The organism is Brevundimonas sp. GN22, from assembly GCF_054824005.1.
On sequence record NZ_JSYD01000048.1, the window covers coordinates 1 to 57671 of the forward strand.

The 57671-nt window shown below is 63.0% G+C and carries 46 protein-coding genes and 1 tRNA gene (1 of these 47 running past the window's edge); 15 read left to right on the plus strand and 32 right to left on the minus strand.

Features of this window, described 5'->3' with window-relative positions:
- The first annotated feature begins 95 nt into the window (after positions 1 to 95).
- Genes OB03_RS07410 through OB03_RS07430 form a run of 5 tightly spaced genes read left to right on the plus strand, consistent with a single transcriptional unit; the run spans position 96 to position 8188 of the window.
- Positions 96 to 1496: a hypothetical protein gene (locus OB03_RS07410; protein WP_461343698.1), complete on the plus strand. Its 1401-nt coding sequence runs from the start codon at positions 96 to 98 to the stop codon at positions 1494 to 1496.
- A gap of 18 nt (positions 1497 to 1514) precedes the next feature.
- Positions 1515 to 2147, plus strand: coding sequence for a hypothetical protein (locus tag OB03_RS07415; RefSeq protein ID WP_242914792.1), 633 nt, complete (start codon positions 1515 to 1517; stop codon positions 2145 to 2147).
- Positions 2144 to 3727: a tubulin-like doman-containing protein gene (locus OB03_RS07420; protein ID WP_242914790.1), complete on the plus strand. Its 1584-nt coding sequence runs from the start codon at positions 2144 to 2146 to the stop codon at positions 3725 to 3727. Before OB03_RS07415 ends, OB03_RS07420 begins: the two co-directional genes overlap by 4 nt.
- 1 nt (position 3728) lies before the next feature.
- Positions 3729 to 7235 (plus strand): hypothetical protein, encoded by a 3507-nt coding sequence (locus tag OB03_RS07425; RefSeq protein ID WP_461343699.1) that lies wholly within the window; start codon positions 3729 to 3731, stop codon positions 7233 to 7235.
- Positions 7235 to 8188: a hypothetical protein gene (locus tag OB03_RS07430; protein ID WP_461343700.1), complete on the plus strand. Its 954-nt coding sequence runs from the start codon at positions 7235 to 7237 to the stop codon at positions 8186 to 8188. The genes OB03_RS07425 and OB03_RS07430 overlap by 1 nt, the downstream gene beginning before the upstream one ends.
- An 80-nt stretch (positions 8189 to 8268) precedes the next feature.
- Here the strand turns inward: OB03_RS07430 and OB03_RS07435 are convergent, their stop codons facing one another.
- The 10 genes from OB03_RS07435 to OB03_RS07480 form a co-directional block, all read right to left on the minus strand.
- Positions 8269 to 9681 (minus strand): alginate export family protein, encoded by a 1413-nt coding sequence (locus tag OB03_RS07435; protein WP_242914785.1) that lies wholly within the window; start codon positions 9679 to 9681, stop codon positions 8269 to 8271.
- Between the two features lie 91 nt (positions 9682 to 9772).
- The gene (locus OB03_RS07440; protein ID WP_461343701.1) at positions 9773 to 11131 is read right to left on the minus strand and encodes an MFS transporter; all 1359 of its coding nucleotides are present in this window, start codon (positions 11129 to 11131) and stop codon (positions 9773 to 9775) included.
- 108 nt (positions 11132 to 11239) lie between these two features.
- The gene (locus OB03_RS07445) at positions 11240 to 11920 is read right to left on the minus strand and encodes a class II aldolase/adducin family protein (protein WP_461343702.1); all 681 of its coding nucleotides are present in this window, start codon (positions 11918 to 11920) and stop codon (positions 11240 to 11242) included.
- A complete protein-coding gene (locus tag OB03_RS07450; RefSeq protein WP_461343703.1) occupies positions 11920 to 12774 on the minus strand; it encodes a VOC family protein in 855 nt (284 codons plus the stop codon). Before OB03_RS07450 ends, OB03_RS07445 begins: the two co-directional genes overlap by 1 nt.
- A gap of 36 nt (positions 12775 to 12810) precedes the next feature.
- Positions 12811 to 13005, minus strand: coding sequence for a 2-hydroxymuconate tautomerase family protein (locus OB03_RS07455; protein ID WP_242914778.1), 195 nt, complete (start codon positions 13003 to 13005; stop codon positions 12811 to 12813).
- Between the two features lie 3 nt (positions 13006 to 13008).
- Complete coding sequence (locus OB03_RS07460) at positions 13009 to 13785, minus strand: 2-keto-4-pentenoate hydratase (RefSeq protein ID WP_242914775.1); 777 nt, start codon at positions 13783 to 13785, stop codon at positions 13009 to 13011.
- Positions 13782 to 14585, minus strand: a complete 804-nt coding sequence (locus tag OB03_RS07465) for a 2-keto-4-pentenoate hydratase (RefSeq protein WP_242914773.1) — start codon at positions 14583 to 14585, stop codon at positions 13782 to 13784. Before OB03_RS07465 ends, OB03_RS07460 begins: the two co-directional genes overlap by 4 nt.
- Complete coding sequence (locus OB03_RS07470; RefSeq protein ID WP_461343704.1) at positions 14566 to 16062, minus strand: 2-hydroxymuconic semialdehyde dehydrogenase; 1497 nt, start codon at positions 16060 to 16062, stop codon at positions 14566 to 14568. The genes OB03_RS07465 and OB03_RS07470 overlap by 20 nt, the downstream gene beginning before the upstream one ends.
- A 2-nt stretch (positions 16063 to 16064) precedes the next feature.
- Positions 16065 to 17099, minus strand: coding sequence for a 4-hydroxy-2-oxovalerate aldolase (gene dmpG / locus OB03_RS07475; protein ID WP_461343705.1), 1035 nt, complete (start codon positions 17097 to 17099; stop codon positions 16065 to 16067).
- Between the two features lie 8 nt (positions 17100 to 17107).
- Positions 17108 to 18055, minus strand: a complete 948-nt coding sequence (locus OB03_RS07480; RefSeq protein WP_461343706.1) for an acetaldehyde dehydrogenase (acetylating) — start codon at positions 18053 to 18055, stop codon at positions 17108 to 17110.
- Between the two features lie 142 nt (positions 18056 to 18197).
- On the opposite strand from OB03_RS07480, the gene OB03_RS07485 reads away from it, so the two are divergent.
- Positions 18198 to 18875: a GntR family transcriptional regulator gene (locus OB03_RS07485; protein ID WP_461343707.1), complete on the plus strand. Its 678-nt coding sequence runs from the start codon at positions 18198 to 18200 to the stop codon at positions 18873 to 18875.
- Between the two features lie 160 nt (positions 18876 to 19035).
- Here OB03_RS07485 and OB03_RS07490 read toward each other — a convergent pair whose 3' ends face one another.
- The 8 genes from OB03_RS07490 to OB03_RS07525 form a co-directional block, all read right to left on the minus strand.
- Entirely contained in the window at positions 19036 to 20310 is a 1275-nt protein-coding gene (locus OB03_RS07490) for an autotransporter outer membrane beta-barrel domain-containing protein (RefSeq protein ID WP_461343727.1), read from the minus strand.
- 1 nt (position 20311) lies between these two features.
- On the minus strand, positions 20312 to 20704 hold the full coding sequence (locus OB03_RS07495; RefSeq protein WP_461343708.1) for a hypothetical protein: 393 nt from the start codon (positions 20702 to 20704) through the stop codon (positions 20312 to 20314).
- A gap of 59 nt (positions 20705 to 20763) precedes the next feature.
- A complete protein-coding gene (locus OB03_RS07500; RefSeq protein ID WP_461343709.1) occupies positions 20764 to 22743 on the minus strand; it encodes an autotransporter-associated beta strand repeat-containing protein in 1980 nt (659 codons plus the stop codon).
- Positions 22701 to 23534 carry a hypothetical protein gene (locus OB03_RS07505; protein ID WP_461343710.1) on the minus strand — a complete coding sequence of 278 codons (834 nt, stop codon included), beginning with the start codon at positions 23532 to 23534 and terminating at the stop codon, positions 22701 to 22703. Before OB03_RS07505 ends, OB03_RS07500 begins: the two co-directional genes overlap by 43 nt.
- A gap of 596 nt (positions 23535 to 24130) precedes the next feature.
- Positions 24131 to 24493, minus strand: a complete 363-nt coding sequence (locus tag OB03_RS07510; protein ID WP_461343711.1) for a hypothetical protein — start codon at positions 24491 to 24493, stop codon at positions 24131 to 24133.
- The gene (locus OB03_RS07515) at positions 24490 to 25038 is read right to left on the minus strand and encodes an autotransporter-associated beta strand repeat-containing protein (protein WP_461343728.1); all 549 of its coding nucleotides are present in this window, start codon (positions 25036 to 25038) and stop codon (positions 24490 to 24492) included. The genes OB03_RS07510 and OB03_RS07515 overlap by 4 nt, the downstream gene beginning before the upstream one ends.
- On the minus strand, positions 24923 to 25495 hold the full coding sequence (locus OB03_RS07520) for a hypothetical protein (protein WP_461343731.1): 573 nt from the start codon (positions 25493 to 25495) through the stop codon (positions 24923 to 24925). The genes OB03_RS07515 and OB03_RS07520 overlap by 116 nt, the downstream gene beginning before the upstream one ends.
- Complete coding sequence (locus tag OB03_RS07525) at positions 25471 to 25707, minus strand: hypothetical protein (RefSeq protein ID WP_461343712.1); 237 nt, start codon at positions 25705 to 25707, stop codon at positions 25471 to 25473. The genes OB03_RS07520 and OB03_RS07525 overlap by 25 nt, the downstream gene beginning before the upstream one ends.
- A gap of 557 nt (positions 25708 to 26264) precedes the next feature.
- Here OB03_RS07525 and OB03_RS07530 point away from each other — a divergent pair.
- Positions 26265 to 26435, plus strand: a complete 171-nt coding sequence (locus tag OB03_RS07530; RefSeq protein ID WP_461343713.1) for a hypothetical protein — start codon at positions 26265 to 26267, stop codon at positions 26433 to 26435.
- Positions 26436 to 26488: 53 nt separating this feature from the next.
- Here the strand turns inward: OB03_RS07530 and OB03_RS07535 are convergent, their stop codons facing one another.
- Positions 26489 to 27082, minus strand: a complete 594-nt coding sequence (locus OB03_RS07535) for a DUF4142 domain-containing protein (protein ID WP_461343714.1) — start codon at positions 27080 to 27082, stop codon at positions 26489 to 26491.
- Between the two features lie 173 nt (positions 27083 to 27255).
- On the opposite strand from OB03_RS07535, the gene OB03_RS07540 reads away from it, so the two are divergent.
- A complete protein-coding gene (locus OB03_RS07540; RefSeq protein WP_242914757.1) occupies positions 27256 to 27744 on the plus strand; it encodes a YciE/YciF ferroxidase family protein in 489 nt (162 codons plus the stop codon).
- A 58-nt stretch (positions 27745 to 27802) separates the two neighbouring features.
- Here OB03_RS07540 and OB03_RS07545 read toward each other — a convergent pair whose 3' ends face one another.
- Both OB03_RS07545 and OB03_RS07550 read right to left on the minus strand, forming a co-directional pair.
- Positions 27803 to 40948 carry a hypothetical protein gene (locus OB03_RS07545; RefSeq protein ID WP_461343715.1) on the minus strand — a complete coding sequence of 4382 codons (13146 nt, stop codon included), beginning with the start codon at positions 40946 to 40948 and terminating at the stop codon, positions 27803 to 27805.
- 231 nt (positions 40949 to 41179) lie between these two features.
- Positions 41180 to 42229 carry a helix-turn-helix domain-containing protein gene (locus tag OB03_RS07550; RefSeq protein ID WP_242914753.1) on the minus strand — a complete coding sequence of 350 codons (1050 nt, stop codon included), beginning with the start codon at positions 42227 to 42229 and terminating at the stop codon, positions 41180 to 41182.
- Positions 42230 to 42668: 439 nt separating this feature from the next.
- Between OB03_RS07550 and OB03_RS07555 the strand changes: the two genes are divergently transcribed.
- Positions 42669 to 43292: a ribonuclease HII gene (locus OB03_RS07555; RefSeq protein WP_461343729.1), complete on the plus strand. Its 624-nt coding sequence runs from the start codon at positions 42669 to 42671 to the stop codon at positions 43290 to 43292.
- On the opposite strand, the gene OB03_RS07560 is transcribed toward OB03_RS07555, so the two are convergent.
- The 11 genes from OB03_RS07560 to OB03_RS07610 form a co-directional block, all read right to left on the minus strand.
- Positions 43266 to 43589 (minus strand): hypothetical protein, encoded by a 324-nt coding sequence (locus tag OB03_RS07560; protein ID WP_242914751.1) that lies wholly within the window; start codon positions 43587 to 43589, stop codon positions 43266 to 43268. The two genes, OB03_RS07555 and OB03_RS07560, sit on opposite strands and share 27 nt — an antisense overlap.
- A gap of 78 nt (positions 43590 to 43667) precedes the next feature.
- Positions 43668 to 44717, minus strand: coding sequence for a DNA adenine methylase (locus OB03_RS07565; protein ID WP_461343716.1), 1050 nt, complete (start codon positions 44715 to 44717; stop codon positions 43668 to 43670).
- Positions 44718 to 44849: 132 nt separating this feature from the next.
- Positions 44850 to 46283: a pyruvate kinase gene (gene pyk, locus OB03_RS07570; protein ID WP_461343717.1), complete on the minus strand. Its 1434-nt coding sequence runs from the start codon at positions 46281 to 46283 to the stop codon at positions 44850 to 44852.
- Positions 46284 to 46414: 131 nt separating this feature from the next.
- Positions 46415 to 48097, minus strand: a complete 1683-nt coding sequence (locus tag OB03_RS07575; RefSeq protein ID WP_461343718.1) for an alkaline phosphatase family protein — start codon at positions 48095 to 48097, stop codon at positions 46415 to 46417.
- 137 nt (positions 48098 to 48234) lie between these two features.
- Positions 48235 to 48319, minus strand: a tRNA-Leu gene (locus OB03_RS07580).
- A gap of 21 nt (positions 48320 to 48340) precedes the next feature.
- Entirely contained in the window at positions 48341 to 49774 is a 1434-nt protein-coding gene (locus OB03_RS07585) for a M28 family peptidase (RefSeq protein ID WP_461343719.1), read from the minus strand.
- Positions 49775 to 49863: 89 nt separating this feature from the next.
- Entirely contained in the window at positions 49864 to 50103 is a 240-nt protein-coding gene (locus OB03_RS07590) for a DUF3297 family protein (RefSeq protein ID WP_242914741.1), read from the minus strand.
- A gap of 81 nt (positions 50104 to 50184) precedes the next feature.
- The gene (locus OB03_RS07595) at positions 50185 to 50913 is read right to left on the minus strand and encodes a MotE family protein (protein WP_242914739.1); all 729 of its coding nucleotides are present in this window, start codon (positions 50911 to 50913) and stop codon (positions 50185 to 50187) included.
- A gap of 70 nt (positions 50914 to 50983) precedes the next feature.
- Positions 50984 to 51568, minus strand: coding sequence for a DUF6468 domain-containing protein (locus tag OB03_RS07600; RefSeq protein ID WP_461343720.1), 585 nt, complete (start codon positions 51566 to 51568; stop codon positions 50984 to 50986).
- The gene (fliM, locus tag OB03_RS07605) at positions 51565 to 52557 is read right to left on the minus strand and encodes a flagellar motor switch protein FliM (RefSeq protein WP_461343730.1); all 993 of its coding nucleotides are present in this window, start codon (positions 52555 to 52557) and stop codon (positions 51565 to 51567) included. The genes OB03_RS07600 and fliM overlap by 4 nt, the downstream gene beginning before the upstream one ends.
- A gap of 69 nt (positions 52558 to 52626) precedes the next feature.
- Positions 52627 to 53262, minus strand: a complete 636-nt coding sequence (locus OB03_RS07610; RefSeq protein ID WP_242914735.1) for a flagellar basal body-associated FliL family protein — start codon at positions 53260 to 53262, stop codon at positions 52627 to 52629.
- A gap of 177 nt (positions 53263 to 53439) precedes the next feature.
- Here OB03_RS07610 and flgF point away from each other — a divergent pair, with 177 nt between their 5' ends.
- From flgF to OB03_RS07640, 6 genes are all read left to right on the plus strand, one after another.
- The gene (gene flgF, locus OB03_RS07615; protein ID WP_461343721.1) at positions 53440 to 54177 is read left to right on the plus strand and encodes a flagellar basal-body rod protein FlgF; all 738 of its coding nucleotides are present in this window, start codon (positions 53440 to 53442) and stop codon (positions 54175 to 54177) included.
- A 15-nt stretch (positions 54178 to 54192) separates the two neighbouring features.
- Entirely contained in the window at positions 54193 to 54981 is a 789-nt protein-coding gene (gene flgG, locus OB03_RS07620) for a flagellar basal-body rod protein FlgG (protein ID WP_242914731.1), read from the plus strand.
- Between the two features lie 15 nt (positions 54982 to 54996).
- Positions 54997 to 55791 carry a flagellar basal body P-ring formation chaperone FlgA gene (flgA, locus tag OB03_RS07625; protein ID WP_242914729.1) on the plus strand — a complete coding sequence of 265 codons (795 nt, stop codon included), beginning with the start codon at positions 54997 to 54999 and terminating at the stop codon, positions 55789 to 55791.
- Positions 55792 to 55808: 17 nt separating this feature from the next.
- Positions 55809 to 56525 (plus strand): flagellar basal body L-ring protein FlgH, encoded by a 717-nt coding sequence (gene flgH, locus OB03_RS07630; protein WP_242914727.1) that lies wholly within the window; start codon positions 55809 to 55811, stop codon positions 56523 to 56525.
- A gap of 213 nt (positions 56526 to 56738) precedes the next feature.
- A complete protein-coding gene (locus tag OB03_RS07635; RefSeq protein ID WP_461343722.1) occupies positions 56739 to 57155 on the plus strand; it encodes a hypothetical protein in 417 nt (138 codons plus the stop codon).
- 16 nt (positions 57156 to 57171) lie between these two features.
- A protein-coding gene (locus OB03_RS07640; RefSeq protein ID WP_461343723.1) for a hypothetical protein crosses the window boundary here: on the plus strand, positions 57172 to 57671 show its 5' portion. It continues 49 nt past the right edge of the window; the window shows 500 of its 549 coding nt (coding positions 1-500); the start codon lies at positions 57172 to 57174; its stop codon lies off the right edge, out of view.

Sequence of the window (57671 nt, forward strand, 5' to 3'; positions counted from 1 at the left end):
TACAAATTTAAATAACGCCGAGATAAATGAATCGACACCGGTTCCGCCATGGCGCTAAACCGTAGTTATATAAAAACTTCCGGCAAAAATGGGGGATGTCGGTGCTCAAAGCTAAGGCCGGTTTGGCCTTTACTGCGTGTTTGACGGCGCTGTTCCTCAACGCATGCAATAACGGCAAGGCAACGCAGATTTGCGCGCCTGAACAATCTCCAGCGGCCTTGCGCCCTGCGGCGACAGAAAAGACCGGCCCGATCACCGCCTACTGGGACGGTTCCGAGAGCATTGCGGGCTATATCGACGGTGCCAATGCCAATCTGCATCCGCTGGCTGACATTCAGCGACTGATTAACGATCACGCTCGCGACGGCAGTACCGAGATCGTCTGGAAGCGGTTCGGCGAGAAGATCGCCGCCATGCCCGCCCGCGCAGACCCGGCTGCGGCCGCCTTCTATCGCTGCGGCAAACAGGCCGATTGCGATAATCAGGAAAGCCGTCTGGACGATGTGCTCGCCCAGATTGCCGACGACCGCTCACCCGGCCTGCGGATCATTGTCAGCGACCTGTGGCTCTCGACTTCGGCCTTCAAGGGCAGCACCGAAGTCGCTATTGGCGGGCCGCTTCGACGTATTCTTTCAGGTCAGAACGGCAAGGACCAACGCTCGATCGGCGTCATCGGCATCCGCGCTCCCTATAGCGGGCCAGTCTATGAGGTGCCCAATGTCGGCACCCATCGCGGTGCCCGCGAGCGCCCTCTGTTCGTGGTCTTGGTAGGCACGCGCAAAGAGATCCTCGCCGCCTATCGATCCCTGACCCGTGCCGGCAGCCCCGCCTTCGCCGAGAACCGGATCAATTTCACCTGGTTCGGCCCTGAACCGTCGGCCGACTGGATGGGTGACCTGCCCGATGCCCGTCTGACCGGCTCTGCTATTCCAGCTCCTGTTTTCAGCACCCCAGAGACGCCGGTCCGTCAGGTGGAAGTCAGCGTAAAGGACCTTCAGGCCGGAAAGGCGGGCCTTACGGTTGCCGTTGATCCCAAGGCGCGCGTCCTGCCCGGTGCTGTATGGGAAGGCGAGCCCAACGGCTTCGCTCGCGTGTGGCGCCGCGCGTCCAAAGGCTGCGGCCCAGGCGCGTGGGAGGCCATGCCGAACCTGAACGGTACATGGCGCGTGAACACCGATGACACCGGAAAGACGACGGCCACCTTCGTCCTTGATGCTCGCGCCGCTGCAGATCTTCTGCCCGGCCACACCTATCTCATCGGTGCAAGCTACACGACACGCACGGTCAAACCTAACTCCGACGCGACGCGCTGGATGCGGGACTGGAGTGTTTCGCCCGATCAGGCCAGTGCGATCAGCGCCCGCAATCCAGCCTTCTTCCCCGCGCTAAATCTTGCCGAGCTGGCCTCCATTCTGGAGCGAAGCACGCAGGACCAGCAGCCCGAGGGAGGCCGCCCGCTGGCCACGCTCGCGCTCGTCGTCAAAACCAAATCCTAAAATCCAGAGGTTGCCGTCTTGGCCAAGTCGATATTCGCTTCGCTTCTCAAGGTCCTCGTGATCTTTGCCATTCTGGCAGGGATCGGTTGGGGTGCCATTGCCGCCACGACCAGATCGCCGGACTTCCTTGACCGCGCCCATCTGCCCACTGCGCCGACGACGGCGGCCGCGCCCGTCGCGGCCGAAGACAATCTGGGCACCATTTTGGGAGACGCCACGTCGGCCAACTCCGCTGCCCAACAACAGGCCCAGATCGACCAGTTGCGGCGTGATACCGTGAAGGGCCTCGAGACCGGTCTGTTCCGCAGCATCCTCGCGGGCTTTGTCATCGCCAGCCTTTGGGCCATCTACGCCTGCCTGCGCGCGCCTCATGTGGGCGGCGTCAATGGGATGCGTTCGGCCTCGGGCATGTGGGTGCTGGGCCTGTTCGCTACCCTGATCCTGTCGGTTCTGTTCGCTTGGCTGTGCCTGCGCACCGGCGGTGCCGCACAGGCTGTCTCGCCCTCGCGCGTCTATCCCTATGGCATCGGCGGCGTGGTCCTGACGGCACTGGCCTACCATCTGGCAACCGGCTTCGCCGCCCCGACCAAGATGCGCACGTCGGTCCCCCTCGCCACCCTGTTTGTCCCGTTGCGGAGGGCTTCGCGTTGACCATCAATATCGTCATCGGCATCGGCGGGACCGGAGCCAAGGTCGTCGAGAGCACCCTGCACCTGACCTCTGCGGGCCTCATGCCAGAACAGATGTATGTCGGTCTGGTCGATCAGGACCGCAGCAACGGTAACGTCAACCGCACGGAGCGCCTGATCCAGACCCTGATCGACGCCCGCCGTTCCTGGCGCGAGGGCAGCGGCAACCACACCTTGGGTACCAGCCCCCTTCTACGCACAGAAATTCGCAAGATTTCCGAGGTCGAGAACGTCTGGACACCGCACCCGAACGCCAACGTCACGCTGGCCCAGATCTTCGACCGCGAGTCGATGAGCGAGACCGAGCAGCGCCTGTTCGACAGCCTGTTCGCGGTCGGTAAGGGTGCCGGCGATACCGAACAGAAGATGCCACTGGATCAGGGTTATCGCGGGCGCCCCCACATCGGGGCCGCAGCCATGACCTCGCGCATCGAAACCGACGTGGATTTCTGGAAACAGCTGGTCGAGCACGTCAACTCGGCCCGCGGTTCGCGCGATGTGAACATCCTGCTGGTCGGCTCGGTCTTTGGCGGCACGGGCGCGGCGGGCTTCCCCACATTGGCCAAGCTCATCCGGCGCAAGGTTCCCGCAGGGGCCGACAATGTCCGTATCGGCGGCGTTCTGATGCTGCCCTATTTCGACTTTGCCGCCCCGCCTTCGGACGAGGTTGAGTCCGCTGACGCCAACGTTGCCCGGGCCGAGGAACTGGCCCAGCAGTCGCAAAACGCGCTCAAGTATTATGCCGATATGCTGGCCCGCGAGCCGGTATTCGACCAGATGTACATGGTCGGCTGGGATCGCCCCTTCTCGGTCGGTGACCACCACGCCGGTGCACAGGCACAGGAAAATCCGGCACTGCTGCCCGAGGTTTACGGTGCCCTTGCTGCCGCCCGCTTCTTCGAGACAGAAAACGAGCGCAGCGAAGAGAGCGAAGTCTATACGGTCGCCCGCTCGCACGCGGATACTGTGACGTGGACCGACCTGCCCTCACCGCAGGGCGACAACCACCTGCCTCTCAAGGCTCTGGGCCAGTTGTTGCGCTTTGGCGCGTCGTGGAAATATTGGGCCCCCATCGTCTCGCGCCCTCGGTCGGGCCTTAGCCGCATGATCAGCCGCGACCCGTGGTACCGCATGCAGCAGTTGAACCAGATCGACTTCCGGGCGGCTGCGCCCGAGAACGAAGTGGCTTCCTTGAACCACTATGTCGACGACCTTTTGCGCTGGGCCGCCGCTATCGAAATCCATGCCAATGCGGCCAAACTGGATTTCCGCCTGTGGAAGCTGGAGGAGATCACCCAGCGTGACGGTGACGGAAGCAATCGCTTCTCCTTGCCAGCGACGCTGCACGAGAACCAGCACGACGCTCTACTGAACCGCTTGATCATACCGGGCGAGTCCACCGGCAACCTGCCGACTTCGGCGGACCTGCTGCATCGCCTCAGCACCGAGGCCGAACCCGACAAGGGACAGCGCGGACTGGGCATTTTCGTGTCTGCCCTGCACGCCTTCTCCGACCTTCAACCCGAGTCCGCGAGCTACTGATATGGGACAACGTCAACTCACCTATGTCCTGCCCGCACTCGACATCAACGGCCCGATGGACGCCCCGAAGGCGGCGGGCAGTTGGCTGAAGATCGAGCGTCTCGATGCTCTGGCAGAGTCGCTCAAGGTCGGCGTCAAATCGGCCGACCGCGAAGGCATCAAGAGCATTCCCGACCCATGGGCCCAGCCTCTGCTGTTCGAGCGCAGCCTTCTCGACACCCGCCACCCGCTGCACGACCACACGCGTCAGCAATGGCGCGGCATCCTGACCACGCTGGCTCTGCAGGTCGAGTTCAAGAACTACTACACGCTCTCGATCGAAACCCTACCGATCGACGCAGGCTCGCGCTTCCGCCGCGTTCTGAAGGAACTTCAGCCTGCCGGCAGCCTGCACCCGCAATTACGTTGGGACGAGCAGAGCCTTATCGTCTTGCGTGAACAAGCGGGCGGCAACGCCTTTGCTTTCGATCAGGGTCGCACCATCGGCATGCTCAGCCCGTCTGTGATCGTCAGCGGCGTTCAAGGCGGACAAGATGTACGCAGCGCCTCGGTGCCGTGGATGGTCAATGGCCTGACCTGCCCCACCCGCGCATCGCTTTCTGCACGACATTTCCGCATCGTTGCCAACTATGTGAACCGTCTCGCCGCGGGTTTGCAGGGGGCGGGCGAGCTGGACAATCGCATCCGCTCAAAGCTCTTCATCGAGCTGAAGACGTTCTACGAAGACTGCGTCGCGCGCGCCAATGACGGCAGCGACCTGCGCGATCAGCCGCTGGCGCTCGACTGGCCTACCCAGTTGCATCAGGCCCTGCTGGGCACCACCAGCGCCTATGAAGCCCGCAATGTTGCCCCCGAACAGGGCGACGCCGTGCTGAGAACGACCACCAACCTGACCAAGGTGGCGCGCGGGGCTATCCTGGTCGACGAACAACTGTCGGACTCTCTGCGTCTTCCGCCCGAAGACATCCGCATCTGGGGCCAATACAGCCTCGCCGAAGCCCTCAAGCCGCACATCCTCAAGACCATCCGCGTCGAGGCCGAGGAAGCGGGCTGGCTGGTTATCACGCCCGACGATATCTTCTCCCAGGCGTTGGTTGGTTTCGATGCTTCCACCCGTATCGAGGCCCATTACGGTGACTTCACCTCGGTACTGCTGCCGCTGACGCCGCTGGCGCTTTTGTTGGTTGATCCGGCAGATTTGCCCAAGGTCGCCCAACTCCAGAAAGGTCCAAAGGAAGCCACAGCCGTTCTGCAACTCAAGCTGTCGAACGGCCAGACGCACACCGTCCGCAAGACGCTGGAAGTCCTCTCCTCGGAAACCCCGGGAGACTTGTCGTTCTGGCCGAACTTCAAGGCTCCGGGCTGGCAATGGACCTATTTCCACTTCTCGGGCAGCCCGACCTATCAAGTGCGTCCGCGCTTTGCGGTCACCGGTAATTTCATCGCCGAAGAAGTGAATGGCGAGGCGAACACCCAGGCCGATCGCGTGCGCCGTCTACGTCGCTGGTTCGAACCGGGCATTGGCCCGATCGATGCCATGTTCGGCTTTGCGCCCGATGCGCCGCGCTTCTCGGAAATCCGCACGCCGCAGCGTCGTCTGATGCAACGCGTCGGCTATTATGCGACCGAGCAATCCATCGGCGAGATGCACCATCTGACCGACGGTGCCGATGCCATCTTCTTCGCCCGCCAAAAGCCGGACGGCGAATACGACACCGTCGGCATGGCGCTGGTCCGTTTCCAGGAACCGTCGTCCGCCAGCGTGGGTGACACCACCATGGCTGTCGACTTCGGCACCACCAACACGGTCATCTACCGCCGTCGCGGCAGCACCATCGACCGGGTCGATTTCGAGGACCGCGTCCTGTTCCCCTTCGGCGTCCGCGAAAAGGAAGAAAAGCGCCGTCAGGAACTGATCGAGCTTTACACCACCTTCTTCCCACTCAAGGCGCACCAGTCGCCCTTCCCGACTGTCGTCAAACTGCGCGAGTTCAGGCCGGCCCTCCCGCCTCAACTCCAGCAAGAGGTTGATGCCGGAAAGATCGAGTCCCATGGTCTGACCGATGCGGTCTTCTTCGTGCCGAACTTCGACGGCTTCCTGAAGTGGCACTCCAAGCTGACGCCGGGCGAGAACCCGTATCTGGATTGGACCGAGCGCGGCATCCTGAAATTCCGCCTCAAATGGGGTGACACCGCCCCGATGCGCGCCATGGCCGCCCGCTTCCTGCGTCAGGTCATGATGATGACCGCCGCCGAGACTGTGGCCACCGGCGGCTCGGTCGGAGCCATCGACTGGCGCTTCTCCTATCCGCAGGCCTTCAAGCCGCGTGAGCGCGCCCAGTTGGAAAAGGAAATCGCCGCCGGTTGGCGCGAACTGTTCGGGGACACGGCTCCGCCCGTTACCCGTCCATTCCTGCACAAGGCCGAGGGTCTGGCCGCCGGTCACTACTACCTGCGCCAGAACGAACGGACGCCCGACCGCCTCATGGTCATCCTCGACATTGGCGGCGGCACCACCGACATCGCCATCTGGAAGGATGACACTCCGATCTGGCGCAACTCGGTGAAGGTGGCCGGTGGCCACTTCTTCACCTCCTATCTGGCCAACAATATCGACCTGCTGCGCGACATCGATCTAAGCGATGTGGCCGAGGGCCTCTCCAAGGCATCGAAACTCGACGAAGACGGTCGCCGCGACTTCGTCGAACTGTTCGTCAACAAGCCGAACTTCAACGACAAGTTCGCCTCCGGCTTCCGACGCCTCTCGGCTGCCCCCTTGGGAGAAGGCCTGCGTCAGGTCGCTTTCGTCGCGCTAGGCGGCATGATGTACTACGTCGGCCTTGTCCTGAAACGTCTGGTCGAAAGTCCGGATGCCCCGATCAGCGCAGACGACCTGTCACGCATGACGGTCGGTTTCGCCGGCCGCGGCTCGTCCCTCTACCAGCAGCTTTCGGCCGGTGTGCCGGATGACGAACTGGAACAGGTGCTCAAAATCGCGGTGCGTGTGGCCACCGGGAAGTCGATCAAGGGAAGCGTGTCCGCCCGCTTCCCTGGCGCGACCGAAGCCAAGCATGAAGTCGCAAAGGGCCTTCTGGTCGACGTTCCGGCTTCCAGCACCGATACCGAGCAACGCTTCGCCATCCTAGGCGAGAAAATTACCAGCCGTGGCGAGACCCATGCCGATACGGACGAACTGTTCGGCATCAAGGACCTGCCCGACTTCGACGATATCGGGCTGGAAAACCTTCAAGACCTGTTGGCCCAGTTGCGCGAAGCCATCGGCCTGTCGGTCGACATCAAGTCGCGCGGTGCATTGGACGAGCTGCGCAAACGCGCCCGCTCGCACCTTCGGACCAGCCTCGCCCTGTTGGAAGAGGATGCCTTCGAAGACCGCGATGCCCAGCCCTTCGAGCCGCCCTTCATTCTGGCCCTGCGTGAACTCATCCGGTTCATGACGCAGGAGATCGACCGTCGTGATGAAATCCTGCTGATCAAGGATGTGCGCTAATGCGAAACCGTGTCTTTAAGCCTGCCGGTCTGGCGCTGACCTTCGCTATCCTCGCGACGAGTGGCCTTGCCCACGCCGCGCCGACGACGACCGCCGCGAGCCTGCCCGATGCACCGGTCGCAACGGAGCAAGCTCAAACCGCTGCGCCTATGTCGGTAGAACAGGCACCGGCACAGATTCCGGACGAAACGGCCACTGAAGTTCAACAGCCGGACGCACTGGAACAGCCGTCGAAAATCTTGCCATGGGCGACTTTAGGTGTCGCTCTTCTGGCTCTGTTGGCCGCCATCGTCCTGGGGATCAACGCCTTCCTGACCGAGCGCAATCACAACAGGATGTTCGACGCCTATGACGAGGCATTCGACGCCAGCGCCAAACGCATCAGGGATCTCGAGGAGCGGATAAACTCGCTCGATCGATCCGTCGACTCTCACCGCAACTCGCTAAAACAGTTTCTGGAGCAGATGGAAGGGCGCACGGCTCTCCGAGATCGGGACATCTTTGCCCAACGTACACAGCCAGCACCCGCAATGGCTCCGCAACCCTCCGGTGCCAGCCCCGAAGAGGTCGAGAGCCTGTTGGTCGCCTATCGGGAAATCCTTCAAGCCCGTGACCCCGAGCCGCTGAACCGCTTCATCGAAGCCTACAAGCCGCGCAATGTCAGCGTATCCAACGAGAGCATCACGCTGTCGCAGGATGGGGACGGTTCGGTATGGCTCATTGCGCGCCCCCATTGGGGCGGCGAAGGCCTGGTGCTTCCGGGTGATTACGCCATCCGCAACTGGGCAACCACCTTCCAGCCCTCAGGCGGGTTGAGGGCCGAGAAATTGTTCGGCTCACTCTACTGGGTCGAAAAGGGCAACCTGCTGGAGATCAAGTCTCCCTGCCGCATCCACGTGTCGGAACATGGCCCGATCCGGATCGTGCAAAAGGGCACCCTACTAGGGGCATAGGCTCCACCCTATTCAGGCAGAAATACAAAAGGGCTGAACCGGATTGCGGTTCAGCCCTTTTTCTTGGTGTTCAGCGGCGCTTAGAACTTAGCGGTGAGCCATGCGCCGACGTAGGATTGATCGTCCGCCGTGCCGGTCTCCTTAAGGAAGTCACCGGCAGTCGTGTGGTTGACCACGCCGGTTACGCTCAGGTGCGGGTTAAGCACGCGGGTGACAAAGGCGGCGTTGCGCCAGCCGACATAGGACGAAGTGCCTTCAACGCCCGAACGGATCGGCATGCCCGATAGCGCATAAACGCCGTCCTCATTGCTCTGACGCCAGAGACCCGCCGTGAACAGGCCAACGGTCGTTTTCGGGTTCGGCTTGAAGGTCAGTTGCGGCTGAATGGTCACCAGGTTACTGACGCCAAAATCGGTACGCATCGAGATCGGCGGCTGGTTCAGCTGGTTATAGGTGTTCAGCTTGCCATCGGCGCGATCCTTGTCGCCCGAGGCGGCATCGATACGCACACCCAGACGCGGGGACCAAGCGTGGTTGAAGCTGTATCCGGCATTAGCCGAGACGTACCACGCCTCGATATCCAGACCGCGGAAGTCACCACGCTGGATCACGCCTTCGACGTCATAGTCCCAAGCTTGGTGACGACCATCCAGACGAACAGAGACGGTATGGCGATCATCGCGACCGGCCAGACCGGTATCGAACGCCATGCCCATGCGGTCGGTGTTGACGTACAGCAGTTCCAGCTTGGGCGCGGTAGCCCCCTCGCCCAGCTTGCGACCCGCATGGGCACCAATCAGGCGGTAGTCATGGTTGGTGCGGTTATCGAACGAGGTCTTGGCCTCGCGGATACCGTAACCGGCGAAGGCACCGCCAGACCAACCGTTGGGGTTGTCATAGATCACGCGCGCTATATCCAGCGCCACGCGCGCATTGCCGCCTTCGCGCGGTTCGAACAGGCGCATCGAGCCGATGCCGAACTCCTGTCGGCCCACGCGCAGGCGGGTCCGGCCACCGGCAAACTTGCCCTCGGTTTCAATGAAGGCCTGATGGAAGTCGGTGCGGTTTTCCTCGGTGATGGTCTCGCCGCTGTCCAGACCGTGCGAGCGGCCATCCTGCAGTTCGACAAAGACTCGCACATTGTTGTTGACGTGCAGGTCCCCCCACAGGCGCAGTCGCTGTTGCAGGTCGCCGTCGTCGTCCTGCGCGCCCCGGCCGAAACGCTCGTTGCCACGGTACTCGGCGCGCCAGCGGGCCTCGCCGCCGAGGCTCAGCCACGCATCACCGGCCACCGGGATATATTTCAGTTTCGACCACGGGGTCGTGCGGGTGGCCGGATCGGCAAAGCGGCTCCAGTCGTCCTCGACATTGAGCGGCTTGAACGCAACCGGCGCAAGCGGGGGTGCCGGGGTTTGGACCGTAACGGCAGCGGTGGCAGCCGCCGGAGTTGCGGACAGCAGCAAGGCTGCAGCCGCCGTAGTGGAAAGCAGCATGGTTTCCTCCTGAGCCCGTTGGATCGGGCTTGATGTCTTGAAGAAAAAAGGCCGCCCCCGACGGATCGGGAGCGGCAGTTGTCTCGGGGAGTTAGACTTGAGACTGAACCAAACGGGCCTCGGCGCGACGCGAGCCCCAAATGTGTGCGCCGATGATAACGGCAGCGATTACCGCCGGGATGGCCAGCGACGCCAGAATGGTGGCGAAGCTCCAGCCCAGTTGCAGCAGGGTGCCGCCGACCAGAGCGCCAGCGATACCGCCAAAGCGACCGATACCCAGCGTCCACGCCACACCCGAAGCACGGCCTTCGGTCGGATAGAATTTGGCGGCGATGGCCGGAACTGTGGCTTGTGCACCCGAGAGCAGGAAGCCGAGAACCAGAATGCCGGTGGCCAGCAGGCCGATATTGCCCAACCAGTGCGAGAAGATGAAGATCATCACACCCGCGACAAGATAGGTGATCGACACCACGCCATCGTGGCGCAGACGGTCAACCAGCCATGCCACGCCGAACGCGCCGACAGTGCCGCCGATATCGAACAGGGCGGCAAGGAAGCCCGCACGCTGGATGGATTCACCCGAAAGGGTCACCAGCGTTGGCAGCCAGCTACGCAGCAGGAAGATAACCAGCAGGCCGAAGAAATAGGTCGCCCACAGCGCCATGGTGCCCGCGATCAGGTCGCGGCGGAACAACATGCGGGTGCCGCCTTTTCCGGTGGGGCTTTCAGCAGCTGAGTTCACAAACTCTGCGTCCTGAGCAATCGGGCCGCGACGCTCGATGCGTTGCAGAATCTTGCGGATCGTTTCGGTCGCCTGAACCTTTTTAACAGTCAGATACTTTAGCGATTCCGGCAGCAGGAAGATCATGGCGACGGCCAAGACCAGCGGTGCAAGACCCCCTGCGATAAAGGCGCTCTGCCAGCCGAAGGCCGGAACCATGAAGCCACCCAGCAGGCCACCGCCCGCCGAACCGAGCGTAAAGCCCGAGAACAGCACGGCCACCATCACCGAACGACGACGGTTCGGAGCGTATTCCGCCATCAGCGTGGCGGCGTTGGACATGGCGGCACCAAGGCCCAGACCGGTCACAAGACGCATCCAAGTCAGCATCGGGATGGAGGTGGCGAAGGCCGAGATCAGGGTAAAAATGCCGAAGACCAGCACCGAGGCGATCAGGACACCGCGGCGGCCGAAACGGTCAGCCAGCGGACCGGCGGCCAGAGCACCGAAGGCCACGCCGAACAGCACAGAGGCCAGAACCGGCTTCATGGCGGCGGGCTCGAAACCCCATTCCTTGGACAGGACGGGTGCAACGAAGGCTGCGACTGCTGTGTCGTAGCCATCGAGGAACATGATCAGGAAACAGATAGCCAGAACGACCCATTGGACAGGTGCGATCTTGTTGTTGTCGAGTACGTCTTGGACGTCGACTTTTTGCAATGTCGTCACGACATTGACCTCCCATGAGATTGTTTATGGTGCGACCGCTCTGTCGGCGGTCGTTTAGTCCCCGACGACCGGTGCACTTAAGACACCGCTCGCCCCCCTTTTCGGTCCCTAGAGCGCCCCTGCTTCCGGATCACCGGCGGTGAGGTATTCCCACATCCGCTCGAAAATCCTTCCGGCGTCGGTCGCGCGCTTGGCGCATTCCTCGACCGAGGCGACGGGTCCCTCACCGCCGCACGAGCGGACAATCAGCTCAATGCGGGCGGCGTCTTCGAGATACCAGGTCAGGCCAACGGCCTTTTCCAGAGTTTCAGCGGCGACCACAGCACCGTTCCCGCGCATGACAATGGCCGAAGCCTTGCCCATCTGCGCGACCAGCTGCCGGGCCTGTTGATCCGAGCGTAGAAGCTGGATGTCGTCCCACAGCGGCGGCTGCGGCGCGAAATAGGTGCCAAAGCCGTGACGCGGCAGCGGAGTCGCCCCCAGCGTCGCCAGCGCCATCACCGATGGCGGCATGGTGCGGCACACCCCGCCGATTTCCGGACGGTTGGCATAGATCTGCTGGTGGATACGGACTTCGCCCAGAACGCCTTCGGGCAGTTCACCGCGAACAGGGACAACCGTGCCCACCTCGCCTATACCGACCAGACCCATCGGGCGCGCGGCACAGACAAGGAAGTGGTCCTCGTCCAGACGGGCGCTGCAGTGGCCATAGGCATGGGCCAGATTGGCGCGCCCAATAGCCCGTGCCGCCATGCGGACGAGGACTTCGCTCTTTTCAGAAACGACCATCACTTGAACTCGGCGATGTCGGGCTTGGCACCCCACATGCAAAAGCCTTCCGGCACTGCGGGGAACTGGCGCGGACGATGGTTTTCTTCGTCGGTGATGTGTGAAACGCCGGTGGAGTATTCGTACACCATGCCGTCCGGCCCCTCGAAATAGAGGAACATCGCGCCCGAGGTCGGGTGACGGCCCGGACCGAACTGGATGCGGATCTGGCGCTCCTGCAGGAAGTACCAGGAGCGCATGATGTCATCGATGCTGGCGACCTGGTGATTGATGTGCTGGATGCCCTTACGCTGGGTCGGGAACAGCGCGATCTTGTGGTGCACTTCGTCGATGCGCAGGAGCGGCGAGTTGCCAATGTAGTCGCTGACGCGAGCGTTGAAGATGTTAGTCCAGAAGACTTCGTCGCGGGCCGGATTGCTGCTGCACAGACCGACGTGGCTGAAGCCAGTGATCCCAGCATCGCGCGACGGGAAGTAGCGCCAGCCGCTCACTTCGGGACGGACGACCAGTTCGACCTTGTTGCCGTTCGGATCGTACAGCGACGCCAGACCTTTGACGCGGCGGCGTTCCATGTCATCGGCCGAGCCCAGGGTCACAATGTGACCGGCCTCTTCGAGAGCGGCACAAGCCTTGTCAAGGGCCGACTGGGTGGCGACTTCGAACGCGACAGTGTGGTCGGTCGGATCGCCTTCAAAATAGCACAGGGTATGTTCGCGGTTGTCCGAGCGGAAATAGACCGCGCCCGCTTCGCGTCGACCGACCTGAAGGCCGAGGATACCGGTAGCGTAACGCTCGGCTTCCGCCAGATCACGCGTGCCTAGACGGACATAGGTGATGTCTTCGAGATCGATCATAGTCCTGTTTACTCCCCACTAGAACGCCGACTGTTTTCAGTCTTGCGCCGGTTGTCCCTTCGGCACGCCACCCACGGACCAGTGGAAGGCAGGAACCTCGTTGATGATGACGCGCACGGACTCGAGCGGCGCATCCAGTGTGCGCGACAGGGCCTCGGCCACTTCGCGCATCGCAGCAGCCCGCTTTTCAGCGGGACGGCCTTCGATGATGGTGATTTGGGCGACGGGCACCGATCAGTCCTTCACGAACACGTCGACGCGGCCCAGCCCTTGCGTGTCGAGGCGCACATGGCGCTTGCCCGCCAGAGCCACAGCGGCGGTTGCGCCACCGGCCAGAACGATGTCACCGGCCTGCAGCGGCTCGCCTGCGTCGGCAGCGACGCGGGCAGCGGCGACCAGCGAACGCCACGGATTGCCGAGGATCGCTGCGGTCGAGCCGATTTCAGCCGGTTGGCCGTCCACAGTCATGACCATGCCGAGGTTCGACACGTCGGTGTCCGGCGAAGCCCAGTCGCCGATGACAAAGCCCGACGAGGAAGAATTGTCGGCGACCACATCGGTCAGGGAGAACTTGAAGTTCTCGTAGCGGCTGTCGATGATCTCGATGGCCGGAGCCAGCGCTTCCACAGCAGCACGCGCTTCCATCAGCGAAACATTGCGCGGCAGCGGCCTGTTCAGCAGGAAAGCGATTTCCGGCTCGACGCGGGCGTGGACGTATTTGGCGCGGCTGACCTCGCCATTTTCTTCCACACGCATGGCGTCGGTCAGGCGACCCCAGATCATGTCGTGGACGCCCATCTGCACCATCTTGGCGCGGCTGGTGAAGCCCATCTTGATACCGACGCGCTTCTCGCCGCGCTGATAGCGCAGGCCTAGCGACATCTTCTGGACGATATAGGCATCTTCCAGCGACAGCGGCTCGGTCAGCTGCGGCGTCGCGGCCGCGGTGCGGGCCGCATTGTCCAGACGGGTGGCGATAGCACCGAGGTCGATCAGGTTCTCTTCAGTCACTTCTGGGCTCCCGAGTTGAAGGAAGCGCGGACGGTGCCGACGCCGTTGATGCGGGCTTCATAGGTGTGGCCCGGCTTGACGTTGACCATCGGGCCAAGCGCGCCCGACAGGACCACGTCACCGGCGCGCAGCGGCTGGCCCAGTTCGACCATGCGGCGGGCGAGCCAGCGCAGGGCGTTCAGCGGGTGGCCCATGCAGGCCGCACCGGCACCGAACGACACCGGATCGCCATTGGCTTCCATCACCATACCGGAAAGCGTCAGGTCGGTTTCACCCAGCAGGCGCGGGGTGGCACCCAGCACGAACAGACCGGCCGAGGCGTTGTCGGCGATGGTGTCGACGATGCTGATCTTCCAGTCGGCCACGCGGCTGTCGGCGACTTCCAGCGCCGGAACCATGTAGTCGATCGAGGAGATGACCTCGTGCAGCGCGGGCTGCTCATAGGTCAGGTCCATGCCCAGAACGAAGGCCACTTCGGCCTCGATCTTGGGAGCGACCAGGGTTTCGAGGGCGATCAGTTCGCCCTCGTCACGGTTCATGTCGGCGAACAGCACGCCATAGTCCGGTTCGGACACACCCAGCTGGGTCTGAACGGCACGCGAGGTCAGGCCGATCTTGCGGCCGACGATGCGGCGGCCATCGGCCAGATCCATGGCGGTGACGGCGTCCTGAACGGCATAGGCCGAGGCGATATCGCCCAGACGGTCTTTCACCGGACCGATCGACGTGGCGTCGATGCGGGCTTGGCGAAGTTCTTCAGCGCAGGCCTTGATCACGGCTTCAGAGCTTGATGCAGACATTACGCAGCTCCGTGTAGAATTCGAGAGAGTGGACGCCGCCTTCGCGGCCGATGCCCGAGCGCTTGGAGCCACCGAACGGGGCGCGCAGGTCACGCAGGAACCATGCGTTGACCCAGTTGGTGCCGGCTTCCAGTTGCGAGGCCACGCGGTGGGCGCGCGACACGTCGTTGGTCCAGGTCATCGAGGCCAGGCCGTACGGCGAGTTGTTGGCCAGAGCGACGGCTTCTTCCTCGTCGTCAAACGGACGGATGTGGGCGCACGGGCCAAAGATTTCTTCGGTCACGCACTTGGCGTCGTCGGCAAGGCCCGTCCACAGGGTCGGCTGGATCCACGAACCACCGGCCAGAGCCTCGTCCATGTCCGGAATGCCGCCACCGGTGATGGTCTCGGCACCCTGCTGACGGGCGGCTTCATAGTAGGACAGCACCTTGTTGCGGTGCTCTTGGCTGATGAGCGGGCCAAGCGTGGTCGACTTGTCCCACGGATCGCCAACCTTCAGGTCTTCGGCCTTGGCCTTCAGACCTGCGACGAACTGGTCGAAGATTGGGCGCTGCACGTACAGGCGCTCGGTCTGCAGGCAGACCTGACCGGCATTGGCGAAGACCGAACGGGCGGTCGTCTCAATGGCGGCTTCGATGTTGCAGTCAGCGAAGATCAGGCCGGCGTTCTTGCCGCCCAGTTCGAACGACACCGGACGCACGCCGCGGGCGGCAGCGCGCATGATGGCCTCACCCGTGCCGGTTTCGCCGGTGAAGGTCACACCGTCGACATCGGGGTGGTTGGTCAGGAACTCGCCGGTCGAGGCACCGCCGAAGCCGTTGACGACGTTGTACACGCCATCCGGCACGCCGGCGTCGCGCATAACTTCGCCCAGCAGCAGGGCCGTGCTCGGGGTTTCTTCCGACGGCTTCACAACCACGGTGTTTCCGCAGGCCAGAGCCGGCGCGACCTTCCACGTCATCAGCAGCAGCGGAAGGTTCCACGGGCAGACCACTGCGATGACGCCCAGCGGAGCGCGGATCGAATAGTTGATCGCCTTGCCACCATCGGGGGTGGTCATGGTGGTGCTTTCGTTGGCGTGCTTCATCACGTCGGCAAAGACGCGGAAGTTGGCCGCACCACGCGGAATATCGAGGTGCGAGGCCAGCGAGACCGGCTTGCCGGTGTCGCGCATTTCAGCAGCGAGGAAGTCGTCGAAACGGGCTTCGATACCGGCGGCGACGCGGCGCATGATCTCTGCGCGCTGGTCGTCGGACATCAGACGCCATTGGCCGCGGCCAGCCTTGCGGGCGGCCTGAACGGCACGATCGACCATCACCTCGTCGGCAACTTCGATCTGGGCGATGACCTCGCCTGTGGCGGGGTTGATGTTGTCATAGACAGCCGCGTCGGTGGCTTCGACATACTGGCCGTCGATGAAGGCGATGCCGCGAGAATACGCCGCGCCAGCGCCGAAGGGGGAAAGCTTACTGGTCATAGTTACTGGCTCACGTTCTGGGATTGGAGCTTCGCCTTGGCAAGATCGAGCGCGACATCGACGATCATATCTTCTTGACCACCGACCATGCGGCGGCGGCCCAGTTCGATCAGGATGGCGCGGGTATCGAGGCCGTACTCTTCGGCAGCACGCTCGGCGTGACGCAGGAAGGACGAATAGACACCGGCATAGCCGAGGCTGAGGGTTTCGCGGTCAACGCGGACCGGACGGTCCTGAAGCGGACGCACCAGTTCTTCGGCGGCGTCCATCAGGGCGAACAGATCGCAGCCGTGGTCCCAACCATACTGGTCGGCAGCCGCGATGAAGACTTCGAGCGGCGCGTTACCGGCCCCTGCCCCCATGCCCGTCAGGCTGGCGTCAACGCGGGTCGCACCATGCTGGACAGCAGCGATGGAGTTGGCGACGCCCAGCGACAGGTTGTGGTGGGCGTGAACGCCGCGCTCGGTTTCCGGCTTCAGCACGCGGTCATAGGCGTCCAGACGGGCGGCGATGTCGTCCATGGTCATGGCACCACCGGAGTCGGTGACATAGACGCAATTCGCGCCATAGGACTCCATCAGCAGAGCCTGCTGGGCCAGACCTTCCGGCGAGTTCATGTGGCTCATCATCAGGAAGCCCGACACATCCATGCCCAGCTCGCGGGCATATTCGATGTGCTGCTTGGAGACGTCGGCCTCGGTGCAGTGGGTGGCCACACGCACCGAACGCACGCCCAGATCATAGGCCTGCTTCAGGTCGTGGATGGTGCCGATGCCCGGCAGCAGCAGGGTCGTCAGAACCGACTTGGTCATGACCTCGGCAGCGGCCTCGATCCATTCCCAGTCGGTATGCGCCCCAAAGCCATAGTTGAACGACGAGCCCGACAGGCCGTCGCCGTGGGCGACTTCGATGGCGTGAACACCGGCGGCGTCCAGCGCCTTGGCGATCTTTTGGACGTGGTCCAGACCATACTGGTGACGGATGGCGTGCATGCCGTCGCGCAGGGTCACGTCTTGAATATAAAGCTTCTTGGTCATGTCCGGGCTCAGGCTGCGGCCTTGGCGGCGCGCTTTTCGACGATGCGCTCGGCGGTACGCAGCGCAGCGGAAGTCATGATGTCGAGATTACCGGCGTAGGACGGCAGGTAGTGGGCGGCACCCTCGACCTCGAGGAAGACGGTGACCTTCAGGCCCGAGGCCATCTCGTCACTGTTCGGCACGCGGATCGGCGCATCGGCCGGAATGGTGTCGAACTGCACCTTTTGCTTCAGGCGATAGCCCGGAACATAGGACTGCACTTCCTTCACCATCTCCTCGATCGAGGCTTCGATGGCGGCGGTGTCTGCCGGGTCAGCAAGGCAATAGACGGTGTCGCGCATGATCAGCGGCGGCTCGGCCGGATTCAGGACGATAATCGCCTTGCCCTGCTCGGCACCACCGACCTGCACGATGGCGGCGCTGGTCGTCTCGGTGAACTCGTCGATATTTGCGCGGGTGCCCGGACCTGCCGAGCGCGACGAGATCGAAGCGACGATCTCGGCATAGCGAACGCGGGTGATACGGCTGACAGCGGCCACCATCGGAATGGTCGCCTGACCACCGCAGGTCACCATGTTCAGGTTCTGCTGGTCGAGGTTGGCCTCGCCATTCACCGGCGGCACCACATAGGGGCCGATGGCGGCGGGGGTCAGGTCGATCACGGTCTTGCCGTGCGACTTGAGGATGTCGTTGTGGCGCTTGTGTGCGCCGGCCGAGGTCGCATCGAAAACGATTTCGATGTCCTTGAAGCCTTCCATGGCCACGAGGCCGTCGATACCGCCAGCGGTGATCGGAACGCCCATGCGCTCGGCGCGCTTCAGGCCGTCCGATTCAGGATCGATGCCGACGAAGGCCCCCATTTCCAGAGTCTTGGACAGGCGCAGGATCTTGATCATCAGATCCGTGCCGATATTGCCCGAGCCGATGATGGCTACGCGGGTACGAGGTGAACTCACGCCCTCTTCCTCCCAAGAGTATTGACGTTTTGGCCAAAGCCCGCTTGGACAGAGCACAAATCGTCTGCGGTTTCTTATTTTGTCGATAAAACTGTAAATCCTCGATTTTAACTGTCAACCCCGATAAGAAAGACGTTCATCGATGAGCGCCTCGCAAACCGTAGAGCTGACCGACACCGAGAGAGCGTTCACCGCTCTCAAAAGGGCCATCCTGCACGGCGACCACGCACCCGGTGAAAAGCTGAAAATGGAAGACCTCAAGGGCCGCTACGGCCTTGGTGCCAGCCCTTTGCGAGAAGCTCTGGCGCGCCTGACCAGCGAGCGTCTGGTGGCCTTCAACGGCGGTCGTGGTTTCCGCGTGACCGGCGTTTCTGTGGAGGATTTGCAGGAGATCGCAGTTGTTCGAAAATTGCTCGAAGGGGCCGCGCTGCGCGACTCGATCACCAAGGGTGGTGACGAATGGGAGGCGGGAATCGTTGCGGCCTTCCACCGTCTCGGCATGGCGGAAAAGCGCGTTCTCGAAGACCGCAGCGCCATGGACGAATGCGAGGCACGCAACCGCGAATTCCATCAGGCCTTGATGGGTGCTGCCGGGTCCGAGCGGCTAATCCAACTGGCCGAAGACATGTACGACCAGCATGAGCGTTATCGTCGCCTGTCGCGTCTCGAACGCAGTCCCAGCCGCAACGTGCACGATGAACACAGGGCGATTATGGACGCCGCGTTGGAGCGCAATGCCGAACTCGCCGCCTCGCTGAACGACGAGCATATCGACAAGACCACCGAGAGGGTCAGCCTGATGATCGCCCAGATGGCCTGAGAGGAAAAAGCCGCAGGGCCGGACACGCTACGGCTTTGCATGTTTGAGGCCGCATAGTGGTCGAGGCGCTCATTCCAGTGGAGAAGATGACCCGACCCGACTGAGCCTCTCAGGGATAAGAAAAGCCCGCCTGACGATCGATCAGGCGGGCTTTTCGGCTTTAGAAGCTGATGCTCAGGCGGGCATTAAAGCCATGGTCCTGAGCATTGCCGGACAGTTGGCCACTGTAGGACAGATCAAAGCGGGTGCGGTCGCTGAAATGTACGTCCATGCCCGCTTCGATAAGGGCGCTGTCCTCGGCGATTGCACCACCGGCGATGGTGAAGGCGTCACCCTTGGAGAAGGCCTGACGGTTCAGGGGCGCGAGATCGCCCGAGGCATGACGCCACGCCGCCGAAGCCCGCAGCGAGGTTGCGGAGCCCCCCAGAACCACCTGCTGGACACCGCGCAGACCGGTAAAGGTCACCGCCGTCTGCGCCTCATCGATCACCAGCGCTGTCGCATTGCCGTTCTCCGTCACCTCATCGGTATCGGTGCGGACGTGCGCGACGTTGGCAAAGGCCTGTAGCTGGGCCTTCTGCCCAGACACCAACGCATAGTCGGCCTCGGCGAATGCCTGTCGGGTCTCGGCGCTGTATTCGGCGCGGTTGTAGTCCGTCAGACCGCTGATGATCACCGAGCGGCGAGTGTCCACATCGTGCCAGGACTGAGCCAAGGCCGCGCGAACGTCCAACTTGCCCCACGCTGTCCCGGCATAGAGGCCCAGCGTCTGGGTGCTGGTCGTTGCCTTTTGACGCTCCACCTGCATTTCGGCATCGCCAAACCCGCCCATAGCGCCAACGCGCCATTGGCCAAGTGCAACATCACCGCCGACCATCATGCCGGCCTGCTGACGGTCCAGTTGACCGGTCGCGCCGTGGTTGTCGAACGAACCCCAGGAGCCAAACGCCTGCGTCCAGAATGCCAGACCGGAATGGTCCGCATCCACAGCAAGCTGCTCGCCACCGGCTCCATAGGCCACAGTCGTTGTGGGGCCACCACGGCCGGAGGCGGAGCGGAGACGGCTGTTGGCCGCGTCACGCACCACACGGCTGTCTTCGATCACAGCCGTGCGGGTCGAGGCATGCATCTCGCCGGTCAGTTCATCGAAGCTGGCACGGATATCATCCGGCGCGTCCGCCATCTCGACGATGGCGTCAAACACAGCATGTCCGGCATCGAAGCCGATGCTTTCAATGGCGTTGGCCAGCGAGGTCTGGTTGCCGGTGCGTGCCAGAGCCGCGAAATCGCGGTCGTTACGCAACAGTTCCATCGCCACCGTCCCCGCGCTGTAGTCATAGATCAGCTTGGGATTGAGGAAGGCGAAGTCCGACGTTACCGAGCCAAACTCGCCCGTCAGCGTCCCTGCGTTCAGGATGGTGTAGGTCGAGCGCAGGCTAGTTCCCCGTCGCGCCGATGTGCGCCACGGTGCCGCCGTTCAGGACAGCCTTGCCCGAAACCGCCACGCGGTCGGCACCCACGCCCAGCGGATCCACTTCAACCTCGAAGCGGGCACCGTTCTCGAAGACCAGATCGCCAGCGATGCTCAGCGTTCCAATAGAGTTGCCCGGAGCCAGAACGGCACCCGATGCAATCGTCACGCGTGAACCCACGCCCGAGCCGATCCAGCCCGAACCACCGAGGGTCGCGCCATTGCCGACGTTAATCGAGCCGCCCAGCAAGCCACCCGTCGCATTACCGACCAGCAGCGTGCCGCCGTTGACGCTGATGGTGCCAGCGAAGGCTGCACTGTTGGCGGTCAGCAGGCGCGTGCCGTCGCCCTCGAACATCACCTGCCCCGTGCCACTCAGCACACTGGCATAGGTGACATTGCCGCTGTCGGTCAGGTTCAGAACCGTGTTCGCACCCCGAGCGCCACATTGCCACCCAACGAAGCGCGCGAGCCATTCACACGCCCCGCTTCGATGATGGTGCCTGCATAGGCATTCGTTCTCGTAAGCGAGAGCGTGCCCGCACCGCGCTTATACAGAGCGCCCGTACCGGTGAGTGACGACGACACCGTCAGGGTATGGTCGGCATCAGCGATATCAATCGTGCCGCCATTTTCGCCCAACAGCACATCACGGGTCAGGGTGCCAAAGGCGGTGCCGGTGAACTGTAGCCCGCCACCGTTCAGCGAAATGCCTGTTCCGGCCTTACCCAGATTGGCGTCGCGCGATACCGAAACGAGACCGCCCTGGACCGAGGTCCCGCCCTCGTAGGTGTTGTCACCCGCCAGATAGAGGGTGCCACCTTGGGTCTTGTTGAGAGCCCCCGTGCCACTGATGGCCGTGTCGATGCGGGCGCTATTGGCCAACACGCGGATTTCAAAACCTTCAGCATCGGTGACCAGCGAACCGGTTCCCGTCAGGCGATAGCCCTCGTCCCCAAACTGGATACCGGTAAAGGCCTGTGCGCCCTCGACCGTCACAACACCGCCGCTGAACTGGCCGGGCAGGTTGCGGAAGATGGCCACTTCGCCGTTCCAGTTATCAGCCAGCGCGCCGTCCGCGTTCAACCATTGCTTGTTCGAAGCGTTCCATAGGCCATCACCACCCTGCCAATGCTGCAAGGTGCGATCGCCCATAGACCCGATGAACAGATCGACATAGCCGCTGCCCATCAGCAGTTCGTACACGTCCGCACCGGCAATGACGGGTTTGGTGCCGATGGTGATGCCGTTGTTCCTCAACGTGCCGGAATAGTCCATCAGGCGGTAATAGCCGAAGCCCGCCACACCGTCGGAAGAACGCGAACTCTGCAACAGGTTCAACGTCCCCGCCAGCGTCAGATCACCAGCCACGCTGAGACGATCATTGATACCGCCTAAGCCCTGGCTAGCCGAGGCTTCGCCAAGATCGAAGTTCACGTTCGAACCTGCGCCCAGAACCAGATTGCCTCTGATGTACAGCCCGCCCGTCCCATAGCCTGGATTCAGATTTCCAAAGACTTGAACTGTCGAGTTGCCTGAACCGATGGTGCCCGTTCCGCCGAGGGTGGTGCCGCCATAAGCCAGTACTGACCCACCGATCTCACCGCCATCCAGCAGAAGCGAACCGCCTTCCAGATTCACTCGCCCCGTGAACCCGTCGCTGTTGCCAGTCAGAACTCGGTTGGCCGATCGTCCAAAATACAAGTTGCCGGAACCGCTAAATGTACGATCTGTCGAGAAATCAACCGCATCGTCCATTCTTACAACGGTATTGGCTGCCAAGGACACGTTACCGCGGATCGTAGTCGATGTGCCGATAACGGAGCCCTCTTCAACGAAGAGATTTCTATAGCCTGCGCCTGCGTCAAATCTCAGTTGACCGTAGCCGCGCTTATAAAGATCGCCGGTTCCGCCAACATACGAACGCAGGGTGAACCCGTTATCGTTATGAATGGTCCCGCCATTCTCGCCTATTGTCACTAAGCGAGCGGTTCGAGTGTAATTCGTGCCTTCAATGCGCAGCGTGCCGCCATTCAGGGTGATGCCGTTAGCAAGATTATCAATCGAGCCAAGGTTCGCGTCTGCACTGACCTGTAGCGTGCCGCCTGCGACGTAAGTACCACCCTTATAGGTATTCTGGTTCAACAGAACCAGGGTCCCGCCCTGTGTCTTCCAAAGGCTACCGGTACCAGTAATCTCGGTTTCGATCGTAGCCGTTCCGCCAAGGATACGGATTTCCGCATTACCGGTTGCCGACAGCGCGCCGTACGCGCCCGTGAGAGTATAACCATCGTCCACAAACTGCAGACCACGGAAGGCTTGGGTGCCATCAACCGTGATGGTGTTACCCGAGGTTACGCCCGGCGCATGCGGAAAACCGCAACGCCGCTCCCCCAAGTACTAAACGCATCGCCACCATCGCCGACCCAAAACTGGCTCGACGCCGTCCACACCCCGTTGCCGCCTCGCCAGAGCTGCAGGCCGACATCGCCGGGGCTGTAGGTGTAGAAGTCAATCGCGCCGTCCGAGTTGGTGAGGATCCTGCTCGTCGCATTGGGATCCGACACGCCGGTCCGGTCCTCCAACGACCGCCCCATCTCGGTGAGGTTTCCGCCAAATCTTATCAGGCGGAAGTAGCCGGAACCGAACAGGCCATCGTTGGCATCAGCGGACTTCTGGACCACCAGAGTTCCGCCCAAATAAAGATCACGCGTGACGATGAGCTGATCGTTAATCGAAGTGCCGCCCTGAATGCTGCTGGGGGCCCCTAACTCGAAGACCGTGCGCGACCCCGGTTCCAGATAAAGATCGCCGTTGACGGTCAGCGTGCCCACGGAATTCCCCGGCGTCAGGGTCGCGCCATCAAAGACCACCACCGAGCCCGTCCCATCACCAATGATGCCCGAGCCACCCAGACGCGCGCCATCATGGACATAGAAATTTCCCGCAACAGAGGCCCCCGCCCCCACCGTAAGCGCGCCCCGCTCAACGTCGATGTTGGTCAACTGCGAGCCTCCGCCGGTCAGCGACAGCGTACCCGCGCCCCGTTTGATAAGCTCGCCCCCCGACAACGTCCCCGCAAAGGTATTGGCCCCGGCAAGGTCCAGATAGAGGTGCGCTCCTGTATAAAATATGGAGCCCGCCTCGCCAGTTAGCGACGACAACATTAGGCCTGCCGCATCGTTCACGACCGACGCGCCCGCCGGTATAAATCAGTTGTCCCCGTTGGACGAGCGTCAGACCGGTGTGATCCAAGCCACGCAGCGCTAGCGACTGAACACCGGTTCCGTCCTTGACCAATCCACCGAAGCCGATCGTATTGCCGGTAAAGATTTCGTACGCATCGGTATTAATCGTCAGAGTATTTGTGCCTAAGTCCACCGTACCTGCGCCGGTCAATCCCTTAACAACCCTTTGCAAGCCCGACATCTCAATGCTGAACGTGGCACCGGCCGCGACATCGACACGGCTGTTTGGCAGAGAAGTGGCCATTTCGAACGTGCCGCCTTCGACGCGTGTATCGCCGCTATAGGTTGCCTGTCCCCGAACACAAAACGGTCTGCACCGGCCTTGGTCAGGCCGCCAGTGGTGCCGTTCACCGTCCCGTCGAACCGCCCTGATGTCGATGTGTTAGAGATCGTCAGCCTGTTAGCGCCAAGGTTTGCGGTGCCTCGGCCCTGGAAGGTGCGCACTTGCACATCACCCGCGTCCGACATGGGGAAGTACGCGCCATTGTCCACAAAGAGGAGCGCCTCACTGCCCAGAATGCCGCTGCCGGTAAGGATCAGCCGGTGCTGACTCTCACGTTACCACTGAGATTGTTGTTGGCCGAGGTCAGCGTCAGGCTACCGGGACCGGCAAGTGTCAGAGTGGGTCGTCCACTAAAGGTACCGTTATAGGTCGTGTGGCCACCACTATTGATGGTTAGGCTGGTCTCGAGGGTGATAGTGGACGCCGCCCCACTTCCCTGAAGCCCGCGAATTTGGACACCACCTTCGTTAGACGTGCTGCGCCACTCGACAAGCATGTGGGTGTCCAGGCCCAACTCGACTAGTGAAGCGAGGTAGGTGCCGCCAAGAATCCGGAAGTGGTCCGCGTTGATAACGGTCGGTCCGGTGTAGGTGTGCTGGTTCCCCGACATAGTCACTGTCGTTGAGGTAAGCGGATCCCCGAAGACCACAATACCGCCTGTCCCCCTGATGGTCCCGGACAGCACCGACCCGCATACGGGCCCAAAACCAGAGAGTTGCTACCCAGGTTCAAGGCCGCACCGTCGGCCATATTCAGTTGGTTCAAAGTGGGAGCGGAAGCTTGACTGAGATCAAGCCTCGCGCCGGAGGCCACATTCACCCCGCTGGTGTTCCAAATGCTTCCCCCACCAGAGATTGCAAGCGTGCCTCCCTGAATGTCGGTGACCCCGGTGTGAGAGAACTGGTTCGTTAGCTCCAGAGCACCGGACCCGGTTTTGATGAAATTGGCACCGGAGAGCAAAGCACCGGCATAGGTTACGTCACCACCAGTGACGTTTAAGGTAAGGTTCTTGCCTGCCCCGTAAAGGAGACCACTACCGGTAAGATTATTTAAAAACGACGCCGGTATAAGATCCTGAATAGTCAACAAGGGCGAAAGCACCAAGATTGACGCTGGCAGAACTTTCGATAGACCCTTCATCGCGAAATCTAATTTGACCATCTTCGACAAATGTGGATCCGGTATACGTATTCCTGCCGCTAAAGGTATGATCACCATCAACAATGCGGACTCCGCCGGTTCCATTGATCGTGCCCGTGTAGTTGGACATAGCGGACGCCCCGCCCAAAAGCAGCGAATTGGCACCCAGATCGATCGATCCGCCCCCGGCAAGTTGATATGCCCTGAGAGGGCCTGTCCCGCCCGAGATATCGAGGGTTGTTCCGTTGTTTAGCGCCAAATATAGATCAGGATGCGCCCGATAGCCCCCTTGTAACGAGACCCGCCCCTCGAAAATCGAGAGGCATCCAAGGCCGGCCAGATCGCCGCCGAGCACGAGGCTACCAGCCCCGCTTTTCTCGAGTGAACCGCCTCCTACGAAGTCGCCGTCAAAGGTATTGTCGACGCTGTTCTGCAACCTGAGCGACGTCAGGTTCAGCGTGACGCGGCTGCCAGCCACGCCATCAACCCCGTCAATCCTACCACTTCCGCGCCGAAGCTCGCGGTCTGGTCGCTGGTTTGCAGATCGATCACCTGCTGCGCCTGAGCGCCCTGTGCCGACAAGGCCAAGGCTGCTGATGCTGCCAACCCTGCCGCCGTAAACCGCGATTTAGAAGCACCCGCCTTAACCAAGGCCGTCGAACCGGACAGCACCACACGCAACTGAGACATACGCACCCCACGACAAAGACCCCTGGCACAGCCAGGGGCTTAAGCGTGAAAAATAACTGGCTGCGCCGATTCCCTGGCGCGTTTCCCCACCCCGTAACGGTAAAGCTTACCCGATACTTTTTCGTAAATTCCCGAATAAAGCGGGCAAGATCTCGGGTTAGTTAGCTCAGTATATTCAGTTATTTATACCATAGCGAGTAAGTCGGCGATTGCCTTACACCCATCGATGTCAGTTCTCTTGCCCGCTCGGTCGATGCGCTCAGCGATGGGGCGGTGACACTGTCTGAAACGGTTCATTCGGGAACAACAATACCTCCGGGACAGCTTCGTCAGTGCCTCACCCCCATCAAGGAGGGCACCATGCCTTCGCACTCCCCGCACGAGGACAAGCCTCCCGTTTTGAAAAGGCGAGGGTCCCTCATGCGCTTCCTGCTAATCCTGATCTCGCTATTTCTCCTGCTGTACGTCGCGGTCGCGGCAACGGGCTTCTTCAGGAACCAGTCGGAAGACGTTCAGAACTCCCCCGCCGCCCAAGGGCAAACACAGAAAGGTATGCCATGACCGATCAAACCAAAGGCCGCACCGAAAACGGCGCTGTACCCGTCACCAAATCCACGCCTGACGCCCCCGATAAGGGAGCGCAAAAGGCCCACGAAAAATCCCGCAAGCGCGCCGGACCCGACGGCCCTGACGCCACGGAAATCGGCGACACTTTCAAGAAGAAGTAACAAAAAAGGGGCGCTGTGATCGATCACAGCGCCCCTTGTTGTTGGCGGTTAAATCAGTTGGTCGATTGCACGTTCGCCAGCAGTTCGCGTGCGGTCTTCAGGTGGGCTTCGATCTTGGGGATCACGGTGCGCGCATGCTCGCGCAGTTCAGGCGCATCGGTGTTCTCGGTGAAGCCGCGATGCAGGGTCAGTGCTTCTTCGTGGGCTGCCACCTGCTGTTCAAGATAGGCCTTGTCGAAACCGGCCTTATCGGCACCGGCTAGATTGTCCAGCATGCCCTTTCGGCGCTCGTCCAGTTCATTGGCCGTGGCCACCCTCACACCGGCGCTGCCGACAGCGGTTTTAAGCTGCTCGGACGCGGCCGTGTGATCAGCCTTGATCATGCGAGCCAGCTCTTTGACCTTATCATTGGACGAATGCTGCAGGGCCAGATCGGCCGAGCGGATCTCGTACATATCGCCCATCGAGGCGCTCATGGCATAGGTTTCGGGATTGTTGGAACCCCAGGCGCTGGCGGAGACCTGGCCTACGCCTTCAGCCACCTTGTCCTGAGTTTGATCCACTGCATTGCGACCGTCATCGTTCGAGCAAGCCACCAGTAGTGCACTAGACGCGACGAGACCGGTCAGAATTAAAAGTTTGCGCATTTGAAAATCCTCCGTGCTTCCACAGAGAAACAGGATTTCACACGACGTCGTTGCCGTAAGTCGCCATCCGAACACAGATGATGTCGATCAAAGACCGATGTTGGACATGAGGAACAGCGCCGGACAAATCACCATTTTCAGCACACCCGTCCATCCTCTTCAGGAGAGCTGTTATGGCTGACAAAACGCTGAACGATCTGTTCTATGATACCCTGCGCGATATCTATTATGCCGAGCGCAAAATCCTGAAATCGCTTCCTAAAATGGCTCGCGCTGCACAGTCTCCCGAGCTCAAGGCTGCTTTTGAAAAGCACGAGACGCAAACCGAAGGCCAGATCGAGCGACTGCAGCAGGTATTCGAGATCATCGGCAAGGCAGCCCGCGGCAAGACCTGCGACGCCATCGAAGGCATCATCGCCGAGGGCGAAGAGATCATGGAGACCTACAAGGATACCTCCGCTCTGGATGCAGGTCTGATCGCTTCGGCCCAGGCCGTCGAGCACTACGAGATCACCCGCTATGGCACCCTCAAACGCTGGGCACAGGTTCTGGGTATGGACGATGCAGCCAAGCTTCTGGACGAAACGCTTCAGGAAGAAAGCCAGACCGATACCGATCTGACCGGACTGGCCGACGCACAGGCCAATCAGGAAGCCGCCTGATAAAAAAACGACGGGCCCCGTCAGGGACCCGTCCTCTTTTTTTACCGCCGTGACGGGATCAGAACTGCCAGCGAACGCTGACAGATCCGGTGTGGACATTGGCCTTGTCGCCCAGCTGGCCGTCGTAGCCCGCCTGGAAGGAGACGCCGGCGTCGGTGACAACCTTGGCCTCAAAGCCCAGCTTCCAAGCGCTGCGGTCCAGCGGCGTCGTGATCAGAGCCGGATCAGACGCCGTCTTGGAGCCGATAAGCTGGATCGGCAGGTAGATGCCATCCTCGGAGCGATGCACGCGACCTGCCGTAATCGCGAGATCGGCACGCACGCCGCTGGCCGGATCGAAGGTCCAGCCCGAGGTGATCTTGGGCTCGATGGCACCGATCCACTGGGTATCGGACACCACGCGTGCGCCCAGACCATCCCAGCCTTCTTCCTTATATGCGCCGGTGTGCAGGGCCGTGGCCTGTGCATTCAGCGCCGGACGGAAGAAGAAGTCGCCCGCACGGATGGTGTGACCCAGTTCGGCACCCAGTTGGGCATAGCCGTTCTGGCCTTCCGACTTGGCAGTCATGACATCGAACACATAGCCGTAGCGCTGGCTTTCCAGCCATTGCCAGCCCGCCGAGGCGTTGAGCTGCAGCTCGGTGCCCTTGGCCCAGCGACGCGCCGCGCCGATGCCGACGTCAAAGCCGTCGCCTTGAGTGCTCATTCGGCCATTGCTGATCTGCTGGCGTGCGAGGCTGTTATAGCCGCCCGCCAGTGCCACAGCCCAGTCGCTGTTCAACTGTTGCTGCATACCAAAGCGTGCGTTGAACACACGGCTGGTCGCGCCCCAGTACTCGCCCGTGGCCTCCTGATCGAAGGCCGTGGTGGAACCCTTGCCCCAGACGCAGCGCTCGTTCGCCGACGCAGCAACATCGCAACCGAACAGCTGGTTGGCGAAGCTGGTTGCCCCGTAATACTGGGTCTGCATGGAGGCGACGTGGCCCTCGGGGTTCAGCTCGGCGAAGATGGACTGGTACAGGTCTTCCTGACCGGCCACCATATTGCCCAGAGCCGACATCAGACGACCGATACCGGTAGCGCCGCCGGTCTCCAGAGCCGAATCCATGTGACCGCCAAGGCGGACCTCGTTCGGACGCAGGAAGGACTGGCCAAAGTCGCTGTCCACCAACAACTGGATACCCTCGTCGCTGGCCTTGAGCGCGAAGTTGAGCGCCAGCGTGCGTTGCGGGTTTGCGGCGTTCACAAAGCTCTCGCCCGCCACGTCGAACAAGGTGATCGGCTTCAGGTCTTCTAGCCAGACAAGGTTGATATCCACCGTGCCGTTGACCACCGCATCACCGGAAACCTTGACCTGGTCCGAGGCATAGCTGCCAAAGGCCACGTCAAACAGGGTACGACCCGTCGCCGTCTGGACGAAGTTTCCGTCCAGTTCGACCGTCGTGATCGCACGCGCCCCGAGATACAGGTTCTCGACCGCCGGCAGCAGGTCGTCGTAGTCGCCGAAGGTTTCACCCGCAGCCAGATCAACCGGCCAAGACGAGGCTTCCAGACCCAGTCGCAACACGCCCTCGTTCGTGAAGGTCGCTGCGCCGGCCGGTACCGCCACCGCCGAAGGCGACATCGAGCGGGCCGACAGGGTCGAGATGCCGCTGTCACGCAGGCGGATGGTGTTGAAGGCGAGGAAGCTGCCATCGACGCCGTTCAGGAAGCGGTTGTCACCGCCGCCCAGATCGATGTTACCGGCTACCATACCGTTGTTGACGACGGTATCGTTGCCACCGCTTGCGCGGATCGCCCAGCCGGAAATGGCCGAGAGGCTGGTCGCAGTGACGATCTGGTTGTTCAGACCACCTTCCAGTTGGATACCGGCACCATTGCCCGAACCGCCGCGCACTGCGCCGTCCAGGTTTATGCTGATATTGCCTGCGCCATCCGAACCTGCGCTCTGGGCGAAGACCGCGACACTGTTCTGGCCCACCGCATAGACGGCGTTGCCGAACGCCAGGTCGATCTGTCCACCCGCACCGGCACCATTGGCCGAGCCAGCGAACAGTCCATCGACCCAACCGCCGCCGCCGCCCAGAGACTGGGCAATCGCGCCATAGGCATTGTCGCCCGAGGTCACCACGACATCGTTCTGGCGCAGGAAGATCGACTGACCGTTGCCGCCGTTATCGGCCGACAGATCGAGCATACCGCCCGCCAGATCACCGAAGACGGCACCACCGCCACCACCGATGGATTGCAGCACCAGACCGTGGGCAAAGATGCCCGAAGTATAAACGCCGCCGCCATGCGTCAGCGAGACACCACCCGCATCGCCGTACGTGCCCGAGTGCCCGCCCAGCACGACATCAGCCGCAGACTGGCCCTGAACGCGGACAGTACCGCCGCCGCCGCCAATCGACTGCAGCACCAGACCGACAGCGTGGTTGCCGAAGGTCTGCGTGCCGCCGTTGAACAGGCCGGTGACGTCGTTGCCGCTCGCTCCCGTTGCGTTCGTCGCACCCAGCAGGATTGCGCTGCCAGTATTCGCACCATCGAACGAAGCGGTCAGCGAGCCGCCGCCACCGCCGATGGATTGCAGCAGGGTGCCGATACCGAAAGCTCCGCCCGTAAGGACATCGCCGGTCTGGGTGCGGCTGATTGCGCCGCCCCGCTCGTTCAGCGACAGGGACGCACCCAGTTGCATCTGCGATTGGCCGATAAGGCCGCCTGCATCCGCCGAAAGGTTGACGCGCGCTACGCCGCCGCCGCCGCCGATGGCCTGGGTCAGAATGGCCGTGGCCATGTCACCCGTTGCCGTCAGGTTGCCGCTGTGCGCGGTCAGGATGTCACCCGCAGAGTTGGACGAACCATTCTGGCCACCGAGAGCCACGGTGAACTCGACCGGTACCGCGCCCGCCTGCAGAGCAGCCGATGCGACGCGGGCCTTGAGGTCGACCGTACCGCCGCCACCGGCAATCGATTGGGTCAGGTCGCCAATGGCACCCGCACCCGCCATCTGGAAGCTGCCCGTGGTGGTCACATCTACGCGGTTGGCGTTCATGCCCGACGCGCCGTCCGCGCCCATCTGAACCAGCGCCGCCGGATCCAGCGGTGCCGGAGCCAGAGGATCGTTCCCGAGCTTCTCGTCGATAAAGCCGACAATGCCGTCCAGATCCAGCGCCAGCGTGCCGCCGCCGCCGTTGATACTCTCGGCCTTGATGGCCACCGAGTTCTCGCCCAGCACCGTGATGTCGCCGGTGTGGTTCACGATGACGTTGCCGCCCGCACCACCGACCCCGCCACCTGTCAGGCCCAGCGCGAACGCCAGCGTATTGTTGATCGCCATGGCGTCGAGGTCGGTGCCTGCCGAAATGCCGAAGTTGGCATTACCGCCGCCGCCGCCAATCGACTGGGCCACGATACCGTGCGCGCCATCGCCACGCGTTCCGATCAGGCCCGAGTTGTCGACAGTGACGCTGCCGGCATAGCCGCCTTCACCACCACGACCGCCAAGGCTGAGACCTGCGCCGAAGCTGCCGTTACCGCTCAGACCGGCCTGGATATTGACCACAGTGGCACCGTTACCGCCGCCGCCGCCGATCGATTGGGCGAGGATGCCGTATGCGCGTGCGCCTTCGGTCAGGATGGTCCCGCTGAACTCCTCGCCCGACACAGCGCGGTTAGTCACGGTGACATCACCGCCCACGCCGCCTTCACCGCCCGAGCCGCCGATGTTGGCGACCACGCGGTTGTTGCTGTTACCCGGCGCAAAGGTGGCCGCAATCGACACGACCGACCCTGCGTCACCGCCGCCGCCGCCAATGGCGTTGGCGCTAACGCCGATGGCGTCTGCGCCGCGGGTGTAGATCAGACCCGTGTTGGTCACATCCACATCGCCCGAAGCGGCACCGACGCCGCCCGAACCGCCGACGTTCAGCTCGATGGACTGGCTGTCAGCCATACCCTGCAAGGTATAGTTGAGGACATTGCCCGCGACACCGCCGCCGCCGCCGATCGACTGGGCGCGCACGCCATAGGCATTGGCCCCCGAGGTCAGGATACGGCCTGCGTTATCGACCAGAACGTCACCGCCCAGCGCGCCATCGCCGCCGTTGCCGCCAACGGCCAGAGATGCCGTTGCCAGGCTGGCGTTCGCGGGCGGCTTGATGGCTTTGTTGGAGATCTGGACGCTGCTGCCAGCGCCGCCACCGCCGCCGATAGCCTGTGCGAGGATACCGTCGGAATAGGCACCCGCCGTCTGGATGACCCCCGTGTTGAAAGCGCTCACGTCGCCGGACAGTGCGCCCTGACCGCCGGTTGCACCGATAGCCACAGCTACCGACGTACCCGACAGGCCGGTGGACAGTTCACCCGCCGCGCCGCCGCCGCCGCCGATCGACTGGGCAAAGATACCGCGGGCTTCACGACCCGTGGTGACCAGTTCACCGGCAAAGCGGACGCTGACGTCGTCCGCGGTTGCGCCCAGACCACCTTCGATACCGACTGCCAGCGAGCCGCCGTAGGACTGCTCGTCCTCGGTTTCATAGCCGAAGCCGATTTCGTGGTTGCTGGACGCGCCACCGCCGCCGCCAATCGACTGGACCAGAATGCCGTCGGCATTGTCGCCCAGCGTGTAAATACGGCCTTCGGCGTCAACGTCGACAGTACCGCCCTCACCACCGGAACCACCCTTGCGGCCGATGCTGATGTCGACAGAAGCCGAGGCACCTTCGGCCATCGAGATGTCGTTGCCGGTGCTGCCACCGCCACCGCCGATGGACTGGGCCAGAATACCGGTGGCACCGCGCCCCTGGGTGATGATGTCGCCGATGTGCTCGACGCTGACAGCCTCGCCGCGACCGGCAGCCCCCGTGCCACCGCCCAGCGCAACCGTCATGGAAGCACGTGCATCACGGAACAGGCCTGCCGCGACGTTATAGGTGGCGTTACCGCCACCGCCGCCAATCGACTGGGCGACAATGCCCTTGGCCAGATTGCCTTGGGTGACGATGTTGCCGTTGTGACGGACATCCACGACGTCGCCCGAGCCTGCGCCTGCACCCGAGCCACCAATGGCCATAAGGATGCCGACTTCGCTGCCCTGCTGGCCGGAGCCGGTAGGCTTGAGGCCGAGCGCAAGGTTATAGGCTGCGTCGCCGCCGCCGCCGCCAATCGACTGGGCGACCACACCGCTGGTGCCTTCGCCGAAGGTGCGGATAAGGCCCGGGGCAGCAGTTTGAACACCGCCTACCTCGGTCCAGCCGCGGGTGACCGTTACGGAACCGGCGTTGCCGCCCGAACCGCCCGAACCGCCCATGCCCAGCGCGATGGGCGAGCCTGCACGCGAGATCGCACCCGCGACATTGATGCCGCCGCTACCGCCGCCGCCGCCAATCGACTGGGCGAGCACACCTGCGCCACCACCGGTGAAGTCGGTGCTGGCAAACTCGGTGCCGCCATCGATGGTGGAGACCACCTTGGAATTGACGAGGATGTTGCCGACGCTGGTGAAGTTCACGTCACCGGCGTCATCGCCCGTGCCGCCCATGCCACCGATGCCGGCAGACACTGCGAACGAGTTCTTGTCGCCGATAGAGGCCGCCGCCGAGACGTTCAGGCCGCCCGAGCCGCCACCGCCCGCGATGGACTGGACCAGAGCGCCGACCGTGTCCTTGCCCTCGACCACGATGTTACCCGAATGGAGAACCGTGACATCGTCCGAGCGACCGCCCGCACCGCCAAAACCACCAATGCCGAAGACCACTGACGGCTCGGAGGTATATTGGTCGGCCTGGAAGCCCCCGGCCACATTGATGGCACCGGCACCGCCGCCACCGCCAATCGATTGGGCCAGCAGACCGCGGGCCAGACTTCCTGCTGCGAACAGGTTGGCATCCACGGCCAGATCGACCGTCGAGCCGATGCCGCCGTCGCCGCCAAAGCCGCCCATACCCAGCGTGAGTTGTCCGTCTAGGGTGATACCGCCAGCGACGTTAATGCCGCCGTTACCGCCGCCGCCACCGATGGACTGGGCCATAACAGCCGAACGGTTGTCACCATTGGCCTGAACCTGAATCCGCTCCGCATTCGTCGCCGAACCGACCGTCAGATCGACACGGCCTGCGTCACCGCCGGCACCACCAAAGCCCCCCAGACCGAGGGTCGCGGTGCGCGTATCTGCCGATTGCGGAGGCGCAAAGGCGATGCCCCCCGAAACATTGAGGCCGCCATTGCCGCCGCCACCGCCGATGGACTGGGCGACGACGCCGTTTGAACCGTTGTCGCGACGACGCAGCTGTGTGGTCTCGCCCTCTTCATTGACAAAGGTTTCGACGAAATCTGTTGCGGCACCCGAGGCCCAGACATTGCCCTGAACATTGCCCGTGACATCGCCTGCGTTACCGCCGCCGCCGCCGAAGCCGCCGACGCCGATGGTGATGGCCGTGGCCGTGCTGCCGTTGGTGAACGACATGCCTCCGGTGACATTGATGGCTCCTGCACCGCCGGAACCACCGACCGATTGCATCAGCACGCCGTCGGCATTTTCGCCCATGGTCTGGGTGTCACCCAAGCGGGTGAAGTCCACGTCCGATGCCGAGCCGCCTGCGCCGCCAAAGCCGCCCAGACCCATGCCGACCGAGACGCTGTTGCCCTGGCTGAAGGACAATGCACCGGTGACATTGATACCGCCTGCACCGCCACCGCCGCCGATGGACTGTGCCACCGCACCGAAGGCGTCCTTGCCCTTGGTGTAATAGGTTCCGGTGACCGTGCCCTCGACGCGACCCGCATCGCCGCCGCCGCCGCCGAAGCCGCCGACGCCCAGACCGATGGATGCGCCGGTCGAGCCTGCCGTCAGAGCGACGGAGCCGGTGACATTCAGGCCACCCGAGCCACCCGAACCGCCGACCGACTGCAACATGGTGCCCCATGCGCCATCGCCCATCGTCGTGACATTGCCGGTTAACGTGCCCAGCACGTCACCTGCGTTACCGCCAGTTCCACCGAAGCCGCCCAGACCGAAGCCCAGCGCGCCTGCGGTCTGTTGCGAACCGGCGATAACGCCCGAGACGTTCATGCCGCCCGAACCGCCGCCGCCGCCAATCGACTGGACCAATGCCGCGTAGGAGCCGCGACCCTGCGTGTAGATATCGCCTGCGTAATCAACCGATGCATTGCCCGCATCGCCGCCTGCGCCGCCAAAGCCGCCGACGCCGACCGAGATGGCCCCCGCGCCTTGCAGACCCGCTGCGATGCTGCCCGAGACGTTCATACCGCCCGAGCCGCCACCGCCGCCGATGGACTGATAGGTCAGGCCTGCGCTGTTGGCCATCTGGGTACCGATATCACCGCGCACCAGGCCGCTGACGTCCGAGGCATCACCGCCGTCGCCGCCAAATCCGCCGACGCCGACGGTTACGGTCCCGCCGCTCTGCGAGGACGCCGCGATACCGCCGCTGACATTCAGGCCGCCAGAACCGCCGCCACCGCCAATCGACTGGGCGACAATAGCATTGGCACCAGCCATGCGGGTGACGACGTCACCTTCGAGGTTGGCCGTCACCGTACCGGCGTCACCGCCGCCGCCGCCCATGCCGCCCACACCGACGCCGATGTTACCCGCACCTTGAGTGGCTGCCGTGATGTTGCCCGTGACGTTAAAGCCTCCCGAGCCGCCGCCGCCGCCGACCGACTGGGCCAGCAGGCCTGTCGCATCTTCGCCCGAGGTGTCGATGCTGCCGATGATGTCGGCCAGAACTGCACCGGCATTGCCGCCGTCGCCGCCCGTGCCGCCAAGGCCGACCGAGATGTTGCCCGCTCCGGTGCCCGCCGCGGAAATACCGCCCGCGACGTTAAAGCCGCCAGCGCCGCCACCCCCGCCAACCGACTGGGCCGTGATCGCCACAGCGCCCTTACCGGCAGTGATGGCTGCGTACTGACCGGACGTAATCTGCGCGCCCGTGACCGACAAGTTCACCGCGCCCGCATTACCGCCAGCCCCGCCGCTGCCGCCCAGACCAAAGTTGATCGAGCCCGAGCCCGTGCCCGCACCCGTCACGCTACCGGCCACGTTAAAGCCGCCGGCACCACCGCCGCCGCCCAGCGACTGGGCAATGATGGCGCGTGATTCAGTGCCCGCTGTACGCGTCAGACCTTCCAGGGTGACATTGACGTCACCGGCATTACCGCCCGACCCGGCCGAGCCGCCCAGACCAATCGAGATCGTGCCCGAACCGGTGCCCGCACCGGCTATGCCGCCCGATACGTTGAAGCCACCGGCACCGCCGCCGCCGCCGACCGACTGGGCGACCACAGCATTGGCATAGCTGCCACGCGTTTCCACATTGCCGGTGATATCCAGTTCGACCAGGGCCGCGTGACCGCCACCTGCGCCTGAACCGCCCATGCCAAAGGCCAGACCGCCCGCACCGATGCCCGCGCCGCTGGCGTCGAAGGCCACGTTGAAGGCACCGTTACCGCCGCCGCCACCGATGGATTGCGCCACCACGGCTTCGGAATAGTTGCCCAGCGTCAGCACATTGCCGATCACCTCGGCATCCACAGTGCTGCCGTCGCCACCGCCCGCGCCCGAGCCGCCGAGGCCGACGCTGATCGAGCCTGCGCCCATGCCAGAACCCGAGATTGCACCGGAGACATTCATGCCGCCTGCACCGCCAGAGCCACCGACCGATTGCGCGAGGAAGGCCGTCGCGCTGTCGCCGCTGGTCTGGATGGACTTGGCCTTGGCTATAACCGCTGCGGCATTACCGCCGCCGCCGCCCGACCCGCCCAGACCCACGCTGATCGAACCCGAGCCGAACGCTGCGCCGCCGATACCGCCCGACACGTTGAAGGCACCGGCACCGCCGCCGCCGCCAATAGACTGCACGATCATACCGAACGAGCCACGTCCTTCGGTGATGATGGTGTCGTTGGCCGTCGCGGTCACAGTGCCGCCGTTACCGGCCCCACCGCCGCCGCCGCCGAGACCGACAGAAATGCTGCCCGAACCCAGACCGGCCGCAATCGAGCCGGACACATTGAAGCCGCCCGCGCCGCCACCGCCGCCGATGGACTGGGCCACATAGGCGTTCGAGTAATCGCCCTTGGTGCCGATCTGGCCGTCAGCGGTCGCAACCACTGCGCCCGCATCGCCAGCCGAGCCGCCCGAACCACCCAGACCAACCGAGATCGATCCCGCACCCAGACCGCCCGCGATGGAACCGGAGACATTGAAGCCGCCGTTACCGCCGCCGCCGCCGATCGACTGTGCGACCAGACCGTCGGACATCATGCCTTCGGTCAGAATATCGTCACCGACATAGGCCGTGACTGCACCGGCGTCGCCGCCGCTGCCGCCAGCACCGCCCAGACCGACGGTGATTGCGCCACTGCCCAGACCGCCTGCAACGGCACCCGAGATGTTGTAGCCGCCGCTGCCGCCGCCGCCGCCAATCGACTGCGCGATGAAGGCCGTCGACAGCATGCCTTGGGTGTAGATTTGTCCTAGAACGCTTGCGTCCACCATGCCACCGGCACCGCCGCCACCGCCGGTGCCGCCAATGCCCACGGCAATGCCCAGACCGCCGATGCCACCGGAAACCGAGCCGGAAACGTTATAGCCGCCGCTGCCGCCACCGCCGCCGATGGACTGGGCTACGAAGCCATTGGACAGAATGCCATAGGTGGAGATGTTGCCGTCGATCACACCGATGACACTATTACCGGCCTGTCCCTGACCACCACTGCCGCCCAGACCGACCGTGATGGCCGGTGCAGCAATGCCGCCAACGCCGGTTGCAATGCTGAAGCCACCGTTGCCGCCGCCGCCCGAAATAGACTGGAGGAGGACACCCGTCGCGCCCATCCCCAAGGTGGAGATGTTGCCGGTGTAGTTGATATCCACAACGCCGCCACGGCCGCCATTGGCACCGTCGCCGCCGATGGTCGCCGTCACGGCCGCGCCGAGACCACCCAGCACGCTTGTGCCGATGCTAAAGCCGCCGTTACCTCCGCCGCCGCCAATCGATTGGGCGACCAGACCCGAGGCGAAATCGCCGCGCGTCGTGATCGAGCCACCTGCATCGCGCATGGTGATGTTGCCGCCGTCGCCGCCGGCGTCACCCGAGCCGCCGATGGCGACCGAGACCGCAGCGCCGACAAGGCCCGTGACACTATTGGCGATGGTGAAGCCGCCGTTCCCGCCGCCTCCGCCGATGGACTGCAGCAGCAGACCGGTCGAGTTGGAGCCGCCGCGCGTCTCGCCGTCAAAAGTGCCGGTGTTGATGCGGGCAAAGCCGGTATAGTTCACGGCATCGCCATTGCCGCCGCCAGCGCCGTCGCCGCCGATGGCAACCGCTACGCCTGCACCCGCACCGATAGCCGTCGAAATGGCATAACCGCCGTTACCGCCGCCCCCGCCGATCGACTGCGCCAGCACGCCATAGGAGCGATCACCGTTCGTGGTGATGACGCTGGCAGCATCGGGATTGTTGCTTTGGTTGATGGTGACAACACCGCCCTTGCCGCCGCCAGCGCCGTCGCCGCCGATGGAAACCGAGGTCAGGATCGCCGCCGAGACGGTCGAGCCGCCGTTACCGCCGCCCCCGCCAATCGACTGAGCAAGAATGCCGTGCGAGTCATCGCCCGTCGTAATCAGGCTGCCGCTGTTGGTCACGGTTACAGCGCCGGCAGCGCCGCCCTTGGCACCGTTACCGCCGATAGCCATGAAGAAGCCGCCGGCATTCGCGCCGTCACCGCCGCCCCCGCCAATCGACTGCGCTTGAATGGCGGTCGACATCTTGCCGCTGGTGACGATGCTACCGGAGTTGGTGGCAGCGACTGCAGCACCGCTGGACTCAGCGGAGCTGGTCGCGCCGATGCGGGCTACGCTGCTACCGCCGACGCCGCCAGTACCGCCTGATGCGAACACGCCGCCTGCGGCACCGGCCGCACCGCCGCCGCCGCCGATCGATTGTACCAGCATACCGCGCGACAGGTCGCCGGACGTCCTGATGGTCCCAGTATTGGTGACCGAAGCCGTGCTTGCGTTACCACCGGCCGAACCCTTGCCGCCCAGAGCGACAAAGCCACCGGTTGCCCCGCCGCGGCCACCGCCACCGCCGATGGACTGGGCGATGATCGCATCTGCGCCGGCCCCGCCCGTGATGATTTCGCCCTGATTGGTGACAGTGACCTGATTGGCATGGCCTGCGCTGCCACCGCCGCCGCCCAGCGACACGAAACCGCCGCTGCTGCTGCCGTCACCGCCGCCACCGCCAATCGACTGGGCCACAATACCTGCCGAGGTCAGGCCGGAAGTGTGGATGGTGCCGCTGGCACCGACATTGACCGTGACGCTCGAAGCGCTACCGCCGATATTGCCGCCGACGCCTAGAGCCACAGCCCCCGCCGTCGTACCTGCGGTACCGCCGCCGCCACCGATCGACTGCGCAAGAATGCCGTAGGCACCAGCGCCATGCGTCTCGAGGTCTGCGTTATGATAGACTTGGACCGAGCCGCCGTTACCGCCCACGCCACCGCGTGAGCCCATGGCCACAAGGCCGCCGGACGTGCCGCCCGTACCGCCACCGCCGCCGATCGACTGGGCCACGATACCGTGCGAGCCGCTGCCGTCCGTATAGATATAGGAGCCCTCGAGCGTGGTAACGCTGACCGCGCCGCCGTTACCGCCCGAACCGGCGTGACCACCCAGCGCGGCCAGACCACCGACGTTACCGCTATCGCCGCCCTGACCGCCAATGGACTGGGCCAGAATGCCGAAGGAGCCTTGCCCCCAAGTTGCGATGTTGCCGCCGTTGGTCACACTGACCGAACCGCCGTGACCGCCCCAGCCCGCGTCGCCGCCCGCGCCGAACAGGCCATAGGACGAGCCGCTGTCACCCGCACCGCCGCCCAGCGATTGTACCAGCATGCCGTGGGAACGCGTCCCCGTGGTCGTCACGTCCAGACGGTTGTTGACGGTGACCGAACCGCCCGAGTTTGACGAGCCGCCATTGCCTGCACTGCCGGTCGTCGCCCAGCTGTCACCGCCATTACCACCACGGCCTGCACGGCTCTGGATGACGATGCCATGCGCATTGCTGCCGCTGGTGGTGACGCTACCGTTACCATTGAGCGTGACATTGACGGTGCCGCCCGAGCCGCCTTGCCCGCCCGACTTACCGCCGCCAGCCAGGTTGACGTAGGAGCCGCCACCATGGCCGCCGTTACCGCCGATGCTGGCGTAGGTGATCCCTGCACCCCCGTTTGCAGTGATGGCGTTATCGACCTGCTGCGTCACATTGACCGCAGGACCGGTCTTACCGGCGCTGCCCGACGATGCAGGGATAAAGAAGACGCCCGTACGGCCGTTACTGCCGTTCGACCCGCGCTGGATGACCGTAATTCGGCCCGAACCGCTGCCCGACACGGCGGTGTCTTCAGGTCGTACGGCGTCGATCCCGCCATCCGCCAGGCTCGTCACAGTTTGAAGCGAACCGCTGGCAACAGGAGGGGTATAGCCCGGGCTTCCGACCGTCCCGCTGGCAGGCGTGCCGTAGACGATCTCGTAGATCGGCACATCGGGCTGGCCCGCCTCGCGATAGACCGGAACGCCGCTGGCGTTGAGGACATAGGTGTCAACCGAGGTGCCATCCATCAGCTTATAGCCGATGACGGTTGTCGTGCCGGTGGGATTGCCGTCAGCGTCCGGAACCGAGTTCGGGTCGGCTATCGAAGTGCCCACCGTCGGGACGTTAAAGATGAAGTATTCTGTGCCCGTCGCATCGATAGCGACGACACCCATGGCCACAACTTCGGTGATGGTCAGTTGGGCGTTGGAAATCGGGTGTACAATGGCACCGCCCACATCGGCCGCCGCAGCCAGCCCCGGCAGCGCCAGAAGCGCGCCACCCGTCAGCGCCGCAAAGGCCCGCGCCAGAGACTTGAGCGAGAAGAGAACGTCGCGGCCGCGCGGGCGCTCGGCCTCGACTGCCGCAGGCATTTCCATCAAGGCGACCAGGCGATCAAGGCTGGCGCGCAGGCGCTCCGCACCCTTGGTCGAAGCCTCGCCCAGTGTCGCGCGAACGGCCTCGGCCTCGCTGCGGACGATCCGGCGCAGCTCCATGTCTGCGGCATGGATATCCAGCTCACCAACGACCTTGTCGACGATGGCTGCAATGCGGTTCATCTCGCGCGACGTGATTTTCATCTCTTCCCCCAAAGTGCAGTCTGCGACGCTCACCGTTTTCCGGAATAGTCGACGCGACGCTGCCACCCGGACACAGGGGCGGCACAGTTTCATGCGATGCTGCTAGAGTCGCAGAGGGGACACGGTCAACGCCCCTCGCTTTATAGTTTCATATTAATTTCAAAGACTTTGCCGAACGTCTCATAGACTGTTCCGCACGTCTCAGGCTCTCGCCCGTTAACCTTCCGGCGGTCACCTCATCGCGGCCAACCATCGACTCCAGTCGCTTTCGGATCCGGCGCCGCTTGATCGTCGGGCCCTCCCCTTCGCAATGTTGCGGAAATCGCGAGGCGACATGTCGAACAAGGCCTTGAAGGCGCTGCTGAATGCCGACGGATTGCTGAACCCCCACAGCGCGGCAATATCGGCAATCGTCCGGTGGCTCTGGCCGGGATCGACTAGATCATCACGGCAGCGATGCAATCGCCTCAGGCGCAGATAGTTCACGAACCCGCCGCGCGGCTCCATCATCCGGTAAATCGTGGCGCGGGATATGCCAAAGGCCATCGCCACCTGTTCTGCCGTCAAATAGAGGTCGGACAGGTGCTGCTCGATGTATTTGCGTACCGGCAGCCACGCCGCTGCCCGAACCGAGGAAGCATATTCAGGCGAGATCGTGCCGTTCAAGGCGGCGGCAGCCAGTGCCAGAGTCGCGCCCTGCACTGAAAAAGCCTGCGCCTCGGTCATATGCGGAGCCGCCTCGTACAGCGCCATCAGGTGCTTGCGGAAAAGGGCCGTCAGGGGGTCTGCCGCCACCAGCCGCTGCCCCGCATGGGCGTCGGAGTCCAGCAAAAGCGGCTCCAGCACACGGCGCGGCATCACTAGGTCCACCGAGCGATAGGCAGTCGAGTCCGTCTCGATCTGCTGGCTCATGTCGACCATGAGCATGTCGCCGTTCGACAGCACCTGCTCCGACCGTCGGGTGCGCGCCACGCGCTGGCCATCGACGTAGAACTGCATCAGGAAGTAGTCGAGACCGTCAGAGGCGATCAGAGCTGCGTTACGCTGGGTCTTTTGTGCGCAGCTGGTCACGCTGCCGAACATCAGGTCGCCGGCGTGATAGGCATCAACCTTGGCGTAAAACGTCGCGTCGGTGATGGCAGAGATTTCCCATACCGAAGCGGCTGTCTCCTGCCACACTCCGATGCGCGATTTTTCCGGTAGCAACGTGGTGTCGAGGACGGAACGCGCGATGCGCGCGTCGCCATCTATACCCTCGCGGTCACGTACACCGACTGCCATCCACCAACCCACAACACCGAGGCACGCCGCAAGGGCATGTTCAATCGATCACAAAATCTAAAGATAAATACAAATGGGTCGACGAGATCATCAGACCCTGAGAACCGATACGAGGCGATTTATTAACGAGGCATTAATAGTCAAGCTTACCCGACCACCCGGCGACACAGGGCTGCACCGTTGTCACCTGTGTCTCAACTATTTGAGACTCATGTTATAGTAAAGGTTGCGCAACCAAAACGGACTAAAATCCCGAACACGTATGCCGCTCGCCATTCTTTAGAAAAGCTACATTCCTTACAACCAGAACGATCCCCGAATTTTACTTCGAATGAAGCGCTTGGGACCTAGCCATCGACGACCGGACAATGCGATAGCAGAATCCATGACGACCTCGACCCAGCGCGCCCGCGTAAAGCCCACCAAAGCTCCATTGACGATGGAACTGGAAAACCGGCTGTCGGCAATTTGCGGGGGTCCGGTGTGCGGTATCGACGAGGCAGGCCGCGGTCCCTGGGCCGGTCCGGTCACCGCCGCGGCGGTCATCCTCAACCCGCTGGACATCCCGCACGGATTGAACGACTCCAAAGCGCTCACAGAAAAGCGTCGCGAAGCCCTGATGCCTGTCATCAAGGAAAAGGCCATCGCTTGGGGGATCGGTCACGCCAGCGTCGAAGAAATCGACCGCATCAATATTCTGCGCGCCACCGAACTGGCGATGCAGCGTGCGGTCGCCGCTCTGGCTGTCACGCCTGCGGGTGCTCTGATTGATGGTAACTACAAGTTCAAACTGCCGTGTCAGGTCGATACTGCAGTCGGGGGCGACGGGCTTTCGCTCTCTATCGCCGCAGCGTCCATTCTAGCCAAAACCACCCGCGATCACCTGATGATCGCTCTGGATGCCGAAAACGCTGGCTATGGCTTTGCCAGCCATAAGGGGTACGGGTCACCCCAACACCGCGAGGCATTGAGATTGTATGGTCCTTGCGCCGTACACCGCAGGTCCTATGCGCCGATCAAAGTCTTGTTGACGGCTTTAGAGGATGAACAGCCCGCCGAGTAGGAGGCAGGCGCTGCCGACCGCTATTGCACCCATAAAATAGGCAGAGCGGATTTCCTGATCGGCGGTTTCAAAGTCATCCAATGGTTCGAATTCGGCGTCTTCCACGTCGTCTTTGCGATCAAGCAGATCGGCAAAGCCATAGAAATCTCTGCGAGCCTGATCGGCTTTGCAGAGCCTGCGCCATTCGGTTGCCTGTCTGTGGGGCCGTCCTAAACGCTCGGCCGCACGATACGCCTCGGCAGCGCGCTGTGCGCGAGCCTCGGATACTGCAGTATAGTTTGAAACGGGTACGGACATATGCGGGTAACGACCGCAAAACCATGATGTTCCAAACGGCAAAGCTGCCTTATTTTGGCTCTATCTGTGGCAAAACCATTAACCAGACGTTGTTATGTGACTTAAGTCTATAGGCTTTGCCGTAGAAATGAACAGCCGCTCAACATTCCGAAGTCTTCCAACTTCCCCGACGCGTTCGCCTTTTAGATTGTGAATACCTATGCGCGCACCGACATATCGAGGCCGTGGTATCTCGATCACTTGTACATTACCGCGACGACCCAATAGAGCCTCCATATCTTCGCGCGACAGATAGCCCTCGTCGTTAAAACTTATGACGAGATTGGGGGCGTGGAGGTTGTCGATCACCGAAGCCAGGGCGGCTTTGATGCGGGGCTTGGAGTTGAAGTCGCTCTTGCGGCTACGCACATCCACACGCTTGCGGGCGACGCCGTAAGTCTCCGGCTTGTCCCACAGCACGAGGCTTTCCCAGCAGTGATAGTTCGCAAGGTAGGAGTGCTGGTTGTACGGCGGGTCCAGATAAACCAGATCGGCTTCGATTTGGGGCGCAATGGCGACGGCGTCGGCGTGGGTCGCTACACAAGTTCCCGAAGGTACTGCGGGCAGGATATCGGGCAATCTCAACTGCAGAGGCTTTAGCGCGCGCGGCGCCCACTGCTTCATATAGGCCATCTGCAGGCCGGCCGTGGAATCCACACGGTCCGCTGCTTCCATCAGGGCGACCAGCACGACCGCCTTCAGTTCCGGCTCCAGATCCATACGCTCGATGCGTTCGCGCATGGCGTCGATGCGCGCCCCGTTCTCGGGGTGGAAGAAGCGGGCTTCCTCGCAGAAGTTGCGTGTGAACCATCCAGCTTCGGGTGTAACCTGCCGAAGCTCCTCCAGAACAGTCTCTGTCTTTGCCAGCCAGCGTTCGCGGTCGGCCTGAACATAGGCGGTGGCCAGCGTATGGGCGTAGGCGTTGTGGTCGTTCGACCAGACCTGATAGCCCATCTTCTTGAGGTGATGCCCGACGCGGGCAGAGCCGGAAAACAGGTCACAAACCCGACCGCCATCCGGCAAAATGGCCTGAATAGCCATACCCACCTGCCCCAGAAGGGCACGTTTGGAGCCGATATATTTGATCATGCGACACACCGACTCATAGCCGCTATCGTAGCCTGTCCTACCCCCTAGCGGTCAATTGGGCGCAGCCAACTAAAGCGATACCCTTCGCATTGCGGCCGTTCGCCTATTCAGCATCCGACTTCCGTGCGTTTCTTAACCGCCGGAAGGTCCGGACGGCGCGCGAGCGAGGCGTAGCAGGTTCGCCGCACCCGGTGCCCCGAACGGCGTGCCGGCAAGGATCAGGATACGGTCGCCTGCCTTCGCCAGCCCGTATTCGACGGCGGCGGTGACCGCATCGTCCGTCAGGCCTTCCAGCGATTCAGGCTGACGCCCCAAACGCGGCTCCAATCCCCACACCAGCGCGAGACGACGCGCCGTGTCCGGATTGGGCGTCAACGCCAGAACCGGCTGCAACGGCCGCTCCCGGGACATACGCCGTGCGGTACTGCCCGTGGTGGTGAAGGTGACGATACAGCTCGACGAAGCCGCTTCTGACGCCTTGCGCGCAGCCGCGACGAGGGCATCGACGTCCCCGATCTCCATGCCCGCGTGTTCGGCATCCATCAGGCCGGGCCACAGCGGATCGCGTTCGACCCGCTCAGCGATGCGGTTCATGATGCCCACCGCTTCGAGGGGATACATGCCCGCCGCCGTCTCGGCAGACAGCATCAGGGCGTCAGCCCCTTCATAAACGGCGTTGGCCACATCGGACGCCTCGGCCCGGGTCGGTGCCGGTGCCGAGGTCATGCTCTCCAGCATCTGCGTGGCCACGATAGCGGGCACGCCACGCTGGCGCGCCGCACGCAGAATCTGCTTCTGCGCCACCGGAACGTCCTCGGGATGCATCTCCACCCCCAGATCGCCGCGCGCCACCATCACACCGTCGCAATAGTCCAGAATGGCATCGAGCGATTGCAGGGCCTGAGGCTTTTCGATCTTGGCCAGACAGGCGGCGCGTCCGCCCACGATGCGGCGCAGCTCCGCCATGTCCTCGGCCTTCTGCACAAAACTGAGAGCTACCCAGTCCACGCCGATCCGCAGCGCGAAGTTCAGGTCGTCCCGGTCCTTCGGCGTAAGGGCGGACACCGGTACGATCGCATCGGGCACAGCCACGCCCTTGCGGTTGGAGAGGCCCGAGCCACTCTCGACCTCCACATCGGCCCACTGCGGCGTGGCCTCCAAAACACGAAGGCGCACACGGCCATCATCGATCAGCAGCGCCATTCCGGCGCGCAAAGCCGCAAAAATTTCCGGATGCGGCATCTGCACGCGCGTCGCATCACCGGGCGTCGGATCAAGGTCGAACCGCATCCGGTGCCCCCGCTCCACCGCAATGGTACCCTCGGTGAAGGTTCCAAGCCGCAGTTTAGGGCCCTGTAGATCGGCAAGCACACCCAACGGTCGCTGCACCGCCATTTCGGCCCCCCGCACCGCCTTCAGCGCCGCAGCATGGTCCTGATGACTGCCATGGCTGAAGTTCAAACGGAAGACGTCGACCCCTGCCTCGGCCAGGGCTCTGACCATCGAGGGCGAGTTACTGGCAGGCCCCAAGGTGGCGACGATACGGCTGCGACGGGCGCGGTTCATTCAATCTGTTTCCTCATCCGGCCCGGGGGCCTTGGCCGATCTGACGCGGCCTTTGCCCCTTTGTGCCAATGAAAAGCCGGGGACGTAAGACGCCCCCGGCTTCAAGAAACACGAGTTTATGTCGATTTCGCTTATTCGACCGGACAGACCGGGCTTTCACCCAGATTGAGATCGATGCAGCGACCATCCAGCTTCGGCGTTTCCACCTCGATGATATTGGCCAGCGTCGGGGCGATATCGATGGTGCGGATCGGCATGAAGCGTTCCTGACCGGCAGCATGCGGGGTCCAGAAAATGATCGGCACCTTGCGGTCATAGTTCCACGGCTGTCCGTGGGCCGACATATTGCCACCCAGTCGACCGCCCGTCGCGACACCCGGCTTGAGCGCCGTCATCAGATCGGCCGAGACGCCATCCACGGCCGACAGACGCATGCGCTCGCGCACGGTCAGTTCTTCCGGCTGGATCGTATCCACGATAGGGTCTTGAAGAAGCTCGTCGCGGAAGACGACCATGGCAAAGTCCCCCTTGCTGTCCAGCATCGGAACAGCCGCGCGGGCGATCTGGCTCCGCAGCGGTTCAGCCAGAGCACGTTTCTGCGTATCTACGATGCGCAGGCCCGACGAACCCCGTTGCAGCGGGTCGAAGTCAAGATTGAACTGCTGGCGCAGGGCGGCGTTGGCCTCCTCCACCACAGCAAAGCTGGCGCGGTGGGCATAGGGGAAGCCGCGGGCGTGGGTGCGTTCAATAATGTCGGCACCGCCATGGTCTGCGGTGAGGGCCAGAACGACCCCGCCCTCGACCTTGTCCAGCTCGCTCAGGAAGTCGCCCAGCGCCGCATCCAGACGCATCAGTTGCTCGCACATCTCGGGCCCTTGCGTGCCGTAGGTGTGGCCGATCTTGTCGGTAGCCGACAGGGACACGCCCAGCATGTCGACGGCCTTGCCCTGACCCAGACGTTGCGATTGCAGCAGATAGGTTGCCGCCTTCAGGGTTTCTTCGTCCTGGGTCGGAGAACCGTCAAAGCCGATGTTCTGCGGCGGAACGACCGACTTGAACGTGCCGTCCACGACCTCGATGTCCTCGGCCAGCGACTGGCAGTAGGCGTTGTTCGCCTTCCAGTTCTGGCCCTGTTCAGCGGCGGGGAAGCGGGTGTTGTACTGTGCCACCGGAGCCAGACGCTCTTCGGCGCTTTCGCCTGGACGCACAAAGGTGGTCAGGCCAAAGCCTTTGGTGAACCAGAAGGCGCGACCATTGTGGCCTGCAAGGTTCATGGCACCGCGATCCTTGCCCGACACGGCGAACACTCGGCTGTCCGGACGTTGCACCTGCAGCCAGTCGCCCAGCGTGTCGACCTTCAGAAGCTCGGTGCCGACATTGCCGTTGTCGGTGATTTGACCGTGCGCCAGCGTATTCACTTCGGATGCGAGGCAATAGCGGCCTTCGCCCGTGGCGTCATCGGCGCTGAAGTTCACGCCGATGCCGGTGTGGGTGGGGTGCATACCCGTCAGAACGGTCGAGTGACCGGGGCAGGTCTCGGTCACGCCGTGCGTCTGGAAGCCGTTGGCGTGGACCAGACCTTCATCGATCAGGCGCTTGAAGCCGCCCGTGAAGCGGCTGCGGTACTGGTTGAACAGGTTGGCGCTCAACTGGTCGACGACGACGGTGACGACCAGACGCGGCCCCGCATACGCTTCTGCTTCGTCGCTTGCGCCTTGCGCAACCACAGCACCAACCGGAGCCGCCGTAGCGGCCATGGGAGCCAGCGCCACAGTGGCGGAGACAGCGGACAGAAGAAGTCGTTTAAACAGCATTCACTCAACCTTAGCCGTAATCGGCACAATCGCAGTCCGGTCGGCATAAACCCTGACGGTGAAGGATGCACGACAAAGCCGCACCGTGAGAACGATGCGGCTGTAATTTCCGGTCGTAGTGACGCTTCAATGCATCGTGGTGCGAGCGGCGGGGGTCGAACCCGCAAGACCGAAGTCGGCAGATTTTAAGTCTGCTGCGTCTACCAGTTTCGCCACGCTCGCGACGATGATTGCCTCCGCGATTCACTCTTCGCGGGCAGAACCCGTCTGTGCCGCAGCAATGGCCCGGAAGTCTACATCTGAATCTGCAATCAGCTTCACAAGAGCCGTCCACGCCGCAACATTCTGGCGAAGTTGGGCGGGATCGATCTTATCCAGGGTATCATTGGCCGTATGGTGCAGGTCGAAATAGCGGGTCGCATCCTGCTTCAGACCAAAGACCGGAACGCCACCGCGCGCCAACGGTCCGACATCGGCACCGCCAAACCGCTCCTCGCCGCCCTCTTCGATATTCAGAGGGGCAAGCACCCGATAGGCGATCTTTGCAAAGTCGCTGTTCAAAGTGCCGACAGGCAGACCCACGGCATAGACATTGTCCGCGCCAAGATCGCTCTCGCCCGCCACAATGTGCTTCTCGATAGCCTCGCCGATGCCGCGCACATAGGCTCCGCCGCCATTGCCGTGCGAGACGGGCTGGTTCACCTCTTCCGAGCCGTACAGGATCACACGAATGGTGCGCGCCGGACGGCCAGCCTCGGCAATGATTTTGGCCGCTGCAATCGTGATGCCACCGCCCGCCGCATCATCGAACGCGCCGGTGCCGATGTCCCAGCTGTCGAGGTGCGAGCCCAGCACGATGACCTCGTCGGGGCGGGTCGCGCCGGTAATGTCGCCGATGACGTTCTGGCTGTGGGTTTCATAGGTCCGCGCCGTCGATGACAGCTTGAGACGCACAGGCTGGCCCATCTCGATCAGACGGTTCAACTGGTCGGCATCCGGTGCCGCCAGCGAGAAGGACGGCAGCGGCACCTTGCCGTCATGATATCCGGTGGTGCCCGTGTGCGGCATGCGGTCGTGATCTGACCCCACCGAGCGGATCACAAACGCCGTGGCACCCTGATCGGCAGCGGCCTTGGGCCCCTGCGTGCGGATGCGCGAGCGCGGTCCATAACCCGATCCTTGGCGGTCGGCGACCATCTGGCCCGGATCGACGTAAACGATCTTGCCGCTGAGCGAACCCGCCGGCGCGGCCTGAATGTCTTCAATGCTCTCGACACGCACCACCTCGGCCTCGATGCCGCCAGCGGGGGTCGCGATAGAGTGGCCCAGTGCGCCACCGATGAGCTTTTGTGCGTGGGCACCGACAATCTCGATGCTCTCCTCACCCCGTTCCCACCCCACCAGCGGGAAGGATTCAATCCGCACATTCTGGAAGCCATTGGCGCGCATCCAGTCCGCCGCCCACGCGGCTGCATCCTGCTCGGACTTGGAGCCTGCCGGGCGCGGGCCAAAGCGCGTCGTGATCTCGCGCGTGAAGTCGAATGCGATGTTGTCGGAAAGAGCCTTGTCTCGCAGGGCCTCTGCGGCGGCGACGGTCGCCGCGTCCTGTGCCGATGCCGTGGTGGAAAGAAGACAGGCAGCAAATACGCCTGCCAGCAAACACGATTTCAGCGACATGGACGTCCCCTCAGACAAAATGACATGAGAGGAAACTAGCGGGCGGAGGCTGCGACCGAAAGTCACAATTCCTCCACCCGCCAGGAGAATTACTCGCCCTTCAGGAAGGGTTCGACTTCGCCCTGAAGCTTGATGGTCAGGGCCTTGCCGCGACGGTCAACGCGGTTTCCTACGGCCAGACGGACCCAGCCTTCCGAAACGCAGTATTCTTCGACGTTGGTTTTTTCTTCGCCCTTGAAGCGAATGCCGATGCCTTTCATCAGCAGTTCGGCGTTGTGGTACGGGCTGTCAGGGTCAACCGACAGGCGGTCGGGCAGAGCGTCAGACATGACGGGCATCCTTGGAAAAATCGATGGCGCTGCATAGCGGCAACTGCCGCCCGTGCCAACCAATCAGCGTATAGGGCCCGATCAGTTCGCCGCCGCCGGAGCCGCAGGGGCGGCAGCAGGAGCAGCCGCAGGCTTGGACGCCACTGGCTCTCCGGCGGCCGCAGAGGCGCGGTCCAGCAGAGGCTTGGACTCGTATTTCTTAGCCAGCTTTTCCGTCAGCTCGCGCGCGGCAGCAGGCTGCATCTGGGCCATGATGGCGGCCAGTGTGCGCGGACGCATGCCCTGCGCTACGGGAAGACGCACATCGTCCTTCAGGGTCGCGAACACCGCCGCAGCCTCACGCGGGCGCATGGCGGAATAGACGGCGACCAGACGGTTGGTCTCTTCCTGCTCCTTGGCCTCGACCTGACCGACCAGCGAACTGATCTCGCCCTTAAGGTCTTCGAGCGCCTTAAGCTTGGCATCCAGCTTTTGCTCGGCGGCAACCATTAGTGGCAGGGTGGTGGCGAAGTCGGCGTCACGGGCGTCAAGCTGCTCGCGGCGCTTCGACAGCGACTGGATGATGCGCAGTTCTGCGGGCGAAATGCCGGCCTGTTGGGCCAGTTGTTCCGGCGTCAGGGCGCAAACCGCAGGCGGAGCCGCCGTCGTCGCAGCCGCTCCCTTGGCTGCATCCTCTGCCGCCGGAGCGCCTTCCTGCGCCCACGCTACCGCGCCGGTGAACAGTTCCGGTGCCACGCCCGCCGCTCGCACGGCAACGACGCCGCCAATGGCGACAGCGATCAGGGGCAGAAGGCGGGGCAGCTTGCTCATGGCAACAACCGGAAAAAGTGAAGGGGCACCGGACCTTTAAAAGCGTTGCCTTTAAAGGTCACGGCTTCATTCAGGCAGCGAACAGATCTTCGTCGAGACTACGGCGGGCACGGTTTAGGCTTTGTTGCGCAGCTTGGTTAGCGGCCAGTGCCTGAAGCATGCCGGTCAGACCGCCATTCTCGGCTTCCTTGACCGGTTTGGCAGCCTGCGCAGGCATAGCGGCGCTGGCTTGCTCGATGCGCTGCATCAGGCTGGCCATGCGACGCGCGCGCTCTGACTCTTCGGTCACCAAGGCCATGGTCGACACCAGCTCCAGCGGCTCTTCTTCCTTGACCGGAGCGGGCGCACGCGCAGCAGCAGTCGCAGCGGTGGCGGCCTGTTTCGGCGCGCGCGAAATCAGGACTTCGAGTTCCTGCTTCACCTGACGCGCCTTGATGATGCGGTCGTGCAGCAGGTCGGTTTCCGCACCCGAAGCGCGCAGGGTCGCAAGCGCCTGTTCAGCACGGCCAGCCGCGTTGTTCAGTTCCTTTACCGCGCCCGCAAAGGCCAGTTGGCCCTCGCGCAGACCCTTGAGCTTGCGCTCCAGCTTCACGCCGTAACCGATGGCTGCCACCAGCAGCATCATCAGGATGCTATCGAGGATGATACCCGTCACCAGCCCTCTCTCCCAGCCACACGCATGGCCGCTTCTGTTGAAATCGGGGCCTCGACGCGCACAGCCACGTGCTGGCCGCGTCGTCCCATTTTACCGATGGTCAGATTGACCGCACCGGCCTTAACCGTGACATCGCTGTCCGGTGTGGCGTTCAGCATCAGGGTGTCGCCGACCTTGAGATCCAGCACCTTGGACAGGGGCATCTGCTGTTCATCCAGAACGCAGCGCACCTCGGTGTCCGTGGTCCAAAGCTCGGTGGCCAGGTGGCCTTCCCAGATGTTGTCGCGACCGAACTTCTCGCCCATGAACTGCTGCAGCAGCATTTTGCGGATCGGCTCGAGCGTCGAATACGGCAGCAGCAGCTCGACGCGGCCCCCACGGTCTTCCATGTCGATGCGCAGCTTGACCAGAATGGCGGCGTTGGCCGGACGCGCAATCGCGGCAAAGCGCGGATTGGTTTCCAGTCGGTCCAGATTGAAATGCACCGGCGTCAGCGGCTCAAAGGCGGCGCGGGCATCGTTCAGGATCACCTCGACCATCCGCTGCACCAGTGCGCGCTCGATGGTGGTGTAGGGACGGCCCTCGATCCGCAGCGCCGCCGTGCCGCGACGGCCACCCAACAGCACGTCCACGATCGAATAGATCAGGTTACTGTCGACCGTCAGCAGGCCGTAGTTGTCCAGCTCCTCGGCGCGGAACACCGCCAGAATGGCCGGAAGCGGGATCGAGTTCAGATAGTCGCCGAAACGGATCGAGGAGATGGTGTCCAGCGACACCTCGACGTTGTCGGAGGTGAAGTTTCGAAGGCTGGTCGTCATCAAGCGCACTAAGCGGTCGAAGACGATTTCGAGCATCGGCAGACGCTCATAGGACACCAGCGCCGAGTTGATGATGGCGCGGATGCCGCTGCGCTCATCGCCCGAGCCGTCGTCCATTTCAAAGCCGAGCAGGCTGTCGATCTCGTCCTGGTTCAGGACGCGTTCGGACATACCGCTATCGGCTTCGGGAGCGCCGAAGGGATTTTCATCCAGACCACTGCCGAGGGTGTCGGTCATCGATTATTGCACCAGCATTTCTTCGATAAGGACCGCATCCACCTTGCCCGGTGCGGCCACCAGATTCACGCGACGCAACAGTTCAGCCCGAAGCTGGTAGGTGCCAGCCGAACCTGCCAGATCATCCGGACGCAGTTCGCGCAGGAAGCTCTGCATCATATCGTTCAAACGCGGGGCCTGTGCCTGAAGCTGGGTGGCCACCGCCGCATCCTTCATCTCTAGCGTCAGCTTGAGCTTGAGATAGCTGGTGCGGCCCTCTGCCGACTGAACATTCACGATAAGATCCGGCAGGGTGTAGAAGGTTACGCCGTCCGGTCCGGCCGCAATCGTGCCTGTGGCTTCACCGGCAGCAGCGGCATCCCCGCCCCCGCCGTGACCGTCGTCCTTCTTCTTCTCGTCCTTGGGCTTTGCATGCGCGTCGGCTTCGCCCTCGGCAGCCGGAGCCTTGGGCTTCATCAGCATGAAGGCCGCAGCGCCCCCGCCACCGGCCACCAGCACAGCCGCGCCAATGATGATCAGCAGCAGCGGCGGCTTCTTCTTGCCGGAGCCTTCGCCCTCGACGTCCTGCGCGGTTTCGCCCTCGACCACAGCCGGAACAGCGTCAGCACTTTTCTTTTTGCCAAGGTTAAATTTGAGCATGCGGACCGACCCCAACCGTACAGTAGAGCTAAGTGGGGCCTGTTTGGTTAACAGGGCGTTAACCATGCGGCAAAGTCTGCCGGGCGTATAGGCTTCCGCAAACCTAAACCATTGAAATCGCTCGTAACGAGCAGTTGGCACGACTGTTGCGAAAAGCAGAGGCGAAGGAGCCCTGCTTTGGAAAACGCCGCCTACATCGGATTGTCCCGTCAGATGACGCTGCGCCGCGAACTGGATATCGTGGCCAACAACATCGCCAATGCGGACACCACCGGCTTTAAAGTCGAGCAGATGCTGGTCGGTACCGAACTCGGTGCGCGCGCCCGCAACCACGCCATTCGCCCTTCCGCCAGCTTCGTACTGGACAAGGGTGTAGGCCGTGATTTCGGTCAGGGCGCTCTGCAACAGACCAGCCGCGATCTCGATTTTGGCATCGAGGGCGAAGGCGTTTTCTTCACCGTCCAGACGGCGACCGGACCGGCCTATACCCGTGACGGCGCCTTCACCATGGACGACACAGGCCGCCTGACCACGCAGGAAGGCCACCCCGTTGTCACCGATGCGGGCGAGCTGATCGTCAATCCGGAACTGGGCCCGATTACCGTCGGTCAGGACGGCACCATCACACAGGACGGCCAGATCGTCGGCCGTCTCAACGTCGTCCGCTTCGACACCCTGTCGGTGTTGGAAAAGAGCGGCGACAACCTCTACCGCAACACCTCCAACGCCCAGCCGGTCGAAGCGACCGACGCGCGCATCCGTCAGGGGATGCTGGAGGGCTCTAACGTCAACACCCTGATCGAAATCACCAATCTGGTCGAAATCAACCGCGCCTACGAGAGCGTGACGCGGATGATCGAAAACACCAATGACCTCAGCCGTCGCGCCGTCGAGCGCCTCGGCAAGGTCGCGTAAGAGGAAGCCTGAGCTATGCGCGCACTTCGTACCGCCGCCTCCGGCATGGCTGCCCAGCAGCTGAACGTCGAGGTCATCTCGAACAACATCGCCAACATGAACACCGTTGGCTACAAGCGCCAACGCGCCGAGTTTCAGGACCTGCTGTACCAGAACGTCGAGCGCATGGGCGCACAGTCCTCGACGCAGGGCACCGTCGTTCCGACCGGTATTCAGGTGGGCATGGGTGTGAAGGCCGGCTCGGTCTACCGCATCACGGCCCAAGGCACGCCGAGCCAGTCCGGCAACACCTATGACATCGCCATTCAGGGCAAGGGCTATTTCCAGGTCACCCTGCCCTCGGGCGAGACGTCCTACACCCGCGCGGGCAATTTCTCGGTCAACGCCGAAGGCCAGCTTGTCACCAAGGACGGCTATCTGATCGAGCCCGCCATCACCATCCCGCAAAACGCTGTGGATGTGGCCGTATCACGTGCCGGTCAGGTGCAGGTGGTTCTGGACGGCGAGACCGAACCTCAGGTCGTAGGCCAGCTGGAAATTGCGACCTTCATGAATGAAGCGGGCCTTGAAGCCATCGGCGACAACCTGCTGTTGGAGACCGCAGCCTCGGGTGCCCCCAATGTCGGCGTGCCGGACGAGGTCGGCTTTGGTCACCTGCTGCAAGGCTATACCGAAAGCTCGAACGTGGACTCGGTGTCGGAAATCACCGCCCTGATCGTGGCCCAGCGCGCGTATGAGATGAACTCCAAGGTCATCACCACCGCCGACGAAATGCTGTCGGTCTCGGCCCAGTTGAAGAACTAAGGCGGGAACTGAACGATGAAGCGCCTCCTGCAAACCGCCACCGTCTTGTTGGGTGCCGCCGCCCTCGCCGCGTCGGCCTATGCCTCGAGCGCGCATGCCGCTTCGGTCGTGCTTCGTGCGGCGCCGGTGGATGCCGACGGCCGGATCACACTTGGCGAACTGTTCGAGGGGGCAGGATCTGCCGCCCACGTCGTGGTGGGTCAGCGCGCGGGCAGCAGCGCCGTACTGGACGCCGGTCAGGTGCAAGTGATTGCCCGCCGCGCCGGTCTGGAATGGAACAACCCCACCGGATTGCGCCGCATCGTGGTTCGCGAAGGCACCACCGCCGCTAGTACCGCCAATACCCAATCGGCAGCCGCCCGCCCCGGTGCGATGGTCGAAGCCCTCACCTTCACCCGAAGCCTTGCCGCGAACGAACCGGTACAGCCCGAGGATGTGGCGTGGACGCAGGTTCAGGCCCACCTTGCCCCCGCCAACGGCCCGCAGGACGCCGCCGATGTTATCGGCCTGTCCCCCCGCCGCGCCATGCGCGCCGGACAGGTGGTCAACACGCGCGACCTGACGTCGCCGGTCGTCATTGCCCGTAATGACATGGTCGAGGTCCAGTATCAGGACAGCGGTATCGAACTGACCATCACTGGCCGCGCCCAGCGTCAGGCCGCCGTGGGCGATGCCGTCACCATCCTGAATACTCAATCCAACCGCACCATCGAGGCGGTCGCTGTATCGCCAGGCCGCGCCATTGCCGGTCCCGCCGCACAAGCCATGCGCAGCACCCCTGCCCGTTCACTCCAGTTCGCCGCTCGTTGAGCCAGAAAGACCGTACCATGCGCAAGTTTCTGATCCTCGCCGCCGCCTGCATTCCCCTCGCTGCCTGCACCACCGCCACTGAAGCCCTGCGCGGGCCGGAACTGGCTCCGGTCGGCTATCCCTCGCAACTGGCCCCGATGGATCAGGCCTATTTGCCTGAAGCCACCCCTGCCAGCGCCAACAGCCTGTGGCGTACCGGTGCCCGCAGCTTCTTTGGTGACCAGCGCGCCCGCCGCGTGGGCGACATCCTGACGGTCAACATCGACATCAACGACCGCGCCCAGACCCAGAACACCACCAATCGCAGCCGCAGCAACAACGTCTCCGGCGGCGTCAGCAATCTGTTCGGTCTGGAAAGCAGCATCGGCAAAGTCCTGCCGGGTGCCTTTGATCCATCCAACATGGTCGGTGCCGAGGGCGAGATCAGCCACAACGGTACGGGCAGCGTAAACCGCTCCGAACGCGTCAACCTGACGGTGGCCGCGATCATCACCGGCGTGATGCCTAACGGCAATCTGGTCATCCAAGGTCGGCAAGAAGTGCGCACCAACCGCGAAGTGCGCGAACTGACCGTCGCTGGAATCGTTCGCCCGGAAGATATTTCCAGCGCCAACACCATCGCCCACACCCAAATCGCCGAGGCCCGCATCTCTTACGGCGGTCGTGGCGACATCAGCCGCATGCAAGCCGCCCCTGCGGGCCAGAACCTGATGGAGCGTTTCAGCCCGTTCTAAACGGCTGAAAATACCGGACTTATCCGTTTTCACGCATCGAACCCCGCTCGGACACGTTAACGAGCGGGGTCGCATCTATGTGCGATTACGGTTGCGCTTGCCGACCAAGGCTATCTAATCAGACGACCACAGACGAAGGACACGCCTATGCGCGACCTGCGCCGAAGAACATCAAGCCGATTCGCCTGCCTTCTGACAGGTACGGTAGCGGCCATGCTGACTATCGCTGTGACGCCGTCCGCATATGCCCAGAACGCGGGCTGGACTTGGACATTGTATGCCGACAGCACCCCTGTCGTGCTGGCGCAAGAAATCCCTGACACCCCACGCCTGAAGACCACCCTGCAATGCGCGCCCGGCACCCGGCAGGTCCAGATATCCCTCTATGACGCAGATGCCGTAGCTGCAGGGCCCGTCATCTTGAAATCCGGCCGCCAGAGCAGCGAGGGCGAGCTTCGCGCCACGTCCAACCGTTTGGCCGTCTCGCTTCCGGTCGACCATCCGGTCTTCCTTGCGTTTCAGGCAAGCGGGCGACTGGAACTAAAGAGCGGCGAGCGTGTCCTGCCAATCATCATCGAAGCCGCGCATCTGCCCAAACTCGCCCGCTTCGCTGAAGCCTGCGCCTCCTGACACCAAGTCGCTTCCAATGAGCTCCCCCATGTCGATTGCGTGCCGTAACAACACCCGCCTGCCCTTGCTGGGCGCTCTGTCAGCCCTGCTGTTCACCGCAGCCTGCGCCACGCAGCCCGGTGCAGTAGGCAGCAGCGCCACACTGACCGCACTCACCGAGCCGCCCGCACGCCACCAGGGCTACAACTGGTTTTTCGATCAGGATGAAGGCGAGTTCCAACTGTTCTACGGCATGGCGGAATCGGACGACATACCGCTGGGAATGACCTGCTCGAGCGGCTCTGGTCGCATCACGATCTCAACGCCCAGCGAGGATAATCACGCCCGCAGCCTGACCCTGACCTCGGGTGGCCAGATGGCGACCTATCCGGCGCGCGCCACCGAGGCACAGGTCTTCGACGGATACAACATCGTCAGCCAGACCACGCCTGCCGATCCGGTTATGCAGGCCTTTGGCCAGAACGGCTGGATGGCCGTGGCAGGCAAGGACGGCTGGATGAGCCTTGTCGGCGATGG

Excerpts from the sequence above, each read along its gene's own strand:
- OB03_RS07410 (WP_461343698.1), top strand. The coding sequence starts at position 96 with ATGTCGGTGCTCAAAGCTAAGGCCGGTTTGGCCTTTACTGCGTGTTTG.
- OB03_RS07425 (WP_461343699.1), top strand. The coding sequence starts at position 3,729 with ATGGGACAACGTCAACTCACCTATGTCCTGCCCGCACTCGACATCAAC.
- OB03_RS07430 (WP_461343700.1), top strand. The coding sequence starts at position 7,235 with ATGCGAAACCGTGTCTTTAAGCCTGCCGGTCTGGCGCTGACCTTCGCT.
- OB03_RS07435 (WP_242914785.1), bottom strand. The coding sequence starts at position 9,681 with ATGCTGCTTTCCACTACGGCGGCTGCAGCCTTGCTGCTGTCCGCAACT.
- OB03_RS07445 (WP_461343702.1), bottom strand. The coding sequence starts at position 11,920 with ATGGTCGTTTCTGAAAAGAGCGAAGTCCTCGTCCGCATGGCGGCACGG.
- OB03_RS07450 (WP_461343703.1), bottom strand. The coding sequence starts at position 12,774 with ATGATCGATCTCGAAGACATCACCTATGTCCGTCTAGGCACGCGTGAT.
- OB03_RS07465 (WP_242914773.1), bottom strand. The coding sequence starts at position 14,585 with ATGTCTGCATCAAGCTCTGAAGCCGTGATCAAGGCCTGCGCTGAAGAA.
- OB03_RS07470 (WP_461343704.1), bottom strand. The coding sequence starts at position 16,062 with ATGACCAGTAAGCTTTCCCCCTTCGGCGCTGGCGCGGCGTATTCTCGC.
- dmpG (WP_461343705.1), bottom strand. The coding sequence starts at position 17,099 with ATGACCAAGAAGCTTTATATTCAAGACGTGACCCTGCGCGACGGCATG.
- OB03_RS07485 (WP_461343707.1), top strand. The coding sequence starts at position 18,198 with ATGAGCGCCTCGCAAACCGTAGAGCTGACCGACACCGAGAGAGCGTTC.
- OB03_RS07495 (WP_461343708.1), bottom strand. The coding sequence starts at position 20,704 with ATGTTCGAGGGCGACGGCACGCGCCTGCTGACCGCCAACAGTGCAGCC.
- OB03_RS07515 (WP_461343728.1), bottom strand. The coding sequence starts at position 25,038 with ATGGTCAAATTAGATTTCGCGATGAAGGGTCTATCGAAAGTTCTGCCA.
- OB03_RS07525 (WP_461343712.1), bottom strand. The coding sequence starts at position 25,707 with ATGTCTCAGTTGCGTGTGGTGCTGTCCGGTTCGACGGCCTTGGTTAAG.
- OB03_RS07530 (WP_461343713.1), top strand. The coding sequence starts at position 26,265 with ATGACCGATCAAACCAAAGGCCGCACCGAAAACGGCGCTGTACCCGTC.
- OB03_RS07535 (WP_461343714.1), bottom strand. The coding sequence starts at position 27,082 with ATGCGCAAACTTTTAATTCTGACCGGTCTCGTCGCGTCTAGTGCACTA.
- OB03_RS07540 (WP_242914757.1), top strand. The coding sequence starts at position 27,256 with ATGGCTGACAAAACGCTGAACGATCTGTTCTATGATACCCTGCGCGAT.
- OB03_RS07545 (WP_461343715.1), bottom strand. The coding sequence starts at position 40,948 with ATGAAAATCACGTCGCGCGAGATGAACCGCATTGCAGCCATCGTCGAC.
- OB03_RS07550 (WP_242914753.1), bottom strand. The coding sequence starts at position 42,229 with ATGGCAGTCGGTGTACGTGACCGCGAGGGTATAGATGGCGACGCGCGC.
- OB03_RS07555 (WP_461343729.1), top strand. The coding sequence starts at position 42,669 with ATGGAACTGGAAAACCGGCTGTCGGCAATTTGCGGGGGTCCGGTGTGC.
- OB03_RS07560 (WP_242914751.1), bottom strand. The coding sequence starts at position 43,589 with ATGTCCGTACCCGTTTCAAACTATACTGCAGTATCCGAGGCTCGCGCA.
- OB03_RS07565 (WP_461343716.1), bottom strand. The coding sequence starts at position 44,717 with ATGATCAAATATATCGGCTCCAAACGTGCCCTTCTGGGGCAGGTGGGT.
- pyk (WP_461343717.1), bottom strand. The coding sequence starts at position 46,283 with ATGAACCGCGCCCGTCGCAGCCGTATCGTCGCCACCTTGGGGCCTGCC.
- OB03_RS07575 (WP_461343718.1), bottom strand. The coding sequence starts at position 48,097 with ATGCTGTTTAAACGACTTCTTCTGTCCGCTGTCTCCGCCACTGTGGCG.
- OB03_RS07585 (WP_461343719.1), bottom strand. The coding sequence starts at position 49,774 with ATGTCGCTGAAATCGTGTTTGCTGGCAGGCGTATTTGCTGCCTGTCTT.
- OB03_RS07590 (WP_242914741.1), bottom strand. The coding sequence starts at position 50,103 with ATGTCTGACGCTCTGCCCGACCGCCTGTCGGTTGACCCTGACAGCCCG.
- OB03_RS07595 (WP_242914739.1), bottom strand. The coding sequence starts at position 50,913 with ATGAGCAAGCTGCCCCGCCTTCTGCCCCTGATCGCTGTCGCCATTGGC.
- fliM (WP_461343730.1), bottom strand. The coding sequence starts at position 52,557 with ATGTCCGAACGCGTCCTGAACCAGGACGAGATCGACAGCCTGCTCGGC.
- OB03_RS07610 (WP_242914735.1), bottom strand. The coding sequence starts at position 53,262 with ATGCTCAAATTTAACCTTGGCAAAAAGAAAAGTGCTGACGCTGTTCCG.
- flgG (WP_242914731.1), top strand. The coding sequence starts at position 54,193 with ATGCGCGCACTTCGTACCGCCGCCTCCGGCATGGCTGCCCAGCAGCTG.
- flgA (WP_242914729.1), top strand. The coding sequence starts at position 54,997 with ATGAAGCGCCTCCTGCAAACCGCCACCGTCTTGTTGGGTGCCGCCGCC.
- flgH (WP_242914727.1), top strand. The coding sequence starts at position 55,809 with ATGCGCAAGTTTCTGATCCTCGCCGCCGCCTGCATTCCCCTCGCTGCC.
- OB03_RS07635 (WP_461343722.1), top strand. The coding sequence starts at position 56,739 with ATGCTGACTATCGCTGTGACGCCGTCCGCATATGCCCAGAACGCGGGC.